A 54,568-nucleotide genomic window follows, 5' to 3' on the forward strand; every position below is an offset into this window, starting at 1 on the left:
CGACGCGCTGGAGGCCCGCGCCAAGCGGCTCGTCGCGTGCTGGGGCAACAACGACGGCGCTGAACTGCGGCGCCGGCTGCCCGAACGAGCCGATGTGACACTCGGCGGGCTGCGCTTCACCGTCGTCCACGAGACCGGTGCGGCGACCGGCCGCGAGGCACGCATGGCCAAGGCCTACCCCGACACCGACGTGCTGGTATTCGGCCACAGCCACATCCCGTGGGACACGACGACGAAAACCGGTCTGCGGCTTCTGAACCCGGGCTCGCCGACCGACCGGCGACGCCAGCCCCACTGCACCTACATGACGGCCACGGTGCGCAACGGCACGCTCTCCAACGTCATCCTGCACGCACTGGACCGCCATGCGTGACCGGCCGGCGCGGGTCGCCGACGTGCACGAGATCGCCGCGTCGATGCCGCACGTCAAACGCATCGAGGGGCCCAAAGGCAACCCGATCTACCAAGTCGGCGGCAAGTCGTTCGTGTTCTTCCGCACTCCTCAGCCCGACGCCGAGGATCCGGCGACCGGCGAGCGCTACGCCGACGTGATCATGATCTGGGTGGAATCGGAGATGGACAAGGCCGCGCTCGTCCAGGATCCCGACTCGCCGTTCTTCACGACCGACCGCTTCGAGGGCCATCCCTCGGTCCTGGTGCGCGCCAGCCGATTACGGGAGATCGGCAAGGTCGAGCTGACCGAGCTCGTCCAGGACGCGTGGCTCTCGCGCGCCTCGAAACGCCGCGCCGATCGGTGGCTGGCCGAACACCAGGGCTGACCGCGCGGCTACTTCGGCGGCACGTTGGCGTGCTCGGCGCCGCAGATGAACACCGCCATCCGGGCCGGTGTGTCGCCCGGGTTCTTCCAGCGGTGCCGCGTTCCGTTCTGCACGACGGTGTCGCCCGGTTGCAGGGTCACTTCGGCTCCGTCGTCGAGTTCGAGCACGACGGTGCCCTCGAGCACCACCTCGAAGTCGACGGTGTCCGTGGTGTGCATGCCCGGGTCCGTGTAGTCCATGTAGCCGAGCATCCCCGGGAGCTTCTCCTCCATCTCGGCCATCGCCTCGTCGATGTCGAGCGCCCCCGGGGCCTGGGTGCCGTGTGACGGCGGCAGCGTCAGCATCGCGAAGCGGAAACCCCCGATCGGCGGAAAGTAGTTGTGCCACTGCGGCATCGCACCGTCATCGGGAAAGCGGACCGTCTGGTCGCTGCCCCACAGCAGGTGGTTCTCGAAGCCCGGCATCAGCATGGTCTGAACCGGTGCGACGCTCTGGTCGCTGACGAAAACGGATTTGCCGGACGAATCGTGACCGGTCACCACTCGGCGTACTTGCATGGGGTCAGTGAACCAGCCCCGCGCCAACCTCGGGATGAATATCGTGTCGCCATGCAGCAGAAACCCCCCACCGCCGTCATCGAGTCCGCACACCGCGAGCACCTGACGGCGCTGCCGTTCGACGACACCGCGGACTTCGACAACGCCGACCGCGGCTTCATCGCGGCGCTGGAGCCCTGTGTGATCAAGGCGGCCGACGGCAGGGTGGTCTGGGACAACGACACCTACTCGTTCCTGGATGCCGACGCTCCGCCATCGGTGCATCCCAGCTTGTGGCGACAGAGCCGGCTGTGCGCCAAACAGGGCCTCTACGAAGTGGTCGAGGGCATCTATCAGGTGCGGGGATTCGACCTGTCCAACATCACGTTCGTCGAGGGCGACACCGGCGTCATCGTCATCGACCCGTTGATCTCCACGGAGACCGCCGCGGCGGCGCTGGCGCTGTACCGCGAACACCGGGGGGACCGCGCGGTGAACGCCGTCATCTATACCCACAGCCACGTCGACCATTTCGGTGGCGTCCTGGGGGTCACCTCGCAGGCCGACGTGGACGCGGGCCGGGTCGTGGTCATCGCGCCCGAACACTTCACCGAACACGCCGTTCAGGAGAACGTGTACGCGGGCACCGCGATGGGCCGCCGGGCGAGCTACATGTACGGCGCGCTGCTGGCGCGCGGACCCCAGGGACAGGTGGGATGCGGGCTGGGACAGGTGACGTCGACGGGTGAAGTGGCGCTGATCGTTCCGACGGTCGACATCCGGTCGACCGGCGAGAGACATACGGTCGACGGCGTCGAGATCGAGTTCCAGATGGCTCCGGGCACCGAGGCGCCCGCCGAGATGCACTTCTACTTCCCGAAGTTCCGCGCGCTGTGCATGGCCGAGAACGCCACCCACAACCTGCACAACCTGCTGACGCTACGGGGCGCGCTGGTGCGTGACCCGCACGGGTGGGCCGGCTACCTGACGGAGGCGATCGACACGTTCGCCGACCGCACCGACGTCGTGTTCGCCTCACATCACTGGCCCACCTGGGGCAGGGACCAGATCGTCGAATACCTGTCGCTGCAACGCGATCTGTACGCGTACCTACACGACCAGACGCTTCGCCAACTGAATCAGGGATTCACCGGTATCGAGATCGCCGAGGACTTCACGCTTCCGCCTGCGTTGCAGAAGGCATGGCACGCGCACGGCTACTACGGGTCGGTCAGCCACAACGTCAAGGCGGTCTATCAGCGCTACATGGGGTGGTTCGACGGCAACCCGGGACGGCTGTGGGCGCATCCACCGGAAGCCGCAGGCCCCCGCTACGTCGAGGCGATGGGTGGCCTGGACCGCGTGGTCGAGATAGCGCGCGAAGCCTTCGAACAAGGTGACTACCGTTGGGCGGCAACCCTTCTGGATCATGTGATGTTCACCGACGAACACCACGACGCCCGCGAACTCTACGCCGACACCCTCGAACAGCTGGCCTACGGTGCGGAGAACGCGGTGTGGCGCAACTTCTTTCTCTCCGGAGCGACCGAACTTCGCGACGGCAACTTCGGCACCCCCACGCAGACCGCGTCGACGTCGATGGTGATGCAGCTGGCCCCCGAGCAGATCTTCGACGCGTTTGCGATCAGCGTGAACGGCCCGCGCGCATGGGATCTGGACATCGCCGTCGACGTCACCTTCGGCGACACCGGCACCAATTACCGGTTGACACTGCGCAACGGCGTTCTGGTGCACCGCAGGGTGGCCGCCGACGAGGCGTCGGCTCAGGCGACCGTCAACGTGGCCAGCAAGCTGCGCCTGCTCGCGCTCGCCGCGGGCGACGACAGCTCACCCGGGCTCGACATCTCCGGCGACACAGGTGCGCTGCAGTCGCTGATCGGTGTGCTGGACCGCCCGGACCCGGCGTTCAACATCGTCACGCCTTAGCGATTTCGGTGTCCAAACAGTCGCTCGCCACCGACGGTTGCGACACCGAAATCGCACAAAAAAATCATGGCATGCCGCCGTCGACGCGGATGATCGAACCCGACGTGTAGCTCGACGCGTCCGACATCAAATACAATGCGGCACCGATGATCTCGGGTGGCTCGCCAAGGCGCTGCAACGCGAAGTGCTGCGCGCCCTTCTGCGTCGCCGGGATGTCCCAGGCCTTGCTGATGTCGGTCAGGAACGGGCCCGGCATCAGCGTGTTCACCCGCACCGTCGGCCCGTAGGCCAGCGCCAGCCCCTCGGTCAGCGCGTTGAGCCCCGCCTTGGCCGCCGAGTAGGGGAGCTGCTCGGGGCGGGGACGGCGCGAACCGCTCGAGCTCACGTTGACGATCGAGCCGCCGCCGTCGGCGACCATGCGCTCACCGACCAGCGCGGACAACCGGAACGGGCCCTTGAGGTTCAGGTTGATCACCGAATCGAACAGCTTCTCCGTGACGGAGGGCAGCGACTCGTACAGCGGCGACATCCCGGCGTTGTTGACCAGCACGTCGACCTTGCCGAACCGCTCGTAGGCGGCATCGACCAGCCCGTCGAGCTCATCCCACCGCCCCACATGCACCTGGTAGGGCAGTGCGGCTCGGCCGGTCGCGGCGGTGATCTCCTCGGCCGTCGCCACACACGAGTCGTATTTGCGGCTGGCGATCACGACGTTCGCGCCGCACCTTGCGGCGGCCATCGCCATCTCCTTACCCAACCCGCGGCTACCGCCGGTGACCAGCACAACGCGGTCGGAAAGATCGAACAACTCGGCTGCGAAATCCCTCTCTGAACCCATGGCCATATGGTGGCACGGTGCAGTTGCTCATCATTCGACACGCTCTGCCCCTGCGCAGCGAGCCGGGGCAGGGCTCCGATCCCGACCTCTCCGAGGAGGGCATCGAACAGGCCAAACGCCTGCCCGACGCGCTGGCGCGGTTCCCCATCTCGCGGTTGGTCAGCAGCCCGCAGAGGCGCGCGATTCAGACCGCCGAGCCGGTCGCGGAAGCGCTCGGGCTGTCGATCGACATCGACGACCGGCTGGCCGAATACGACCGCGACCTCTCGCACTACACGCCGGTCGAGGAGATCTCCGAAGAGGACATGCGCCGCCTCGCCAACGGTGAGCTGCCCAGCGGCGTCGACCAGTCGGCGTTCATCGCCCGGGTGAAGGCCGGGGTCGACGACATCGTCAGGGCCGCCGAGCGGGAGGACACCGTGGCGTTGTTCAGCCACGGCGGCGTGATCAACGCCGTGGTCCACGACGTCATGGGCACCGAGCGGCTGTTGTGCGTGCAGGTCGACTACGCCGGTATCACCCGGTTGTTGTGGTCGTCGTCGCGCGAGGCGTTCTTCGTGGCGGGCGTCAACTCCACCGAGCACGTATGGGACCTGCTGCCCAGAAATCAGCAGTGGTAGACATTTGCGAATGACCGTTTCACCCGAAGGGCTCGACCTCGACGCCCTTGACCGTCATCTGGGTTCGGAGGGCATCGCCCGCTCCGGTGACCTGCGCGCCGAGTTGATCTCGGGGGGACGCTCCAACCTGACCTTCCTCGTTTGCGACGACCAATCGAAGTGGGTGCTGCGCAGGCCCCCGCTGCACGGTCTGACGCCGTCGGCGCACGACATGGCCCGCGAATACAAGGTGATCTCCGCGCTGCAGAACACCGTCGTGCCAGTCCCGCGCGCGGTGACCATGCGCAACGACGACTCGGTGCTCGGCGCACCGTTCCAGATGGTCGAGTACGTCGAGGGGCGCGTGATCCGCCACGCATCCGAGCTCGAGGCCCTCGGCGACAAGGCCGACATCGACGCCTGTGTCGACGCGTTGATCAAGGTGCTCGCCGACCTGCACGCCCTGGACCCCGAGGAGGTCGGCCTCGGCGACTTCGGCAAGCCCACCGGATACCTCGAGCGCCAGGTGAAGCGCTGGGGCGGCCAGTGGGAGTTGGTGCGCCGAGACCGCAACGGTGACGGGGACGAACGCGATGCCGACGTCAAGCGGCTGCACACCGCGCTCGGAGAGGCGATCCCGCCGCAGAGCCGCAGCGCGATCGTGCACGGTGATTACCGCATCGACAACACGATGCTCGACGCCACCGACGGCACCAAGGTGCTCGCGGTGCTGGACTGGGAGATGTCGACCCTGGGCGATCCCATCAGCGATGCCGCCCTGATGTGCGTGTACCGCCACCCGATGTTCAACCTGGTGCATGCCGACGCCGCGTGGGCGTCACCGCTGATACCGCCGGCAGACCAACTCGCGCAACGGTATTCGGTGGCCTCGGGTCAGCCGCTGGACCACTGGGAGTTCTACATGGGGTTGGCGTACTTCAAGCTCGCCATCATCGCGGCGGGCATCGCCTACCGCGGCCGGGTGGGCGGTGCGCCATCGGACTTCGTCACGATGGTCGACGACGCGGTCGCCCCGCTGATCGACGCCGGACTCGAGTCGATTCGCTAACGGGAGCTACCGGAGCGCGGCCTTGTAGTTCTTCTTGGCGGCGCGGCGTAGTTGGACCATGCGCGCTGCACCCGCCAGCGCCGTGATCAGGCCGCCGCATACCGCTGCGAACAGGATCGCCACACCGCGCGGCATGAACCAGTGCCAACCGAGGAAGGCGAACTCGGTCGACTCGGTGTTCTGCGCGATGAAGATCAGCAACAGGATCAGGATGAGGAAACCGGCGATCACCGCCGACCACAGCGCCGCCGCGCGGGTGAAATGGACCTTCTTCACCGACGGTGATGTGCGGTCGGCCATCTCACCGTCCGTCGGCGGAACCGGCGGCCCCGGGTTGGGCGGGCCGTAGGGTTCCGGCTCGTTCGGCGCTGACGCCCCATACGGATCGGTGCTCATGGTTCCAAGTTTGCCCTTTCCGGTCCCTGACAAACGGCATTTGACGTGGCCCGTCGAATCACCGGCGCGACAAACCGCGCGTAGCTGCGGCGATGTCGATACTGTCGGATTCATGACCTCGATGCCGCGACACCGGCGCGCGCCGTTCGTCGTGGTGGTCACGCTTCTCGCGGTCCTGATGGGCACGGCTTGCGGAAGCTCGAACCCCCTCGGCGGCGGCGAGATCTCCGGTGACCTCAAGACGATCGCGGTCGGGTCCGCCGACTTCACCGAGTCCAAGATCATCGGCGAGATCTACGCCCAGGCGCTGGAGGCCAACGGCTTCACGGTGCGCCGCCAGTTCGGGATCGGCAGCCGTGAGACCTATATCCCCGCCGTGCAGGACCACTCGATCGACCTCATCCCCGAGTACACGGGCAACCTGCTGCAGTACTTCGACGAGGACACCACCGCCACCACCCCCGACGCGGTCCTGCTCGCTCTGCTCAAGGTACTGCCCGGGGACCTGTCGATCCTGTATCCGTCTCCGGCGGAGGACAAGGACACCCTCGCGGTGACCGAGGCGACCGCGCGGAAATGGAACCTGAAAACCATCGGTGATCTCGCCAAGCACTCCGCGGAAGTGAAAGTCGGTGCGCCATCAGAGTTTCAGACCCGCGTCACCGGCCTGGTGGGCCTCAAGGAACGGTATGGCCTCGACATCGCCCCGGCGAATTTCGTTGCCATCAGCGACGGCGGCGGCCCGGCGACGGTGCAGGCGCTCAACAGCGGGACGATCACCGCCGCCAACATCTTCAGCACCTCGCCGGCGATCGAACAGAGCAACCTCGTCGTGCTCGAGGATCCCGAGAACGTGTTCCTGGCCGCCAATGTCGTGCCGCTGGTCGCCTCGCAGAAGATGTCGAACGAACTCAAGACGGTGCTCGACGCGGTCAGCGCGCAGCTCACCACCGAGGCCTTGATCGAGCTCAACACCTCGGTCGAAGGAAACCGCGGCATCGACCCCGACGAAGCGGCGCAGAAGTGGATCACGGACAAGGGATTCGACGAACCGGTGCAGAAGCGATGAGCGCTTGCGCGAAGAGCGGACAGTCATGATCAGCTTCTCGAACGTCACCAAGCGGTATCCGGACGGCACCGTCGCGGTCGACGACCTCACCCTCGAGGTGCCCGAGGGCACGTTGACGGTCTTCGTCGGCCCCTCGGGCTGCGGCAAGACCACCTCGATGCGGATGATCAACCGGATGATCGAGCCCAGTTCGGGCACCCTGACCGTGGACGGACGCGACGTCACCAAGGTGGATCCGGTCAAGCTGAGGCTCGGCATCGGTTATGTGATCCAGAGCGCGGGGCTCATGCCGCACCTGCGGGTGGTCGACAACGTCGCCACCGTCCCGGTGTTGCGGGGCGAATCCCGGCGCAGCGCACGGCGATCCGCACTCGAGGTGATGGAACGCGTGGGTCTGGACATCAAGCTCGCCGCCCGCTATCCGGCGCAACTGTCCGGCGGCCAACAGCAGCGTGTCGGTGTGGCGCGGGCACTGGCGGGCGACCCACCGATCTTGTTGATGGACGAACCGTTCAGCGCCGTCGACCCCGTCGTACGTGAGGAGCTTCAGGCCGAAATCGCCCGTCTGCAAAGCGAACTGCGCAAGACCATCGTCTTCGTCACCCACGACATCGACGAGGCGGTCAAGCTCGGCGACCGCGTCGCGGTGTTCGGCCGCGGCGGGGTGCTGCAGCAGTACGGCGAACCCGCGTTCGTCTTGTCCAATCCGGCAAACGAGGAGGTGGCGGCGTTCGTCGGCGCCGACCGCGGATACCGCGGTCTGCAGTTCTTCCACGCATCGGGACTGCCGCTGCACGACATCGGCCACGTCGATGAAGGCGATGTCGACGCGCTCGAATTGGGTCCCGGCGAGTGGAAGCTGGTCACCAAGGACGACGGGAAACCGTACGCGTGGATCAATGCCGACGGCGTGGCCCTGCGCCGCACCGGAAAGTCGCTCTACGACAGCACGATCGGCGGAGGTTCGCTGTTCCGGCCGGACGGGACGCTGCGCAACGCGCTCGACGCCGCGCTGTCCTCGCCGAGCGGACTGGGGGTCGCCGTGGACCACGACGGGCGACTGATCGGCGGGGTGGCCGCAGACGACGTGCTGGCCGAACTCGACAAGCAACGTCGGGTCCCGGAGTTGGGCTAGCGGATGCGCTATCTGCTCACGCACCTCGACGACCTGTGGGCGCTGACGGTGATCCATCTGCGCCTGTCGCTGATCCCGATCGTGCTCGGGCTGATCATCGCCGTTCCGGTGGGCGCCGCGATCCAGCGCACCACCACGGTGCGACGCCTGACCACGGTCACCGCCAGCATCGTCTTCACCATCCCGTCGCTGGCCTTGTTCGTGGTCCTGCCGCTGATCATTCCCACACGCATCCTCGACGAGGCGAACGTCATCGTGGCGCTGACGCTCTACACCGTTGCGCTGCTGGTGCGGGCGGTGCCCGAGGCGTTGGACGCGGTGTCGCCCACGGTGCTCGACGCCGCGACGGCGGTGGGATACCGACCCCTGACCCGGATGGTGAAAGTTGAACTGCCCCTGGCCGTTCCGGTCCTGATCGCCAGTTTGCGCGTGGTCGCGGTCACCAACATCTCCATGGTGTCGGTCGGATCGGTGATCGGCATCGGCGGGCTGGGCACCTGGTTCACCGAGGGCTACCAGGCCAACAAGAGCGACCAGATCATCGCGGGCATCATCGCGATCTTCGTGCTCGCGATCGTCATCGACACCCTCATCATGATGGTCGGTAAGGCGCTCACACCGTGGACGCGCGCGACCCGCGGGGTGCCCGTGTGGCGCCGGCTCAAGGCGGCGTCGTGACGGGTCCGATGGGGTTCCTGCAGGAGGCCCTGTCCTACCTGTTCACGGCGGCCAACTGGGGCGGGCCGGCCGGGTTGCTCGCCCGCACGCTCGAACACCTCGAATACACGGTGGTCGCGCTGTTGTTCTCGGCGCTCATCGCCGTTCCGGTCGGGATGCTGATCGGCCACACCGGTCGGGGGACCTTCATCGTCGTCACCGGTGTCAACGCGTTGCGCGCGCTGCCCACGCTCGGTGTGCTGCTGCTCGGCGTGCTGCTGTGGGGGCTCGGCCTGATTCCGCCGACCGTCGCGCTCATGCTGCTGGGAATTCCGCCGCTGCTGGCGGGCACCTATGCCGGCATCGCCAACGTGGACCGCACGGTCGTCGACGCCGCCCGCTCGATGGGCATGACCGAACGTCGCATCCTGCTGCGGGTGGAGACGCCGATCGCGCTGCCGTTGATCCTGGGCGGACTGCGGACCGCCACGCTGCAGATCGTGGCCACCGCGACGGTCGCCGCGTACGCCAGTCTCGGCGGGCTGGGCCGCTATCTGATCGACGGCATCAAGGTGCGCCAGTTCCACCTGGCCTTGGTCGGCGCGCTGATGGTGACGGCGCTGGCGTTGCTGCTCGACGCCGCGCTCGCGTTCGCGGTGTGGCTCTCGGTGCCGGGAACCGGCCGGCTGCGGGGCCGGCGGCGCATGCCCCAGCCGTTCCTCGGCGACGAAGTCGCCCTCGAATCCCGTCCCCCCGCAACAGCACAGCGCGCCCGGAAAAGCAACGGCGGAGCACGTTACGAACGAGGGGACCCTTCGCATACGGTATAGGGGTGAGTGAAGCAGGCGGCTCGGAGAAGACATGGCCGGCGATCCTGACGTGGCGGGCGCACGATGTCCCGCGGATGGAATCGGTCCGGGTGCATGTGTCGGGCAACCGCATCAAGGCGTACGGGCGGATCGTGGCCGCCGCGACGCCGTCTCACCCGGCGTTCTCCGCTTCCTACAACTTGGTGACCGACGAGGCCGGCGGCACCAAACGGTTGTCCATGACCGTCACCCTCGCCGAACGGGAACGGCAGCTGTCGATCGCGCGCGACGAAGAGAACATGTGGCTGGTTCAGCAGCACACCGGCGAGTCACGCCGCTCCGGGTACGACGGTGCACTGGACGTCGATGTCATCTTCAGCCCGTTCTTCAACGCCCTGCCGATTCGGCGTACCGGGCTGTATGAGCGGACCGATTCGATCAGCTGTCCGGTCGTGTACGTGCGACTGCCGGACCTGACGGTGGAGACGGCGGTGATCAGCTACAGCAGCGCCGAAGACGGCATCAAGCTGCACTCACCGGTCGCCGACACCACGATCAGCGTCGACTCGGACGGGTTCATCCTCGACTACCCGGGGTTGGCAGAGCGGATCTGATCACCCCGCCGGCGCGACCCGCCGCGGCCAGTTCCTCGCGCCACTGCTCTTCGCCGACGACGATCGTGACGATCTCGGGCCTGCCGAAGTTCTCATAGCGAATCCGGGCGGCGTGCCCGGAGTCGACGAGTTCGGTCAGCGGTTGGTGCGCGGCCAGCGCATCGCGGGCAGTCCCGAGCAGTTCGAGCGTGCGGTCCAACACCGGAAGCAGTTCGCCGGCGTTGGCTTCGCACATCGCCCGCACCAGGTCGGGCGCGGTGCCGGCAACGCGGGTGCCGTCGCGAAATGACCCGGCCGCCAGCGCGAACGCCAGCGGCACCTCCCCGGCGGTGGCGGCGAGCGCCTCGGCCAGCAGGTGGGGCAGATGAGAGATCGTGGCGGCGGCCGCATCGTGTTCGTCCGAGCGGGCCGGAACGACGAACGCGCCGCAGTCCAGCGCCAGGTTCATGACCAGCGTCCAGCACTGCGGTTCAACATGTTCGTCGACGGAGATCACCCACGGTGCGTCCACGAACAACCGGGCGTCGCCCGCTGCCCAACCCGAGTGCGCGGTGCCCGCCATCGGGTGACCGCCGACAAATCGCTTCAGCAGCCCGTATGCCTGGACCGCCTGCAGCACAGCGGTTTTCACGCTCGTCACGTCTGTCAGCGGACAGTCCGGGGCGGTTTGGCGAATGTGGCTGAGCATCTGACCCAGCGCGGGCACCGGCACCGCCAGCACGATCAGCGCATCGTCGGCGGCAGCCCGCTTCAGCGCGGCCTCGAGGTCTTCGGTGGCGTCGAACCCGTCGGCGGTCGCGGCCGCCACACCCTCCAGCGACCGGTTGTAGCCGTACACCTCGCGTCCGGCGGCCGCTGCGGCGCGCATGACCGAGCCGCCGATCAGCCCGAGGCCGAGCACGCAAACCGGGGTGTTGGTCACCTCTCAAGGTTGGCATATCGAGCGCTATCGACCGACGTCAGGAGTGGACAGAAGGGGTGAGGACATGCAGAAGGGCATGGAAAAGGGCATGGTAAAGGGCATGGTCGGCGACTACCGTAGGCCGACATGGGAGCACAGCGTGCACAAGCGCGGGAGCAGTCCACGGACACTCCCGACGGCTTCGGCGTCGCTGTCGTCCGTGAGGACGGCAAGTGGCGATGCGCGCCGATGCGCAAGGCTGCCCTGACCAGCCTCACCGACGCCGAGCGGGAGCTGCGCGAAATCCGTAGTGCGGGAGCGGTGTTCGGGCTGCTCGACATCGACGACGAGTTCTTCGTCATCGTGCGGCCCGCCCCCTCGGGCGCACGGCTGTTTTTGTCGGATGCCACCGCCGCGTTGGACTACGACATCGCCGCGGAGGCGTTGGAGATGCTCGACGCCGACATCGAGCCCGAGGAACTCGAGGAGGCCGAACCGTTCGAGGAGGGCGATTTGGGTCTGCTCTCCGACATCGGACTGCCCGAGGCCGTGCTCGGCGTGATTCTCGACGAATCCGACCTCTACGCCGACGAACAGCTCGGCCGCATCGCCCGCGAGATGGGCTTCGCCGACGAGTTGTCGGCGGTACTCGACCGTTTGGGTCGGTGATTGCGCACGATCCCCGATGACGAGTCGCTCATCCGCGCCGCCCTCGCGGCCGCCGGCACCGCCGGTCCGCGTGACGTGCCGATCGGTGCGGTCGTCGTCGCGGCCGACGGCACCGAACTCGCCCGCGCCGCCAATGCGCGCGAAGCCCTCGGCGACCCCACCGCGCACGCCGAGATCCTTGCGATCCGGGCCGCCGCGGCGGTGCTCGGCGACGGCTGGCGGTTGGAGGGGACCACGCTGGCGGTCACCGTCGAACCCTGCACGATGTGTGCGGGCGCGTTGGTGATGGCGCGCGTGGCGCGGGTGGTGTTCGGCGCGTGGGAACCCAAGACGGGGGCCGTCGGGTCGCTGTGGGATGTGGTGCGCGACAGGCGCCTGACACATCGCCCACAGGTGCGCGGCGGCGTGCTGACCGACGAATGCGCGGCGCCGCTGGAGGCCTTCTTCTCCCGGCAGCGCTGACGTTTGTTCCTTCGCGAGACGTACAACCGGGTCGCGGTCGACCGAAGTTCACGACCCTGGTGTAACTCTCGCGAACAGAAGACGCTCGCCCCGCAGCGATTGGAGTAGACCGGTGTGTGCCCGGTAAGCTGCCACACGGTGGCGTGTCCGAGCGGCCTAAGGAGCACGCCTCGAAAGCGTGTGACGGGTAACCCCCGTCCGAGGGTTCAAATCCCTCCGCCACCGCCACATCGATTCGGGCACTATTGTCAGGATCTGTCACTGAAGCAGAGGTCGAGGCGACCGCGGTGACCAAACCGAGAGAATTGGTATATGCGCGCGCTTCATGACCAGGACCCCTCGGCCTCGGCCGGTGGTGGCGCCGCGCTACGCCCTTTTTCGGTGCTGCTCGTCGAGGACGACCGTGCCGACGCCATCCTGGTCGAGGAGTTGATCGCCGACGCCGACGCCCACATCGACGTGATATGGGCGCCGTCCATGGAGGACGCCGAACAGCATCTGGAGGTCTCCCGGCCCGACTGCGTGCTGCTGGATTTGAACCTTCCGGACGCCGACGGCATCAAGGCGCTCGACCGCGTGGCCAGGCGTGACATCACCATGCCGATCGTCGTGTTGACCGGCCTCAATGACGAGCACTTCGGCATCTCGGCCGTCGCCGCCGGCGCCCAGGACTATCTCGTCAAGGGCCGTGTCGAACCCGAGACGCTGCGTCGTGCGCTGCTCTACGCGGTGGAACGCAAACGCGCGGAGCTGACGTCGGTGGAACTGCACGCCAGCGAGCTGCGCGCCATGGAGAACGCTCGCCTCGAGCGTGGCCTGCTGCCGTCGCCGCTGCTGCTGGAACAACCCGGAATCGACATCGTCGCCGAGTACCGGCCCAGCCGGCAGCACGCCCTGCTCGGCGGCGACTTCTACGACTTCGTGCAGACGCCCGACCGCACACTGCACGTGATGGTCGGTGACGTGGCCGGGCACGGACCCGACGAGGCAGCGCTCGGCGTGGCCTTGCGCATCGGCTGGCGGGCGCTGACGTTCGCCGGGTTGCGGGGCAACGAACGCATGCGCCAACTGGAACGGATCCTGAGCACCGAACGGCCGGGATCGAGCATCTTCGCGACGGTGATCAGCGTGGCGATGTCCACGGACACCCTCAGCTTCAACGTCGTATCCGCCGGTCATCCCGGCATGCTGCTGCACGGAAAGAACACCGTGGAGTGGCTGGAACCCAGGGTCGGCCCCGCGCTCGGCCTGTACGGCCACGAGTGGCCGCTGAACCTCTTCGAACTGCCGCCCGGGTACGGCCTGGTGCTGCTGACCGACGGATTGTTCGAGGGTCGGTCCGGCCGCGGAACCGAACGTCTCGGCGAGGCGGGTCTGCTCGAAGTGGCCAGGGGCTACGCGCACCTGCCGGGCCGCGAGTTCGTCAGCGCCCTGATCGACGACGTCGAGCGCCGCGCGCAGTCCGTGGGAGGTATCAGCGACGACATCGCGGTGGTGCGGGTGGAGCGGACGATCACCGGATGAGGGGTCGCCTCACCGTCCAAGGGTGGCAGAACCTCGTGCTGTCCTTGATGGGCGTGGTCGTCATCGGCGGCGCGATCGTCGGCGCGCTGCTGTTGAACCGGACCGACGAAGTGTCGCGCGAGCTGAACCTCGGCATCCAGCCCGCCCGCGTGGCGGCCTATCAGCTGCAGGCGGCCCTGCGGGACCAGGAGACGGCCGTCCGCGGCTATGCGATCGCCGCCGATCTCCAATTCCTCGACCCCTACTTCGAGGGCCAGCAGGTCCAAAACGAGGCGGCGCGCCAGATCCGCGACGGGATCGGCCACCGGGAGAAGCTCCTCAGCGACCTGGAGGCGATCGAGAACGCCGCGGCGGACTGGCGCTCGACGTACGCCGACCCGCTGATCGCCTCGGTGACACCCGGGGTTCCGAAGGTTTTGGACGCCGCCACCGCCGAGCGGGGAAAAGAGGGGTTCGACGAACTGCGCGTGCTGTTCGACAACCAGAATCGCGATCTGGCGCAGGCCCGCCAGGACGCGGTCAACGAGCTCGCCTCTGTGCAGACCTGGCGAGACACGCTGTTGATCGCGATCATCGTGGCGTTCTTCGTCGCGGGCATCGTGCTGGCGGTGCTGGTGCGCAAGGCGGTCACGCGGCCACTGGAGCGGCTGGCTGCGGCGTGCCGCAGGATCACCGAGGGCAACTTCGACGAGAAGATCTCGGTGAGCGGCCCGCGCGACATTCAGGCGATCGCCTCGGACGTGGAGGACATGCGCCAACGCATCGTCGACGAACTTGCCGCGTCGCGGTCGGCCAGGGAGCAACTCGGCGAGCAGGCCCTGGAACTGCAACGGTCGAACGCCGAACTCGAACAGTTCGCCTACGTGGCGTCACACGACCTGCAGGAACCGCTGCGCAAGGTGGCTTCGTTCTGCCAGCTGATCGAGAAGCGTTACGGCGACAAGCTCGACGAGCGCGGCGTCGAGTACATCCGCTTCGCCGTCGACGGCGCCAAGCGCATGCAGGTGCTGATCAACGACCTGCTCACGTTCTCCCGCGTCGGCAGGCTCAGCGCGACCGAAACCGACGTCGACCTCGATGCCGTGCTGACCGACGCGATCGACAACCTGGCCGCCTCGATCGAGGAATCCGGCGCCGAGGTGGTCCGCACCGGAGAGCCGCTGCCCACCGTCAAGGGCGACCCGACCCTGCTGACGATGCTGTGGCAGAACCTGATCGGCAACGCGGTGAAGTTCCGCAGACCCGACGCCGCACCGCGAATCGTCATCGACTGCGCGGTCGGTGAGGGCACGCGCGAGGGCGCGTGGCTTTTCACGGTCACCGACAACGGCATCGGCATACCCGAGGAGTTCGCCGAGAAGGTGTTCGTGATCTTTCAGCGGCTGCACGGCCGCGAGGTCTACACCGGGACGGGGATCGGCCTCGCACTGTGCAAGAAGATCGTCGAACACCACGGCGGTAACATCTGGATCGACACCGGCCACGCCGAGGGCACCAGGTTCCGCTTCACCATTCCCTGCGTCGTCGACGACCCCGTCGAGGCCGAAATGGAAGGATCAACTGCATGACACTGGACGGCCGGGCGATCGACGTGCTGCTCGTCGAGGACGACCCGGGTGACGAACTGATCACCCGAGAAGCGTTCGAGCACAACAAGATCAAGAACACCCTGCACGTCGCGCACGACGGCGAGGAGGGTCTCGACTTCCTCTACCGCCGGGGCAAATACGCCGACGCGCCGCGCCCCGACCTGATCCTGCTCGATTTGAACCTGCCGAAATACGACGGCAGGCAGTTGCTCGAGCAGATCAAGTCCGACGCAGAACTCAGCCACATCCCCGTGGTGGTGCTCACCACTTCGTCGGCAGAGGAAGACATCCTGCGCAGCTACAAACTGCACGCCAACGCGTATGTCACCAAGCCCGTCGATCTGGATCAGTTCATGAACGCCGTCCGCCAGATCGACGAGTTCTTCGTTCAGGTGGTTCGGCTACCCAATTCCTGACCGCGGTCCCCGGCATTCACGTCGAAGTCGATGCGCACCGTGGTGCCCGACGTCGATCGCCTGACCTCCACACCGTCACCCACCGCGCGGATGATCGGCAGCCCGCGCCCGCGGGTCGTCGGCTCCGTGCTCGGGGTTCGCCACTGGCCCTGATCGGAGATACAGACCACGATCCGCCCGTCCTTGACGGTTGCTTCGACCACCATCACCCCGTCGGGGCAGTTCTGATAGGCATGCTCGACGCAGTTGGTAGCGGCCTCGTTGACCGCGAGCACGATATCGGCACCCACGTCGTCGGGCACACCGATCGGTTCCATCCACCCGACCAAACTGCGACGAATCTGTGCCAGTCGATCCGCAGTGGCCGGGACCTCGATCCTCAGAGGGTCTGCCGGCCGCAGACGCACATCGATCACCACGCCCGTGGTTGTACCCCGCTTGCCCCCATTCCTCACGCATCCACACACACGCGTTGGGTCTCAAAACAATAGCGAGGCGCAGATCACACCCCGAGCACGGCAGGCTGCCCCAAACTGGTGACGCCGCCGAGACTTTCGCCGACAGCGCGTGCCGAGCGTCAGCCGTAGAAGATCACCTGGTAGTCGGGCGTCCACGCGCCGCCTTTGCAGCTCAGCGGAATGCCGTCGGGGGTCTGGGCCATCCCGGTCGCGTCACCGCATGGAAGACGGTTGGTGCGGACGCCGATCAGCGGGGGCGACGAGACCCAGGTGCTGCGCGAGTTGCACGCCAGAGTGTTGCCCGAGGCGTCGATCCCGAAGTTGTACCGGGTGTTCTGCACGCAGTGCGTGCCCTCCACCGCGCTGCGATCCACGTACGGAACACAATCGGCGCCGTCGCAGTAGCCGGGGGACGCCGGCGCGTTCGCGGCGGTCATCAGCGGTGCGGCGACGAATCCGCATGCGAGCGCAGCTGCAGCCATGAGCCTCATAGGTGGCTAGCCTAAGTGCCCCGCATCGACGGTGGGCACGGAATAAGCTCTTCAGCCATGAAGCAGGTGATGGTTACGCTGGTCGCCGCCGCGGGTGCGGCTGCGATGATCTCCGCTCCGGCGGCCAACGCCGACGCGGTCGCATACCTGGTCAACGTGCATGTGCGACCGGGATACAACTTCCCCAACGCCGACGCCGCCATCGGCTACGGCAGGACGATCTGCGACCGGGTGGCGGGCAAGATGAGCTACGGCCAGCTGGTGGACCAGGTGACCGCCGACTTCCACACGACCGACAAGTATCAGGGCGCCTACCTGATCAACCAGGCGGTCAACGAACTGTGCCCGGCGCAGATCTGGCAGTTGCGGCAGTCGGCCGCCGGTTACACCGGATGAAAAACGGCGACGCCCCTGTCGGGACGCCGCCTTCACTCGCGCTCGATGAGATGCCTACGGGCAGGTGACCTCGATCTCGAAAGGCTTGTTGACCGGCTGCAACGGGTTGGCCATGTCGACGCCCGTCGCGGTGCCGCTGATCTTGTACGTCTTGCCGTCCTTTTCGGCCTTGGCCTCGCCCTGGCCCGCGCCGCTCTGGTAGCCGAGCGTCACGCCGTTGACATTGCCCAGGCCGACCGACTGCACCGTCGGTTCGTCGCCGGAGCTGACGACGGCGCCGATGCCCGTGGTGGCGTCGCCGATCGCGATGTTGGTGTTTCCGCCCATGTCGCTGCACACCACGGTGCCCTGGACGGCCTGATCCTGACCGTCGATCGTGACGGTGGTCTTACCCTCCGCCGACGCGGCCGTCGATGTCTCACCCGAAGTTTCGGACTTCTTCTCACCCGAGGAGCAGCCGGATAGTCCGGCGATCACGATCGCCGCGCCGCCGATGGCGACCAGGAAACCACGCTTCACCCTGTTCTCCTTTGTGTGTGTGACCCGTCAAGATCGGATCATCAGAAAGCAGTATGGTTCGCGGCAAACCCGCCAACAGCGTTTCGGGCAAAAATTGATCATCGGCCGCAAGGCCTGCTCAGCAGGACACCCGAATGCTGAAGGTGCCCGAAGCGCGGAAACTGGGGTTGTCGGTGTTGAAGCCGTCGGCTGTCCCAGAGATGTCGTAGGTCCGGCCCGTCATCGAGATCTCGGCAATGTCCGCCGCCTCGGCCGTGTCGCCCACCCCGGCCGTGTAGCTGCCGGTGAAGCCGCCGACGTTGTTGATCCCGACCGATTCGACGGCCAAATCGTCCTTGTTCGAGACCATCGCGGTGACCCCGGACGTCTGGTCACCGGTGGTGATCGTGGTGAGGTAGCCCGTGGTGTCGCACTGCACCGTGTCGGTGGTGCCCGTGTCGTTGCCGTTGACCGTGATCTGCGCCGTGCCCGCGACCAGTTCGCCCTTCGGCGGCGCGTAATCCGGGGGACTCGAACATGCGGCCGGCGCCAGCACGATCGCGGCCGCACAGCACGTCAGCACCCACCGATTTGTCACAGTGCAGAATCTACGGCGTGGCCGTGCCGAAATCTGCAGCTCCGAAAGAGTCGCCGGCCCCGTTTTTCAGCGTGACGGCCGAACTACCCGGCAGGGCCGGCCGCACCGGCGTCATCCGCACCCCGCACGGTCAGATCCGCACCCCGGCGTTCATTCCCGTCGGCACCCAGGCGACCGTCAAGGCGGTGCTACCGGAGACCATGAAACAGCTTGGCGCCCAAGCGCTCCTGGCCAACGCCTATCACTTGTATCTGCAGCCGGGCCCCGACATCGTCGACGAGGCCGGCGGATTGTCGGCGTTCATGAACTGGCCGGGTCCGACGTTCACCGACAGCGGCGGCTTCCAGGTGTTGTCGCTGGGCGCGGGCTTTCGCAAAGTGCTCGCGATGGACGCCGAGCGCATCCAGGCCGACGACATCATCGCCGAAGGCAAGGAGCGACTGGCCAACGTCGACGACGACGGGGTGACGTTCCGATCGCACCTGGACGGGTCCACCCACCGGTTCACCCCCGAGGTGTCGATCGGTATCCAGCACCAGCTCGGCGCCGACATCATCTTCGCTTTCGACGAGTTGACCACGCTGGTCAACACCCGCGGGTACCAGGAGCGCTCGGTGCAGCGGACCCACGACTGGGCGGTGCGCTGCCTGGTCGAGCACCGGCGGCTGCGGGCCGAGCGACCGGACAAGCTCGAACAGGCGTTGTTCGGGATCGTGCAGGGCGCCCAGTACGAGGACCTGCGTAGGCAGGCCGCCCGCGGCCTGGTCACGATCGGCGCACAAGCCGGGCCCGCCGAGGGCCTCGAATTCGACGGGTACGGCATCGGCGGCGCGCTGGAGAAGCAGAACCTGGCCACCATCGTCGGGTGGGTGGTCGACGAGCTGCCCGTCGACAAACCCCGTCACCTCCTGGGCATCAGCGAGCCCGACGATCTGTTCGACGCGATCGCCGCGGGTGCCGACACGTTCGACTGCGTCTCCCCGTCGCGGGTGGCCCGCAACGCCGCGGTGTACTCGACGACCGGCCGCTTCAACATCACCAATGCTCGGTTCCGTCGGGATTTCGCCCCGATCGACGCCGAGTGCGACTGCTACACCTGCGCCCACTACACCCGGGCCTACATTCATCACCTGTTCAAGGCCAAGGAGATCCTGTCGGCGACGCTGTGCACCATCCACAACGAGCGGTTCGTGGTTCGGCTGGTCGACCGCATCCGCGCGGCCATCGAAACGGGTGAGTTCGACGAGTTGCGCGCCGACGTGCTGGGCCGGTACTACGCGACACGAACGCCCTGACACTCATGGCGCGAACGTGGGTTACCCGCACGCTGTCGGGTGTCGGAGCGTGCATCAAGGCCACTCTCGGCGGGATAGCGTCTAGCGCATGCGGATTCTGCTGATCGGCGCCGGCGGAGTGGGCGCGGCCTTCTGCTCGATCGCGACGCGACGCGACTTCTTCGGCACGCTCGTCGTCGCCGACTACGACGAGGACCGGGCCCGGCAGGCCGCCGACGCGGTGGGCGATGCGCGGTTCGTCTCCGCGCGGGTCGACGCCACCTCCGCCGACGCCGTCGCCGACCTGGTTCGCACCCACCGGATCACCCATGTGATGAACGCGGTCGATCCGCGATTCGTGATGCCGATCTTCGACGGCGCGCTGGCCGGCGGCGCCGATTACCTCGACTTGGCGATGAGCCTGTCGCGGCGCCACCCGGAGCAGCCGTACGCGCTCACCGGGGTCAAGCTGGGCGACGAGCAGTTCGCCGCAGAGGAGCGCTGGCGCGACGCCGGCCGGCTGGCGTTGGTGGGCATCGGTGTCGAGCCTGGGCTGTCGGACGTGTTCGCGCGCTACGCCGCCGACCACCTGTTCGCCGAGATCGATGAGCTCGGTACCCGCGACGGGTCGAACCTGACCGTCGACGGTTACGACTTCGCGCCGTCGTTCTCGATCTGGACCACCATCGAGGAGTGTCTCAACCCTCCGGTGATCTGGGAGGCCGACCGGGGTTGGTTCACCACCGAACCCTTCAGCGAGCCAGAGGTTTTCGACTTTCCCGACGGTATCGGCCCGGTCGAGTGCGTGAACGTCGAGCACGAAGAGGTGCTGCTGATGCCGCGCTGGGTCAAATGCAAACGCGCGACATTCAAGTACGGGCTCGGAAACGAATTCATCGACGTGCTCAAGACCCTGCACAAGCTCGGGCTCGACCGCACCGAGAAGGTGACGGTCGGGGGAGTCGAGGTGAGCCCCCGCGACGTGGTGGCGGCATGCCTGCCCAATCCCGCCACGCTCGGGCCGAAGATGCGTGGAAAGACCTGCGCTGGGCTGTGGGTGACGGGAACCGGCAAGGACGGCAACCCCCGCTCGACCTACCTGTACCACGTCGTCGACAACGAATGGTCGATGGCCGAATACGGGCATCAGTGCGTGGTCTGGCAGACGGCGATCAATCCGGTTGTCGCACTTGAGCTTCTGGCCAACGGCACCTGGAGCGGCAGCGGTGTGCTGGGCCCGGAGGCCTTCGATGCGGTGCCGTTCCTGGACCTGTTGAGGGCCTACGGCTCGCCGTGGGCCCATAAAGAGTTGTAGCGCGAACGTGGGTTACCCGCACGCGTCGAGGCCGGTGAGTGTGTGTCGATCCCACACTCGGCGCGGTAGGTTCTCGCCATGCCGATCGAGCTCACCGCCGTGCAGGCCGCCGCGCGACTCGCGACCGACGACACATTGGGCATACCGCTGGGTCCGGGCCAACCGCCGGCGTTCCTGCGCGCGCTGGGCGAACGCGACGACTGGACGAACCTTCGCGTCTACGGGGCGCTGCTGGCGGTCGGCACCGAGCTGTTCGCCCGCCCCGGCGTGCGCTATCTGTCGGGTTTCTACGGTCCGCTCGAACGGGCCCTGCGGGACTCAGACGCCGATGTCGAGTTCGCGCCGGCGGACTTTCGCCGCTTCGGCCCGCTGCTCGAACGCCAGTCTCCGCGGGTGATGACGACCGTCGCCACACCGCCGGACGCCGACGGCTGGTGCTCGCTGGCCCTGCACGCCGGTGGCACGGTCAACGAATTGCACCGCGCCGGAGCCGATCCCGATCGCTGGCTGATCGTCGAGACATCCTCGGCCTACCCGCGCACGTTCGGGCTCGGCGACGAGCACCGGCACGCGTTGCACGTCGACGAGATCGACATCCTCGTGCACTCGGCCGACGCGCCGCTCTCACTTCCGGGCGCGGCCCCCACCCAGGCCGATGTCGCGATCGCGCGGCACGCCGTCGCCTTCATCCGGCCCGGCGCGACGTTGCAGACGGGAATCGGTTCGATCCCCAGCCAGATCGCGGCGTTGCTGGCCGAGGGCGACGGCGGCGAATACGGTTTGCACAGCGAGATGTTCACCGACGGCTGTATGCAACTGCATCGTGCGGGCAAGGTCACCAACACCGGCAAGGGCATCTACGACGGCGTGAGCGTGACGACGTTCGCGTTCGGCTCGGCGGATCTGTACACCTGGCTCGACGGCAACCACGACGTCGCGTTCCTGCCGGTGGAGATCGTCAACGCACCCGAGGTGATCGCCGCCAACCACGAGATGGTGTCCATCAACGGCGCGCTCGCGATCGACATCGGCGGTCAGGTCGTCGCCGACACCATCGACGGCAACCAGTTCAGCGGTGTCGGCGGTGCAGAGGATTTCGTCGCCGGCACCGGTCTCGAATTGTCGGACCGCTCGCTGATCTGTCTGCCGTCGACGTATGAGAAGAACGGACAACTGCATTCGCGGATCGTGCCGTGGTTCGGGCCTGGCGCGGTGATCACCACGCCGCGACACCATGTCGACGTGATCGTCACCGAGTACGGCGCCGCGGAGCTAGAGGGCGCGACCGTCCGCGAACGCGGTGAGGCGCTCGCCGCGATCGCGCATCCGCAGTTCCGCGACGACCTTCTCGCGGCGGCCGAACGTGTGTCCAAGGGACGCTCGCCCGTCGCCTGATGTCCTTCCTTCCCGCGAGCGACCGCGTCTGCCCGCGACACGCCGCGCAGCGCCGTACATAAGCGGTCCCCTCGCACAGGATCTAGTCGGGCCGATAGATCCACGGTGTCCGCGGAAGCGCGGCCGGATCGAACTCGGCGAGCATGCCCTCGACGTCCCGAGCCCGCCAGCCCAACGATTCGCTGATCTGGGCGAGCGCCCGCGGCACGCCGATCTCGGCCAGCGTCACCGCCCCGTCGCGTTTGGCCAACCGGGCGCCGTCCGCGTTGAGCACCAGCGCAACGTGGGCGTACACCGGCTCGGCGTATCCGAGCATCCGCGCCAGATACGCCTGCCGCGGCGACGAGGGCAGCAGGTCGTCTCCCCGCACCACCTGGTCGACGCCCTGTGCCGCGTCGTCGACAACGACCGCGAGGTTGTAAGCAGGCACCCCGTCTCCGCGGCGCACTACGAAGTCGTCGACGATGCCGGTGTAGTCGCCGTGCAGCACATCGTGGACGGTGTGCACGATCGCGTCGGTGCGCAACCGCAGCGCGGGCGGGCGCCCTGTTTCGGCCCGCCGCGTGGCGCGCTCGTCGTCGGTGAGGTCGCGGCACGTGCCCGGGTAGGCCCCCTGCGGTGCATGCGGTGCGCGCGGAGCCTGCGCGATATCCCTTCGGCTGCAATAACATTCGTAGAGCAGGTCACGGCCTTTCAATCCTGCGATCGCGGCGTCGTAACGCGAGCGGTGTTCGGACTGCCACTCCACGACGTCCCACGTCACCCCGATCGTCGCCAAATCGGAAAGTTGGCGCCGCCCGACATCGGCGAACGTGCGGTCGTCGAGGTCGTCGACGCGCATGACAAACCGACGGCCGGTGGAGCGGGCGAACAACCAGGCGAGGATTGCGGTGCGCAGGTTTCCGATGTGCAGGTCCGCCGAGGGGCTCGGGGCGAACCTGCCGGCGGTCACCCGTGCAATGTAGCTACTGGGTAGCTACTGGCGCTCCCACGGCGGGTCGTCGCCCATCTTCCTGTAGTACTTGGCGAGGTGGCTTTTCACCCGGTCGATGTCGTCCTTCGGCAGATCGATACCGCCACGGGCGCCGTCCATGATCGCGCCCGCCGCCATCACCCCGCGGGGCACGACCTTCAGACTGTCGCCGATCACGTCGGCGATCAGCAGTTTGTAGGCGGTGAAGTTGTCCTTCTTGTCGCTGTCGTACCAGACGTGCGCATTGCGGTACTTCTCGTTCGGTTCGTCCTGCGCGTCGGCCCACTTGCGGACCCGTTTCTCGGCGGCGTCGCCGTCCCAGTCTCGGTCCCGCTCAGCCAGCGGTAGATCCTGAAATGCGGTTACGGACATGGCAGAGAAGTGCCCACCCGTCGGTCTCGTGAAACTGTTGCACAGATGCCAGCGTTACGGTTCGGTGACTTCCGACGCGAAGTGAGCGAACATCGGGTATCAACGGAAGGGTTCAGCATTGGACCATCAACAAGACAACGGCTAGGCCCTGCGGTGTCGATACACACTGAGCTTGCCGCATGAAACTGCACCGGGAGCCGCGTCGACGGACACGAGGGAACCATGGACGCCGAAGATCCCGCTCACTCCGCTGATCAGCATCATTCTTCCGTCGAGCAGGACCAACCGCCGGGCGTGGTGAAGAAGGCCATCGCGGCGTCGGCCATCGGCAATGCCACCGAATGGTTCGACTATGGTCTGTACGCCTACGGCGTCTCCTACATCTCGGCGGCGATCTTCCCCGGTGACGGCGCCACGGCGACGCTACTGGCGCTGATGACGTTCGCGGTGTCGTTCCTGGTCCGGCCCCTGGGCGGCTTCGTGTGGGGGCCGCTGGGCGACCGGCTGGGCCGGCGGCAGGTGCTGGCGGTCACGATCCTGCTGATGGCCGGCGCCACCTTCTGCGTCGGGCTGGTGCCCTCCTACGACACCATCGGAGTGTGGGCGCCGGTGCTGATGGTGGTGCTGCGCATGATCCAGGGCTTCTCCACCGGCGGCGAGTACGGCGGTGCGGCCACGTTCATGGCGGAGTACGCGCCGGCGCGCCGACGCGGACTGCTGGGCAGTTTTCTCGAGTTCGGCACGCTGGCAGGATTCTCTGCCGGTGCGCTGATGATGCTGGGGTTCTCGTTGGTGCTGGGCGACGACCAGATGAACACCTGGGGCTGGCGGTTGCCGTTCCTCATCGCCGCGCCCCTCGGGCTGATCGGCCTCTACCTGCGCACCCGGCTCGACGAGACACCGGTCTTCAAGGACCTCGAGCAGGAGGGCGAGCGGGAGAAGACCGTCTGGGCGGAGTTCAAGGACCTGATCGTCCGGTACTGGGGACCGATCCTGCGGCTGGGCGGTCTGGTCGTCGCGCTCAACGTCGTGAACTACACGCTGCTGAGTTACATGCCGACATATCTGGAGACCGCGATCGGGCTGTCCACCGACACGGCGCTGATCGTCCCGATCATCGGCATGCTCTCGATGATGGTGTTCCTGCCGTTCGCCGGCCTGGCCTCCGACAGGTTCGGGCGTAAGCCGTTGTGGTGGATCTCGCTGATTGGGTTGTTCGTCGGCGTCGTGCCGATGTTCATGTTGATGTCGACGAGCGTGCTCGGCGCCGTCATCGGTTACGCCGTGCTGGGCCTGCTCTACGTCCCGCAGCTGGCCACCATCTCGGCGACCTTCCCCGCGATGTTCCCCACTCAGGTGCGGTACGCGGGGTTCGCGATCGCCTACAACGTCTCGACGGCGCTCTTCGGGGGCACCGCCCCGGCGCTCAACGACTGGATGGTGGTCGAGACCGGCAACAACCTGATGCCCGCCTTCTACATGATGGCCGCGTGTGTCATCGGTGTGATTGCGTTGCTCAAAGTGCCAGAGACTGCGCGGTTCCCGATCAACGGGACGAAGATCCCCGGCACCCCGGAGGCGCCGCCGCAGTTGGACTACGAGCTCGAGCCCAGCCGCTGAGTCACAGGACGGCGTTCACCGCGTCGGACCAGATTCCCGCCGCCTGGTCGATCTGCTCCGCGGTCACGACGAGCGCCGGGATGAACCTGACGACCTGCCCCCAGGCGCCGCAGGTCAGCAGCAGCAGGCCGCGCCGGGCGGCCTCCTGCTGTACGGCCAGGGCAGTCGCCCCATCGGGTCTGCCTGCGGCGTCGCGGAATTCGGCGCCGAGCATCAGGCCGAGACCGCGCACGTCGGTGATCGCGTCGAACTTGTCGGCCACGGTTCGCAACGCCTCGCGCAGCTGCGCCCCGCGTTCGGCGGCGTTGTCGACCAGTCGCTCGTCGGCGATCACGTCGAGGGTGGCCACGGCGGCCGCGCACGCCACCGCGTTGGCGCCGTACGTCCCGCCCTGCGAACCCGGCCACGCCCGCTCCATCAGCGCCGCAGGCGCCGCGATGCCCGACAGCGGGAAGCCCGACGCGAGGCCCTTGGCGGTGATCAGGATGTCGGCGCGTACGCCCGAATCGCCGAAGAAGTGCTGACTGCCCCAGAACCGGCCGGTGCGCCCGAAGCCGGTCTGCACCTCATCGACGACCAGCAGGATGCCGTGGGCGTCGGCGCGTTCGCGCAACCCGGCAAAGAACCGCTCGTTGGCGGGCACGTAGCCGCCCTCGCCGAGCACGGGTTCGACGAAGAACGCGGCGGTGTCGGCGGGTGCGCTGATCGTCTGCAGGAGGTAATCCAGTTGGGCCAGTGCGAAATCGGTGGCCTGCTCGACCGGCCAGCCGAAGTGGCCGGGGTCCGGGAAAGGCGCCACGTGCACCCCCGCCATCAACGGGGCGAAGCCCGAGCGGAATTTGGTGCCCGAGGTGGTCATCGAGGCCGCGGCGACGGTGCGGCCGTGGAAGCCTCCGTGGAAGACGATGACGTTGGGGCGGGCGGTGGCCTGGCGGGAAAGCCGCAGCGCCGCTTCCACCGCTTCGCTTCCGGAGTTGGCGAAGAACAACCGGTCGAGCCCGGCCGGCAACACCTCTCCCAGCCGTTCCACCAGGGTGAGCAGCGGCCGGTGCATGACGGTCGTGTACTGGCCGTGGATCAGCGTGGCGACCTGGCGCTGCGCGGCCTCCACCACCCGTGGATGACAGTGTCCGGTGCTGGTCACCCCGATGCCCGCGGTGAAGTCGAGGTAGGGCCGGTCCTGCTCGTCGTAGAGCATCACCCCATCGCCACGGGCGGCGACGACGCCGGTCGCCTGTTTGAGAATCGCGGAGAGCTGCGGGGCTTCAGAGGCCGGGTTCATGCCATGATCGTCAGCGGTGCGCTGTAGATTGTCAACAATCCGACCAGAGGAGGCGTGGGTGGATCGCGAGCGGCACGTGATCGAGGCGGTGGACAAGCGACTCTTCGTCGACGGCAAGTGGATCGACGCCAGCCAACGGCGCACTTTCGACGTCATCGACCCGGCGACGGGGCGGACGCTGTGCGCGGTCGCCGACGCCACCCCCGCTGACGCGCGCACCGCACTCGATGCGGCGGTCGCGGCCCAGCGCGAGTTCGCGGCGACACCGCCGCGGGCCCGCGCCGACATGTTGATGGCCGCATTCGAATTGCTGCACGCGCGCGTCGACGACCTCGCGCTGTTGATGACACTGGAGATGGGCAAACCTCTCGCCGAGGCGCGCGGCGAAATCGCCTATGCCGCAGAGTTCTTCCGTCATTTCGCCGAGGAGGCCACCCGAATCGACGGCGGCTATCAGACCGCACCCGCCGGTGGTGCCCGCTTCCTCATCACCCGCCAGCCCGTCGGGCCCTGTCTGCTGATCACCCCGTGGAACTTTCCGATGGCGATGGGCACCCGCAAGCTGGGACCCGCGATCGCCGCCGGGTGCACCAGCGTGGTCAAACCGGCGCACCAGACGCCGCTGACGATGTTGGCGCTGATGGGAATCCTCGACGAGGCGGGTGTGCCCGCCGGCGCCGTCAACTGCATCACCGCGATGGACGCCAACGCGGTCATGGAACCGCTCATCCGCTCGGGACTCGCGCGCAAGCTGTCGTTCACCGGGTCGACCCGGGTGGGCCGGATCCTGCTCGAGCAGTGCGCGGACAAGGTGTTGCGGACCTCGATGGAACTCGGCGGCAACGCCCCGTTTATCGTGTTCGCCGACGCCGATCTCGACGAGGCGGTCGACGGGGCGATGGCCGCCAAGATGCGCAACATGGGAGAGGCGTGCACGGCGGCGAACCGAATCTTCGTGCACACCTCGGTGATCGACGAGTTCGGACGCCGGTTGGCCGAGCGAATGGCGGCCTTGACTGTGGGCCGGGGCACCGAGGACGGCGTCAACGTCGGTCCGCTGGTCGACTCCGCGGCACTGCACAAGGTGCAGGCTCTGGTCGACGACGCGGTCGGTCGCGGCGCGCGCGTGTTGACGGGCGGTGCGGCGGTCTCGGGCGACGGTTACTTCTACTCGCCGACCGTGCTGACCGGTGTGCCACGCGACGCGCGGATGTCGGGCGAGGAGATCTTCGGGCCGGTCGCGCCGCTGACCCCGTTCGAGACCGAGGACGACGTCGTCGCCGCGGCCAACGACACCGAATACGGTTTGGTGGCTTACGTTTTCACCAATGATCTGCGCCGGGCCCTGCGGGTCGCCGAAGCGCTGGAGACCGGCATGGTGGGGTTGAACCAGGGCATCGTGTCCAACCCCGCGGCACCGTTCGGCGGGGTCAAACAATCCGGGCTCGGCCGCGAAGGCGGTTCGGTGGGCATCGACGAGTTCCTGGAAACCAAGTACGTCGGCATCGCCCTCGCGTGAGGTTCAGGCGCCGCGCGACACCCGCTCGACCAGCCGGTCGACCGCGTCCTCCATATGAGCGATCAGCAGCTTGTCCGACAGCTGCACATCACCGGCCCTGATCGCGCTGGCCAACGCATGGTGTTCGACGACCCGGTCGTTGGGGTTGTCGTAGGTGTCGGCCAGCGCGTGCACACACATCCGCGTCTCCACGAGATACGTCTGGTGCATCCGCGACAGCCGCTCGCTGCCCGCGAGTTCGACAAGGAGTTCGTGGAACCGGATGTCGGCCTCGCTGCCCTCCTCGACGTCGGTGGCCGCGGCCATCTCCTCGACGATCGCCAGCAGCTCGTCGCCTGCGGTCACGTAGTCGCCCTGCAGAATCCGTCGGGTAGCGGCGCGTTCGATGGCCTCGCGCGCGAGGTACATGTCGGAGGCCACCTCGGGCGTCATGTCGATCACGAACACCCCGCGGTTGCGGATCGCGATCAGCAGACCCTCCTGGGTCAGCCGCTGCATCCCCTCGCGCAGTGGTCCGCGGCTGACACCCAGTCTGCGGGCCAGGTCGGCCTCGATCAGCTGGGTGCCCGGGGCCAGCTCGCCGTGCGCGATCGCCTGCCGGAGCTTGTCGGCGACGATGCTCGGCGTGGACTCCTGCTCCACCGGCGCGAGGAACCCGGTCACCGGCACTCCTCGAACAGCCGGCCCAGGCCCGCGAGCGCGGGCACGGTTCCGGCGAGTTGCAGGCCCTTCCACACCGTCACCTGGTTGGCGGTCAGCACCGGTTTGCCGACCGCGGCTTCGAGGCGGTCAACGATAGCCAGGGTGTGCATCGCGGTGTCGGGAACCAATACCGCCTCCGCGTCAGGGTGATCGGCCGCGGTGACCATCTGCTCCACCCGCTGCGGCTTCAGCGTCCCGACTTCTGCGGCGGTGATGATGCCTTGGCTGCCCATCGCCACCACCTCGATGCCGTCGGCGGCCAGGAACCGCACGAAGTGCTCGGCGACGTCGTGCGGGTACGACGCGGCCACGGCGACGCGCCGGATGCCGAGGTGGCGCAGCGCGTCGACGAACGCGATCGAGGTCGATGACGCCGGAACACCTGCAGCCGCAGCGACTTTCGCGGCCTGTTGGCGCGCGCCCTCGGGACCGAACACGAAGCTTCCCGACGTGCACGCCCACATCACCGCCTGCGGGCGCGCCTCGGCGAGCCGGCGCACACCGTCGGCCAGTCGCTCGTGGCCACCGAGATCCAGCAGCGCGTCGACCCGGTGCGCGTCCTCCCCGACCGATGTGATGACCACGGGCAGACGCAGCTCACCGTCGATCCTGCCCTCGAGGGCGGGGAAGTCGTCCTCGGCGCTGTGCCCCGGATAGAGCAGTCCTACGGTCGCCATGACGCCCCTTCGATCGCAGATTGTCGACAATGCTAACAACCGGCCCGTAGCCGACTACGCCTCGAACAGGCGTTGTCCCGGTCCCACCGCTTTGCGCCCGGCCACCCGCAGCGCCGCCCACATGGTCACCTGGTTGGCCGATACCACCGGCTTCTGCAGCTCGGCCTCGAGTTCGGCGATCAGGTCGTAGGTGGGCAGGTTCGTACAACTGATGACGATGGCCTCGGCATCCTCGACGTCGGTGGCGCGGACCAGCTCGGCGGTCCGCGAGTACGGCACCGACCAGATCTGCGACGTCAGCCCCAGTCCCGAGGTGGCCACGACTTCGATGCCGGCCTCCATGAGGTAGCTCGTCAAGCCGATCGTCAGGTCCGAGGTGTAGGGGGTGACGGTTGCGACGCGTCCGACGCCTAGGTGTCGCAGCGCCTCGAGCATCGAGCCGCTGGTGGTCACGGCAGCCGGGGCCCCGGCCGCCCGCATCGCCGCGACCAGCGCGGCCTCCCCGGCCATGCCCTTGACGAAGCTGCCCGCTGTGCACGCGTACGCGGTGACGATCGGAGAGACGGCCAGCACGTTCGCCGCGCCGGCGATCACGTGTTCGGGGTCGGATATGTGCACCGCCATGTCGACGGTCACCGGCAAGGGGGCATATCTGAGCCGGGTCACGTACAGGCTGACGTCGTCGGGCACCCAACGCCACAGTTCCCGGTCGAGCGCGAAGTCATATGGTGTGACGACGCCTATGCCTACCTGCTGCAATGGTGGGGGCGGCGCCAATTCCCCGATCCTCATTTGCACAGTGTGAGGCCAGATGACCAAACCGGCAACAGATTGTTGACAATCCTACGGCGTGTCCCTAGCCTCGGGACGTGCCAGGCCCCCGCGAGAGCGTGCAGATTGATACGTCGTCGCAGGTCAGAGGCGATTCCGCGCGGCCGGTCGTCGCCGTCCTGTGCAAGCAGCCCGCCGACCGCCCATCGGGTCTCGACGGGCTCGACGTCGACTTCCGCTACTGCACCGCCGAGGACCTCGCGTCGGCCGTCCGCGGTGCCCGCGCGCTGTTGCTGTGGGACTTCTTCTCGACCGCGGTTCGCGACGTATGGAGCGAAGCCACGGGACTCGAATGGATCCACGTCACCGCGGCCGGCGTCGACACCCTGCTCTTCGACGAACTCCGCGACTCCGACGTGGTGGTGACCAATGCCCGCGGCGTGTTCGACCGCCCGATCGCCGAGTACGTGCTGGGCGCGGTGCTCGCCCACGCCAAGGACGGCCGCACCAGCTTCGCCCTGCAACGCGAGCATCGGTGGCAACACCGCGAGACTCGGGCCATCGCCGGTGCCCGTGCGCTCGTCGTCGGCACCGGCAGCATCGGCCGGGAGATCGCGCGACTGCTGAGGGTGGTGGGCATGCAGGTGCGCGGGGCGGGTCGGGTGGCCAGGGCGGACGACCCCGACTTCGGCGACGTGGTCGCCAGCGCCGACCTGGCCGATGAGGTCGGCTGGTGCGACCACCTGGTGCTCGCTGCGCCGCTGACGAACTCGACGCGCGGCCTGGTGGACGCCTCGGTGCTGTCGGCGATGAAGCCCGACGCACATCTGGTCAACATCGGGCGCGGACCGCTTGTCGACGAGTCAGCGTTGCTTGCGGCGTTGCGCGACAACCGGATTGGCGGTGCGACGCTGGACGTCTTCGACACCGAACCGCTGCCGCCGGACCATCCGCTGTGGGACGCTCCCAACGTGACGATCACCGCGCACATGGCCGGCGACGTCGTGGGGTGGCGCGAGACGCTGACCGAGCAGTTCGCCGACAACGCGCGGCGCTGGCTGGCGGGGGAGCCGTTGGTGAACGTGGTGGACAAAGAGCTCGGCTACATTCCGGGGGCCTCGCGATGATCCCGACCGCCGCCGAACTGGTCCGGGGCTACCGCGACAAGACCATCTCCCCGGTCGAGGCCACCCAGGAGGCGCTGGCCGCGATCGACGCCTACAACGGTGCGGTCAACGCCTACGTGCTCGTCGACCCCCAGGGGGCGCTGGCCGCGGCGCGAGCTTCGGAGGCGCGCTGGCACGCCGGGCAGCCGCTCGGGCCCGGAGACGGGGTGCCGACATCGATCAAGGACGCGCTGTGGACGAAGGGATGGCCGACGCTGCGGGGCAGTTGGCTGATCGACGAGCCCGGGCCGTGGGACGAGGATGCGCCCTGCACGGCGCGGCTTCGCGAGACCGGAGCCGTACTGCTCGGCAAGACCACGACACCGGAGTACTCGTGGAAAGGCGTCACCGATTCACCGCGCTTCGGTGTGACTGGAAATCCCTGGGACCCCACCAAGACCGCGGGCGGCTCGAGCGGCGGCAGCGCCGCGGCGGTCGGCCTGGGCATGGGCGTGTGGTCGGTGGGCACCGACGCGGGGGGATCGGTGCGGATCCCGGCTGGGTTCACCGGAACCGTCGCGCTCAAGCCCACCTACGGGCTGATACCGCACTATCCACCGAGCCCGTTCGGCACGCTGGCTCACCCCGGCCCGATGACGAGAACCGTCGTCGACACCGCCGCGCTGATGGACGTGATCACCGGTTTCGATGCCCGGGACTGGTCGGCGATGCCCACACCCCGTGAGTCGTTCTTGACCGGACTCGACGACGGCATCGCCGGCCTGCGGGTGGCGTTCTCCCCGAGGCTGGGCTACGTGCGCAACGATCCGGAGGTCGATGCGGCCGTGCGCGCCGCGGTGACGGTGCTGTCCGATGCGGGTGCCCGGGTCGAGGAGGTCGACCCCGGGTTCGCCGATCCGATCGAGGCCTTCCACGTCCTGTGGTTCGCGGGTGCGGCAAAGGTGTTGGAGGCCTACGGCGAAGCGGTCGACGACCGGGTCGACGCGGGGTTGCGCCGGATCGCTGCGGTGGGGGCGTCGTTCTCCGCGTCGGACTACCTCGACGCGACGGCCGTGCGCATGCACCTGGGGCAGGCGATGGGCCGGTTCCATGAAACCTACGACGTTTTGGTCACCCCGACGCTTCCGCTACCGGCGTTCAGCGTCGGTCGCGACGTACCCGATGGCTGGCGGTCGCATTACTGGGCGAGTTGGACGCCATATACGTACCCGTTCAACATGACTCAGCAGCCCGCGTTGAGCGTGCCGTGCGGATTCACCGCGGCAGGCCTGCCGATCGGGCTGCAGATCGTCGGCCCCCGGCACGCCGATGCGTTGGTGTTGCGGGTGGGCCGTGCCCACGAAATGGCCACCGACTGGCACCGGCGCACACCGGCGTTGACAACACAAGGAGTTCGATGAGCAGGCTGATCACCGTGTCCCTCGACAAGCGCGGCGTCAGCTGCGTTGCCCGCATGCTCGACGATGCGGCGCCTCGCACCTGCGCGGCGGTGTGGGACGCGCTGCCACTTTCCTCACAGGTGTTCCACGGCAAGTACGCCCGCAACGAGATCTACACGCTGCTACCGGAATTCGCGGCGAAAAACCCCGGCAGGGAGAACACCACGGTGACGCCGATCCCCGGTGATCTGTGCTGGTTCTCCTTCGACTCCGATCAACTGGGCAACCCCGCCTACGGCTACGAGAACACCACCGGCACCGGGACCACCGGAGCCATCGTCGACCTGGCGTTGTTCTACGGGCGCAACAACCTGCTGATCAACGGTGACCAGGGCTGGGTTCCGGGCAACGTGTTCGGCGCGGTCATCGAAGGGCTCGAGGAGATGGCCGAGGCCTGCCAGGACCTGTGGATGGGTGGCGTGCGCGGTGAAACCCTGAGTTTTCAACGCGCGACGCAGGATTGACGCCCCAGCGGCTACAGCGGCTGCAGGCTTATCGGTTGTTCGGTCTGACCGGGATTGGGATCGTTGCACGTCCCTGGTTTCCAGGTGTAGCGAAGGATACCCGCCAAGGTCGCCGGATCGAACTCGTACGTCACGTCGGCCGGCCCGGTGCTGCCGTCGGCACACGGACGTCCGTTGAAGACATCGTGACGCTCGACGAGCCAAGGGCCGCCGGCCTGCCTGCTGATCTGCGCGATCAACCCGGTCGAACTGGAAATCGTTCCGCCACAGTAACCCTCGGCGTTGCACTGCGTGGTGATCGACCACGTGTTCGTGGTTGCGCCGTTGATCAGATGGTACTCGCCATCGAGCCGACCGTCCGCCCACGCGGGGCCTGCCGATCCGATGGCGGCACCGATGAGCAGCACCGCCGCCGCCGTCGCCCGTGTGATCGCCATGGGGGCAGCATCACACGTGAAGCGCCCGGGCATCGCCGAGTTGGCGAAATTCTCCGGTCAGCCGAGCCCGGGAACGATGTCACCCAGCTTGAACGTGACCGGCTGCTCGAGTTGGTCGAACGTGCACGACCGGGGGTCGCGGTCGGGGCGCCAGCGGTTGAACTGCGCGGTGTGGCGGAACCGCGAACCCTCCATGTGGTCGTAGCGCACCTCGACCACCCGCTCGGGCCGCAACGGTACGAACGAGAGGTCCTTGCCGGCGTTCCAGCGCGATCCGCCGCCGTAGCGGCGCACCACATCGGGATCGGCGTTCGCGGCCCAGTTCCACGGGTGCTCATCGAATGTCGTTATCAGCGGCTGCAATTCGACGAAGAGTTCGCGGCGGCGGGCCATCGGGAAGGCGCCGATCACGCCGACGGAAGCCAACGTGCCGTCGTCCTGGTACAGCCCGAGAAGCAACGACCCGATGGCGTCTTCACCGGACTTGTGGAGGCGGTAGCCGGCGACGACGCAGTCCGCCGTGCGTTGATGCTTGATCTTGAACATCACGCGCTTGTCGGGTTGATAGGTGAGCGACCGGGGTTTGGCGATGACGCCGTCGAGGCCGGCGCCTTCGAACTCGTCGAACCAGCGCCGCGCTGTCGCCAGGTCCGTCGTCACGGGTGTGACGTGGAACTTGGGACCCGCGGCGGACAGCGCGTCGACGAGTGCGGCGCGGCGTTCGTCCAAAGGCCTTTGCGTGTAATCGATGTCGTCGAGCGCGAGAAGATCGAACGCGATGAATGACGCCGGCGTCTTCTCGGCCAGCATCCGGACGCGGGTGTCGGCGGGGTGGATGCGTTGCTGGAGCGCTTCGAAGTCGAGCCCGCGATCGGCGGCGACGATGATCTCGCCGTCGATGACGCAGCGCGCGGGAAGCTCGGCCTTCGCGGCTTCCACCAGTTCGGGGAAGTAGCGGGTCATCGGTCGCTCGTTGCGGCTGCCGAATTCGACCTCGTCGCCGTCGCGGAAGCAGATCGACCGGAAGCCGTCCCACTTCGGTTCGTAGGACGCATCCGCGGGAATCGACGCCACCGACTTGGCCAGCATCGGCGACACCGGCGGCATCACTGGCAGCTGCATTGGGCCATTGTCGCAGGCCATGACCCGGCGATGACATTGCCGAGTGTGGGCGGTCTACATGGGCATGAAGGCAATCCAGCGGTCTGCAGTGCCGTGGAGGCAATAATGGGCCAGGTGGACCTGCCTGTGCTGCCGCCGCTGGAACCGATGCTGGCCAAGGCCCAGGCGAAGGTCCCGCCCGAAGCCGGGGTGTGGTCGTACGAGCCGAAATGGGACGGGTTCCGCGCCCTGGTCTTTCGCGACGGCGACAAGGTGGTTCTGCTCTCCCGCAGCGGTAAGGACCTCGGCCGGTATTTCCCCGACGTGGTCGAGGCCGTCCGCGACGAGCTGGCACCCCGGTGCGTTCTGGACGGCGAGATCGTCGTCCCACGCGAGTTCGGCGGCCGCACCCGCCTGGACTGGGAGTCGCTGAGCCAGCGCATCCACCCTGCCGCCAGCCGCATCAAGATGCTGTCCGAGCAGACACCGGCCCACTTCATCGGCTTCGACGCGCTGGCCGTCGGCGACGACTCGTTGCTCAAGCAACCCTTCCGGGTCCGTCGCCAAGCACTCCTGGATGCGGTGAACGAAAAGCAGTGGTGTCACGTCACCCGCACCACCGAAGACCCCGGGCTCGGCGTGCGGTGGCTCGAGGAGTTCGAAGGCGCCGGCCTCGACGGCGTGATCGCCAAGCGCCTCGACGGCCCGTACCTGCCGGGCAAGCGGGAGATGGTCAAGGTCAAACACGCCCGTGACGCCGACTGCGTGGCGATGGGTTATCGCATCCACAAGAGCGGCGAGGGTATCGGCTCCATCCTGCTGGGCCTCTACCGCGACGACGGGGAGCTGCAGATGGTCGGTGGCGCAGCGTCTTTCACGGCCAAGGACCGGATCAAGCTGCTGGCCGAGCTGGAGCCGCTTCGTGAAGGCGACGAGATGCGCGACGGCGATCCCAGCCGCTGGAACTCGGCCGCCGACAAGCGGTGGGTCCCCATCCGGCCGGAGAAGGTCTGCGAAGTCGCCTACGACCAGATGGAGGGCAACGGCGGTGCCGCCCAACGCTTCCGGCATGCGGTGAAATTCCGGCGCTGGCGGCCCGACCGCGACCCGCGCAGCTGTACCTTCGACCAGCTCGACGTTCCGCTCAACTACGACCTCTACGACGTACTGGAGTCCTGAGATGGGAAAAGCCGCAGAGGAAGTCGACGTCGACGGCACGAAGGTGCGGTTGACCAACCGCGACAAGGTGTACTTCCCGAAGCTGGGCAAAAACGGCACCAAGGGCAAGCTCTTCGACTACTACCTGTCTGTCGCCGAACCGATGGTGGCGCTGCTGCGTGACCGGCCGGTGCACCTCCAACGATTCCCCGACGGCATCGAGGGCGAGGAGATCTACCAGAAGCGGGTACCGCAGAAGCATCCCGACTACCTCGAAACGTGCACCGTCACCTTTCCATCGGGTCGCACCGCCGACGCACTGAAAGTCACCCACCCGTCGGCGATCGCATGGGCGGCCCAGATGGGCACGATCACCCTGCACCCGTGGCAGGTGAGATGTCCCGACACCGAGCATCCCGACGAACTGCGCATCGACCTGGACCCGCAACCGGGAACGGGTTTCGCCGACGCCAGCTCGGTGGCGGTCGACGTGCTCAAACCGCTGCTCGACGAATTGGGCCTGATCGGTTATCCGAAGACATCGGGCGGGCGCGGTGTGCACGTCTTCCTCCGGATCAAGACCGACTGGGACTTCATCGACGTGCGTCGCGCGGGCATCGCGCTGGCGCGCGAGGTCGAACGCCGGGCGCCCGACGCGGTCACCACGTCATGGTGGAAGGAGGAGAGGGGTGAGCGCATCTTCATCGACTACAACCAGAATGCGAGGGACCGGACCTTCGCTTCCGCGTACTCGGCGCGCAAGACCCCCATCGCCACCGTCTCCACGCCGTTGACCTGGGACGAGCTTCGCACCGCCGACCCCGACGACTACACGATCACGTCCGTGCCCGATTTCCTTGCGGGACGGCCCGATCCGTGGGCCGACATCGACCGCACGCCGCAGTCGATCAACAAGCTGCTGGACATGGTCAAGGCCGACGAGGAGCGCGGGCTCGGCGATCTGCCGTATCCGCCGAGCTATCCGAAGATGCCCGGCGAGCCGCCGCGGGTGCAACCGAGCAAGAAGGTGGCCGCGAACTGGGACGAGGACGGCAACCCGGTCAACAACTGAGTGAGCGGTTTGTGTGGCGCGTCACACGGGTACGGGGAGTTCATGATCAAACAAGCCAGTGTTGCCTTGGGTGTGCTCGCGGTCGCGGTCGGCTGTGCCAATCAAGCGTCCGACGACTCGGCCACCACCACCACGACGACCACCACGCCCGCCGCACAGGGCCTGACCACCCAGATCAACACGGTCGACGGCAGACACGTCGCCGATGCCACCATCGACTTCTCCGGCGGGTACGCCACGGTGACCGTCGAAACCGTCGAGGACGGCATCCTGTCGCCCGGTTTCCACAGCATGCACATCCATCAGATCGGCCTTTGCGAGGCCGGCGACGGCTTCGCATCCGCCGGCGAGCACTTCCAGGCGCCCGGCCACACGGGCATGCCCGCCAGCGGCGATCTGCCGCCCCTGCTCGTGCGGTCCAACGGCGCGGGCAAGCTGGTCGCGACCAGCGACGCCTTCACCGAGGAGCAGCTCACGACGCCGCAAGGGTCCTCGATCGTGCTGCACGAGAGCGCGATCATGGAGGACCCGGCCGCGGCCGACCGGCGGATCGCGTGCGGTGTCCTCAGCCCGGGAACCGCGGGCACCACCTCCGTCGAGACGCAGACGACCGTCGTCACCACGACCGCGGTGGCGCCTCCCCCGCCGACCACCACGGTCACGGAAACACCGGCCACCACCACGCCGCCGGCCGAGTCGCCGGCCACCACGACCCCGCCGACCGAGACGGACACCGTCACCGTCACCGAGACGTCCCCGCCGACACCCACCACCACGGTGGCTCCGCCGCCGGGCGGCTGACACGACTCGCTCAGCACGCCGAAATGTCGCCGATCGGGCGGTGAACCGGGTCTGCTGTTGGCATGCGCCTTTCGACGACCGTTCGTAGATGGCTGGCCGGCCTGGCACTGTTCGCGCTCGTGGGCAGCGGTGTCGGAGTGGCAGCCGTGATGGTCGTCGGGTCGGTCAAGCAGGCCAAGCAGACCGAGGCCGCCTCCGCGCAGCGTGCGACGCAGGCGCCGCCGCCGAAGGTCCCGACGCCGTTCGAGTTCACGATCAACGTCGCCGTCACCGACCAGCACTGCGCACCCGAAGCGCCCGGATGCTTCTACAAGTATTCGATCGAGCCGAAATACATTGGCATGCATCCGCTCCCGAAGACGCCGTTCACCGTGTTCTACGAAGTGGTCGGCGGTAACGCGCCGCAGAAGGGCGAGTTCACCGTGGAGAACGGCCAGGCGCAGATTCTGCAGGACGTCGTCCTGGAAGGACCGCCGTCCGCCCAACTCAAGGCGAACGTCCTGCAGGTGACCGGCTGAGCCGTTACCGCCTGGGCCCGACGCCGCGCGCCTGCGGCAGCGGCAGGTCGTTGTAGGTGGCGATGCCGGGAGGCGCCGCCACCACCGCGGGGATCGCATGGATCGGGGGCATGGCGGTCATGATGTGGCCTAGCACGAAGAAGTCTTCGATCGACTTCGCGTTCTCGATCATGTCCTGCGGGGGCAGGAAACCGACCTGCATGTTCACCGTCGGCCGGCCGTCGATCGTGATCTTCCAGCCCTCGGCGTCCATCTGCCAGTCCGGGTCGAGCGTGGTGCCCTTCTTCCACCGGACGTTGATGTCGACCACCGTCTTGCCGTCGACGATCCCCTGCCAACTGGCGTACACGCCCGCGACGTGGCCGGCCGGGATCGTCCACGACGCCATCACGAGATCCTCTGTGGTCTGGGCATATTCGGACACACACTTGATCTCGTCGAGCTCGACGCCGATCGAGTCGGCGACCAGCCGCACCGCCTCGGCGAACACCGCGGTGCCTTTCGAGGCCATCGGCGCCAGGTTCGGATCATCGATCGCGGTGCCGAAGCCGACGGGCCGCTCGGTGTCGGGGGAGTCGTAGAGCGTGGTGTCGGCGGATTCGGCGATGGTGATCTTGTCGACCCGGTCGCAGCCCGTGGCGGCCACGATGGCGAGCAGTTCGGCGAAGCCCGGGCTGATCCCGGACCCGAACAGCGTCGACCCGCCGCGCTTGCACGCCTCTTCGAGCTTGACCCGGTCATCACCGAGGTTGTGTCCGGTGATGAAGGATGCCGACGACACGACGTTGACGCCGGCTTCGAGGATGCGGACCAGTTCGTCGACGTCGATCCACATCGGGTTGTAGACCACGACGTCGGGCTTCAAGGCGAGCAGGGCGTCGACGTCGTTGGTGGCCTTCACGCCGAGAGGTGCGATGCCGGCGAGTTCTCCGGCGTCCCGGCCCGCCTTGTCCTGCGACCACGCATAGAGGCCGACGAGTTCGTAGTTCGGATTCGTGGCGATCGCCTGGACTGAACTCTTGCCGACATTGCCGGTGGTCCACTGCACGACGCGATAGGGAGTGTTTGGCACCCGCACAGCATAGGAAAGGCCGCCGCTCCGCGTGGCCATTTTTACCGCGCGGCGAAAAATAATCCCGCGAGGCCCTAGTCTGACCGTGATGAGCGGCCGAACCAGGGGTCGCCCACCCCGGATCAGCCGCGACCAGATTGTCGCGGCGGCCAGGGACGTGGCGAGCGCGGACCTGACGATGCAGGCGGTCGCCGATGCGCTCGGGGTCACCCGCAAGGCCCTGCACTACTACGTCGGCGACCGGGAGGGCCTGCTGACGTTGGTGGTGACCGACCTTTTCGAACGTGAGCTCACCAGCGTCGAATTGCCCGACGGCGACGACTGGCGGGCGGTCCTGCGCGCCTACACCGTCGCGTTCCGTAATGGGCTGACCCAGGTCGGCGCCGCCACCGATTTCACCCGACTACGAGGTCTGGGCGCGGCCGCCGCGTTGGCGCTTGCCGACCGAGTGCTCGACGCACTGCTCACGGCCGGCTTTGCACCGGACACCGCCCGGTACGGGTTGACCGCGGCCTCCAACATCGCGCAGTCGGCCGCCCACAGCAGCGCCGCGCAGACGCCGTCGGGGATGCACCGGCACCGAGCCGAGACGTCGGCGGCCTTGGAGTGGGAACCCGAGGACACCTATCCGGCGCTGCGTGCCGTGCTCGCCTCGGCCGAATCTCAGCGCCACGACGCCGAGCACCAGTTCGACTTCGAACTCGATGTGCTCATCGCCGGCCTGGAACGACTCCTCGGTCGTTAGAGCGGCGTCAGGGTGGCCTTGGCGGTCCGTTCCAGCCCGGCCCGATCGACCCACGTGAGGTCGACAACGTCGCCGGGATAGTGGCGGTCCAGCACGTAGGTCAGCGTCGTCGCCGAATCCAGAGGTGTGCCGTCGAGCACGACGAGCACGTCGCCGGGAACCAGTCCCGCCCGGTCGGCCGGCCCGCCGCGTAGCACGTCGGCGATCTGCACACCGGGGCCGCGTTGCGCCGAGCGCACCCCGACACCGAGCAGTACCGGAGGACCGATGTGCACATCGGCCGACGCCATGCGGGACCGGATCTGGTTGGCGATCGGCAATGCGTCGTTGATCGGGATCGCGAAGCCCTCACCGCCCGGACCGAAGCGGAAGTTCACCGAAGCCGCGGTGGTGATGCCGACGACCTGACCGGCGCCGTTGACCACCGGGCCGCCGGAGTCACCCGCGACGACCGGCGCGGCGAACTCGATGAGCCCGGCGAGTTCGTCCTTGCTGCCGGTCAGCGAGTCCTCGGCGTTCACCGTCCGGCCGAACGCGGTGATGGTGCCGACCTCGCGCGTCAACGGTCCGTTCGTCCCGTTGGCGTTGCCGAGCGCGACGACGGGTTCACCGGGCGCCAGGAGCGCGGAGTCACCGAGCGGTGCGACCGGCAGGTTGGTCCCGCCGATCAGCTGCAGCACCGCGATGTCGCGCTTGCGGTTGTAGCCGACCAGCTCAGCCGGATACGACCGACCTCCGACGCTCGCGGTGATCCGATCCGCACCGGATACCACGTGGAAGTTGGTCAGAACCAGGCCGTTGGGATCGATCACGAAACCGGCGCCGTTTCCGTATGCGCCTTGATAGTCGATCTCGGTGTCGATCCGGACGACGGCGGGTTCGACCTGAGCGGCGGCCGCGACAGGGTCGCCGGGGGCCGCCGCGGCCGGAAACACCGGCGCCACCACGGCGAACGCCATGGCCAATGCGATCAGCAGCGTCGTGATTGGACGCCGAAAGGGGAATTTGCCCATAGGCCCATATTGCCCGATGCCGGGGACGACTAATCGTCTAGCGCGACGCCGCCACGCAAGCGCCGACGGCGGCGACGTGCCGGTTCGGGTCTGCGATTACGCAGTTTGCCCTCGCCGCTCTCGGCTTCTTCGGTGGCCTCGGCCGCAGATTCCTCGGTATCGGCCCCGGATTCGTCGGCGTCCGCCTTGACCTCGGCCTCTTCGGTGGCCCCGGCATCCTTGTCCGTCTCGGCGTCGTCCTCGTCGCCGGACTCGTCGGTCACCTCGGCCTCGTCGCCGGACTCGTCGGTCTCGTCGGCCGCTGCGGCATCCTCGGTCTCGTCGACAACCTCGTCGGCGTCTTCGGCCTGGTCCTCGGCTTTCGCGCCCCCGCGGCGACCGCGGCGCTGTTTGGGCTCCTTGACCTTCAGCGGCTTGGGAGGCGGTGGTGGCATCTCGGCCACCGAAGCGAGGTAGAACGCGAAAACGCCGAGCAGTGCGATCGCTGCTGCGGCGCCGTAGACACCGAACAGCCACCTGCCCGCGGTATCGAGCGACAACCAGATCTCGCTGACGGCCGCGCCGACGATCAACACGCCGGCCAGCACGTGCAGCGCAATCGACACGGCCCGCAGCCGCAGCGCCATCTGGGGCGTTCCGAATTCCGGGCGTCGAGTCCGCAGGAGGGTGAACACCACCGGCAGCGCGGCCAGCCCGATCAACGCGCCGCACACGATGCGCATCACCGTGCCGAAGGTGTGCGGAATGTCGCCGGAGAGCTCATAGGAGCGGGGCAGGACGAAGAAGAAGTACAGAACACCGGCCACGACGCTGAACGACGCGTGCCAGGTCACCGCGACAGTGCGGCTCATTCTCCTCCTAGACGATTGTTTGGCCCCGGGGTGCGACCGAGCCTGGCCGTCGGAACGTGCCGACAAGCCGCACCCCGGGCCGAGTGCGGAGGATGCGGGATTTGAACCCGCGAGGGCTATTAACCCAACCCGCGTTCCAGGCGAGCGCCATAGGCCACTAGGCGAATCCTCCGCGGGCCATGGTAGCCGACCTCAGACCAGAGCCGATCCGGATGCAACCGGCTCGGGTATTAGACTCGCCGTGGACCCCGCGCGGCGTCCATCCTGTGAACTCCCCCAGGGCCGGAAGGCAGCAAGGGTCAATGGGCTCTGGCGGGTGCGCGGGGTCCCCTTCATTTCCCGCATCTTCAGTCGAAAGGCGTTCGGTGTCATTTCTGTCGCTCGGCCGGGACGAACTCGCCGCAGAACATGAGCAGCAGAAGCGCAACTACGCCGAACTGCAGGCCAAGGGGCTCAAGCTCGACCTGACCCGCGGTAAGCCGTCCGCGGCGCAGCTGGACCTGTCCAACAAGCTGCTCCAATTGCCCGGTCCCGACGACTTCCGTGACGGCGACGGCACCGACGTCCGCAACTACGGCGGCGTGCACGGGCTACCCGAGCTGCGCGCGATCTTCGGGGAACTGCTCGGCATCCCGGTGCAGAACCTGATCGCGGGCAACAACGCCAGCCTCGAGTTGATGCACGACGTCGTCGTGTTCTCGATGCTGCACGGCGGCCCCGACTCGGCGCGGCCGTGGGCTCAGGAGCCCGCACTGAAGTTCCTGTGTCCGGCCCCCGGCTACGACCGGCATTTCGCGATCACCGAGAGCCTGGGCATCGAGATGATCACCGTGCCGATGCTCGAGGACGGTCCCGACGTCGACCTCATCGAGGAACTCGTGGCCACCGATCCCGCCATCAAGGGGATGTGGTGCGTGCCGGTGTACTCCAATCCGACCGGCGTGACGTTCTCCTGGGAGACGGTGCGCCGGCTGGTTCAGATGCGAACGGCGGCAAACGATTTCCGGTTGATGTGGGACAACGCCTACGCGGTGCACACCTTGACCCACGACTTCGTCCGCAACGTCGACGTGCTCGGGTTGGCCGAGGCCGCGGGCAACGGCAACCGCCCCCTGGTTTTCGCGTCCACGTCGAAGATCACCTTCGCCGGCGCCGGGGTCAGCTTCCTGGGGGCCTCGCTGGGCAACATCACCTGGTACCTGCAGCATGCGGGCAAGAAGTCGATCGGCCCGGACAAGGTCAACCAGCTGCGCCATCTGCGCTTCTTCCGCGACGCCGACGGCGTGCGTCTGCAGATGCAGCGTCACCAGCAGCTGCTCGCACCTAAGTTCGCCGCGGTGTTGGAGATTCTCTCCGAGCGGCTCGGCGATTCGAAGATCGCATCGTGGACCGAACCCAAGGGCGGATACTTCATCAGCCTCGACGTCCTGCCCGGCACGGCCAAGCGCACCGTGGCGCTCGCCAAGGATGCGGGCATCGCGGTGACGGAAGCGGGCGCGACGTTCCCGTATCGAAAAGACCCGGAAGACAAGAACATCCGCATCGCCCCGACGATGCCCCCCGAGCCCGAGCTGCGGGCCGCGATCGACGGTCTGGCCACCTGCGCACTGCTCTCGGCGGCCGAGTCGCTGCTGAAGGGCTCTTAGTCGGCCTTCGTGGCCCGTTTGTGCATCTGACGACGATTTTGGCGGAAAAGCGTCGCCAGATTCACAATCGAAGCCCGCGTGCGCGCAACGCGCTCTCGACCCTGGCCACATAGGTGGCGCGCCGGTAGCGCAGCAGGTCTCTGCTAACCCGGATGATCACCCAGTCGAGTTCCGACAACGCGAACTGCTTGTCGATGTCGCGCTGCCTCACGCTTGGATCGGTCCAGTGTTGTGGGCCGTCGTATTCGATACCGACCTTGAAGTCCTCATACGCCATGTCGAGACGGGCGAGGAACTGCCTGTACTCGTCGAATACGCGAACCTGCGTCTGCGGCGCCGGAAGCCCCGCGTCGATCAACGCCAGCCGGGCCACCGTCTCCTGCGGGGATTCCGCACCGGCGTCCATCAGCGGAAGCACGCGCCTGAGCCGAGGAATGCCGCGGGCGCCCGCATGCGCGGCGATCACCGCCTCCACGTCGACGTGTTTGAGCCCGGTGGCGTTGGCCAGAGCGTCGAGACGCTGCACTGCGACGGTCCGGTCTTCGAGATGGCGACCGAGGTCGAACGCCGTGCGTGCCGGAGTCGTCACACGCATCGCGGTCATGGTCAGGAGTTCGCTCGGTAGTACGCGTTCTGTCCGGACGACGAGTTTGGTTGGCGCCCTGCGGTTGTCGTGGATGAGTTCAGCGGGCTCCGACCCGTCGATGTACTTGGCGCCCAGTACCGCCGCTGCCGACAGGCCCGCGACGATTCCGCGCCGCTTCGACCACAGCCATGCTGCCTGCGCGCGATCGCGCGCCGATACCGCGGCGTCACGTGGGACGTAGACACCCGGATACATCGGGGCGTACAGGCGGCGCATCGCGCGCTCAGAGATCGCGCCGGTCGACAACGCTTCGCTCCCGACGAACGGCCATGGCAGGTCGGTCATGCTCGTACGGTGCACGCGGGGACCGACGAATCACCGCCGGGGTCGCGAGTCATCCACAGGGTCGCCACCGTTTGTGAACCTGACGACACTCAGAGCGGCCAAACCGTCGTCGGATGCACAATCCAGCGAGACAGGGCTGGCCCGCCCAGCCGTCACACCGCGCCGGTAGCCTGCTGACCGTGGCGCTCTACCGCAAGTACCGGCCCGCGACCTTCGCCGAAGTCGTCGGCCAGGAACATGTCACCGAGCCCCTGTCGACGGCGCTGACGTCGGGCCGGATCAACCACGCGTACCTGTTCTCCGGTCCGCGCGGGTGTGGCAAGACCTCGTCGGCACGCATCCTGGCGCGGTCGCTGAACTGTGCGCAGGGCCCGACGGCCACGCCGTGCGGAGTGTGCGATTCCTGCGTGGCGCTTGCGCCGAACGGGCCCGGCAGCGTCGACGTCGTCGAACTCGACGCCGCCAGCCACGGCGGTGTGGACGACACCCGCGAGTTGCGTGACCGCGCGTTCTACGCCCCTGCGCAGTCGCGGTACCGGATCTTCATCGTCGACGAAGCGCACATGGTCACCACGGCAGGTTTCAACGCGCTGCTGAAGATCGTCGAGGAACCGCCCGAACACCTGATCTTCGTGTTCGCGACCACCGAACCGGAGAAGGTGCTGCCGACCATCCGCTCGCGCACGCACCACTACCCGTTCCGGCTGCTGGCGCCGCGCACCATGCGCACGCTGCTGGAGGGCATCTGCGAGCAGGAGAACGTCACCGTCGACGACGCGGTGTACCCGCTGGTGATCCGCGCCGGCGGCGGGTCGCCCCGCGACACCCTGTCGGTGCTCGACCAGTTGCTCGCCGGCGCCGAGGGCAACCACGTCAACTACACGCGGGCGCTGGCACTGCTGGGTGCGACGGATGTGGCGCTCATCGACGACGCGATCGACGCGCTGGCCGCCGGCGACGGGGCCGCGCTCTTCGGGGTGGTCGAGGCGGTGATCGACGCCGGTCACGACCCGCGCCGGTTCGCCACCGATTTGTTGGAGCGGTTTCGCGACCTCATCATCCTGCAATCGGTGCCCGATGCCGCGGCGCGCGGCGTCGTCGACGGGCCCGAGGACGTGCTTGATCGGATGCGCGAGCAGGCCACGCGCATCGGCACCGCGACGCTGACCCGCTACGCCGAGGTGGTGCACGCCGGACTCGGCGAGATGCGTGGCGCCACAGCGCCCCGGCTGCTGCTGGAAGTGGTGTGCGCGCGGCTGCTGCTGCCGTCGGCCAGTGACACGGAAGCGGCTCTGCTGCAACGGATCGAGCGCATCGAGACGCGCCTGGACATGTCGATTCCGGCCGGTGAGGGCGCAGCGCCTCAGGTGAGCGGGCCGCCGAAGCAGTACGCCCGCAGGAGTAAGACCGAAACGCCGGCGGCCGAGCCGGCGCCCGCGCCGCCGCGCAGCGAGCCGCGGTCCCAACCCCAGCCCGAACCGAAGCCAGAGCCCCAGGCCGAAAGCAAGCCCGTACCCACGCCCCAGCCCACGCCGACAGCAACCGAGAGCAAACCGCCGTCGCCGCCCCCGGTGCGGCCGCCGTCCGATCCGGTGGTCGAGGCGCCGCCCCCTGCCGCGGTGACGGGTGAGCCGAACGCCGCGGCCGTGCGCAGCATGTGGTCGACGGTGCGGGACAAGGTGCGCGAGCGCAGCCGCACCACCGAGGTGATGTTGTCGGGTGCGATCGTGCGCGCGGTCGAGGGCGACACACTGGTGCTCAGCCACGACTCGGCGCCGCTGGCCAAGCGGTTGACCGAACAGCGCAACGCCGACGTCATCCGCGAAGCGTTGAAGGACGCCCTCGGGGTGAACTGGAAGATCCGCTGCGAGGCGGGTCCGGCCGCGGCACCGCCGCCGCCCAAGGAACCGGTTCCGGCCGGATCGCCCCCGCCCCCGCCCCCCCACGACGACGACGAGGAGGCGATGCTGGCCGAAGCCGGCAGCGACACCTCGGACACGCCGCGCCGCGATCCGGAGGAAGCCGCGCTCGAGCTACTGCAGAACGAGTTGGGTGCCCGGCGTATCGACGGCTGAGGCTGCGACGCCCGCTAGGGCGTCCACCACGGCCGCAGCGGCAGACCGCCATCGTAGCCGTCACGATCCAGCTTGACCGCCAGAACCTGGTGCAGCTGAACGACATTCGTCTCGAAGCCGAGGCGCGAGCCGGCCATGTACAGACCCCACACCTTGGCCGTCGCCAGCCCGACCTCGGCGACGGCCTCGTCCCAGTGCTGCACCAGGTTGCGACACCAGTCGCGCAGCGTCAGCGCGTAGTGGTGGCGCAGGTTCTCCTCGTGAACCACCTCCAGGCCGACGTCCTGCGCCTCGGTGATGATGCGACCGGAACCCGTGAGCTCCCCGTCGGGGAAGACGTAGCGGTCGATGAAGCCCCCGGCGGTGGAACCGGTCCGGTTGTCCGGTCGGGTGATGCAGTGGTTGAGCAGCAGTGCGCCGTGACGCATCTTCGACTGGAGGAAATCGAAGTAGGCCGGGTAGTTGTGCACGCCGATGTGCTCGGTCAGCCCGATCGACGACACCGCGTCGAAATCGGACTCGCGCACATCGCGGTAGTCGCCGTGGCGCACCTCGGCGAGATCTCCGAGCCCGTCGCGGGCGATCGCCTCTCGCGCCCAGGACGCCTGCTCCTTCGACAGCGTGACCCCGAGCGCCTTGACGCCGTGCCGCGCGGCGTAGCGCACCATGCCGCCCCACCCGCAGCCCACGTCGAGCAGGCGGTCGCCCAGCTTGAGGCGCAGTTTCTCGAACACCAGCCGGTACTTGTTCTCCTGCGCCTCCTCCAGCGTCGACCCGCTGTGCGGATAGCACGCGCACGTGTAGGTCATCGACGGGCCCAGCACCCACTCGTAGAACGTGTTGGAGACGTCGTAGTGATGGTGAATCGCCTCGGCATCACGAGTCTTGCTGTGGCGCAGTCCTTCCGCGATCCGACGCCACCGCGGCAGCGCCTCCTGCGGGGGCGGCGCGATCGGCTTGAGGTGCTCGATGCCGATGGAGCGCACGATCTGGGCGAGCACCCGCGCGGGCGGACGTTTGAAGTCCATCTTGTCGGCGAGCGCCCTGAGCAACTCGTAGGGATCGCCCGGATGCACGCCGTGCGTCGCCAGATCGCCCGATACGTAAGCACGTGCCAGCCCCAGATCCCCAGGCGCAGTGGCCAGATACGTCGTGCCACGCGGCGTCAGCAGCTCCATGCCGAGCGGGGCGTCTTCGGGTCCGGCTGTACTTCCGTCGTAGGCGCTGAAGCGCAGCGGCAGGTTTCCGCCCGCAAAGATCTCCAAAATCTCGGCCAGCGTGAGCTTTCCCGCCGGCGCCTGGGCCGCGTGTTCCTTGAAAGTCGTCATCGTCTCTGCACCGCCTTCGCATAGAGATCGAGCAGCCGTGAATCTGGATCGTATGCCTTTTTCACTATCTTGTAGGTTTCGCCGCCGTACAGATCGTCGAACTCTTCGCGGCTGTAGTACGAATCCGAGTACAACGACTTGTGACCGTCGAGTTCGCTGACCTTGTGTTCGATCAACGTGTTGGTATGCCCTTCGCTGGGGCCGACCGGTACCGACGACCAGAAGCCGACGTTGACGTAGGTGTGTTTCGGCCGAAGCGGATACAGGGGCCACCCGCCGTCTGCGCCGGCGTCGTCGCGAAGTCGTAACGGGCACAACCAGATCGGCTCGATCGGCACGTTGTCGAGGAACCAGTGCAGGAACTCCGCCAACCGTCCGATCGGCACCTCGACGTCCTGCACGACGCGTTCGCGCGGTGGTCGCCCGTTACGCTGCTCGATCCGATCGGCGATGTCGAACCGCTGGTCGAGCGCGACCAGCTTCCAGTAGAAGCTGGAGCGCCGGTACCGACGGGGCCACCACCGGCGGATCGAAGGATTCTGGACGCCGAACGCCCGTGAGCACCAGAACCAGTCGGTGTCCCACCGCCACAGGTAGTCATGGACCGTCAGCCGGGCGTGCTTCTGGGCGCCGTTGTCCCCGGTGTGCTGAATCGATCGGTAGTAGATGTGTTGGCCGGTGTAATCGCTGACGGGTCCGGGTGTGGTGGTTTTGAATCCGAGTGTCAGATAGGCCTCCTCGGCGGAGAACACCACACCGTCGAGATAGTCGACGGGAGCGCCCTCGTAGCCGCGGGTCTCGACGATGCCGTCCATGGCGGCGACGAGGTCCTCGATGCTGTTGAACCGCAGGTGGCGCAGCGCGACGAACGGCTGCACGGTTTCCAGCTCGATCTTCAGCCGAACCGAATAGCCCAACGTGCCATACGAATTCGGGAACGCCCGGAACAGGTCGGTGTTCTGGTCCCGCGATGCGGTGACGACGTCACCGGTGCCGGTGAGGATGTCCATGTCCAACACCGACTCGTGGGGTAGGCCGTTGCGGAACGACGTGGACTCGATACCGAGCCCGGTGACCGCTCCGCCGAGCGTGATCGTCTTGAGCTGCGGTACCACCAACGGCGCCAAGCCGTATGGCAGCGTCGCGGCGACAAGATCTTCGTAGGTGCACATGCCGGCCACGTCGGCGGTACGCCCCTCGGGGTCCACGGCGATGACACCGGTCAACCCCGAGACGTCCAGGCCCTTCGCGGTGGTTTTGGCCCGTGCGCGGAACAGGTTCGACGTGGGCTTGGCCAGGCGAACGGTGGCATCGGGCGGAATCGCACGATAGCTGCTCAGTAGCCGCTGCACGCCCGCGGCATGAAGAGCACGTGCGTCGGTTCGGGCAACAGACACGGATATACGCTAGTCCGAGGTCGCAGGCGATGCGACCGCATGGAACTTCTACCGAGGAGCGTGCACCGATGGGACAGGTCAGCGCATCGAGCACCGTCTTGATCGACGCTGCGCCGGAGACGGTGTTGTCGGCCATCGCGGACTACGCGAACGTGCGACCGAAGATCCTGTCGCCGCACTACAGCGACTACCGGGTGCTCGAGGGTGGACAGGGCGCGGGCACGGTGGCCACCTGGAAGCTGCAGGCGACCAAGTCGCGGGTCCGCGATGTCAAAGCCGAGATCGACGTGGCCGGTCACACGGTCATCGAAAAGGACGCCAACTCCTCGATGATCACCAACTGGACGGTCGCACCCGCGGGTCCCGGATCGTCGGTGACGGTCAAGACGTCCTGGCAGGGTGCGGGCGGGATCGGCGGCTTCTTCGAGAAGACGTTCGCGCCGCTGGGGCTGCGCAAGATTCAGTCCGAGGTGCTGGAGAACCTCAAGAAGCATCTCGAGGGATGACCTCGCTAAGCGGTTGATCGCAAGCACCTGGTGCATGCGATCAACCCGTTAGAGGGCTACGTCGACCCCAGGAACCCCGCGATGCCGCGCACCACGGCGTCGGCGTACTTCTGCCGCCCTTCCGGCGTCTTCATCAACGCCGAATCGACCGGGTTCTTCATGTTGCCCAGCTCCACCAGGATCGACGGGTACTGGGCGAGGTTCAGGCCCGCGATGTCCGACCGCGGGTTGAGGCCGTTCGAGCCGATGTAGGTCGACGGCACGAAACCGGAGGCCTGCAACTGGTCGCGCATGATCCCCGCGAATCGGGGAGACGGCCCCGCCTGCGCGTCGTTGAGCGGCGGGGACGAGTACAGGACGTGGAAACCGCGCCCGGTCGGCGGGCCGCCGTCGGCGTGGATGCTCACGATCGCGTTGGGTTTGATCGAGTTGGCCAGCGCGGCGCGCTCGTCGACGCACGGGCCCAGACCGGTGTCGTCGCCGCGCGACATGGCGGTGCGCACGCCCAGCGCGTGCAGGGCCTGGCGGACCCGCAGCGTGGTCTCCCAGGCGAACGTGTGCTCGGCGTAACCGTCGTCGGTGGAAGTGCCGCTGGCCTGGCAGTCCTTGGTGCCGCCGCGGCCGGTGGGCACCTGCTTGCTGATCGAGGCGTCGTTGGCGCCGTTGTGTCCCGGGTCGAGGAACACGATCTTGCCCGCGATGTTGGCGGGCGCGGCCTCGGCCTCGAAGGCGGGGTTGACGAGCGTCGATGCGGCGACGAGTAGTCCGGTCGCCACCGCGGCACAGCCGCGCAATGTTCTCGTGGCGCCGACACGCAGGCGGGCAGGCACGGCCGTCACCGTAACCGCAACGACGACTACGCTGAAAGCTCAAACGGCCGCGAGCCGAGGACAGAAACCAAGTCGAGACCGGACCGCAACCAAGACGCAAGGGGACCACTCATGCAACCGCAAGGCCAACCCGATATGTCCGCGCTGCTCGCGCAGGCCCAGCAGGTCCAGCAGCAGCTGATGGAGGCGCAGGAGGCGCTGGCCAACGCCCAGGTGCACGGTCAGGCCGGCGGCGGTCTGGTGCAGGTCACGATGAGGGGCAGCGGCGAGGTGGTGGCCGTGTCGATCGACCCGAAGGTCGTCGATCCCGAGGACATCGAGACCCTGCAGGATCTCGTGGTCGGCGCCATCTCCGACGCCGCCAAACAGGTCACCATCCTCGCCCACGACCGGCTTGGGCCACTCGCGGGCGGCATGGGCAATCTCGGTATCCCGGGAATGTAATTGTTCGAGGGACCCGTCCAGGATCTGATCGACGAGCTCGGCAAGCTGCCCGGCATCGGGCCGAAGAGCGCGCAGCGGATCGCCTTTCACCTGTTGTCGGTGGAGCCGCCCGACATCGACCGGTTGACCGCTGTGCTGAACAAGGTGCGCGACGGGGTGAAGTTCTGCGCGGTGTGCGGCAACGTCTCCGACGACGACCGCTGCCGCATCTGCAGCGATCCCCGGCGCGACGCCGCACTGGTCTGCGTGGTCGAGGAGCCCAAAGACGTGCAGGCCGTCGAGCGCACGCGCGAGTTCCGCGGGCGCTACCACGTGCTGGGCGGGGCCCTGGATCCGCTCTCGGGGGTGGGCCCCGAACAGCTGCGAATCCGCGAGCTGCTCAACAGGATCGGCGAGCGGGTGGACGGGGTGGACGTCACCGAGGTGATCATCGCGACCGACCCCAACACCGAAGGCGAGGCGACGGCGACCTACCTCGTGCGCATGCTGCGCGACATCCCGGGCCTGACGGTCACGCGGATCGCGTCCGGTCTGCCGATGGGTGGTGACCTGGAGTTCGCCGATGAGCTGACGCTCGGCCGCGCACTGGCCGGCCGACGCGCGATGGCATAGCCGAGAAAGGACATCCATGCCCGACGAGTTCAAGGTCGAGGTCGAGCTCGGCAGCGAGCAGCATCTCTCGTTCTGGGAGAAGCTGCGCACCCTCGACCTGGACAACGACGCGCGCGAGCGGCTCGGATCGCGGGTGACGGTGACCCGCGACGGCGACCGCATCCAGCTGTACATGGCCACCTTGGCCGACGCGCAGGAGGCCGAGCGCACGGTTCGCACGTTGGTGGCCGACGACGGCGTCGACGCGCAGTTCACGGTCAGCCGGTGGGACGCCGCGAGCCAGGAGTGGGTGGACCCGGTCAGCGGTGAAGAGGTGCCCGACGATGCGCCGGAGGTGCCGACTCCGGATCCGCGATACGTGATCCTCGAGGCGTACAAGCCGGAGTTCCTGCGCGACCTCGGCCTGTAACTTTCGCGAGGAAGTTGTCTCAGACGCGTCGGGGCGCGGCCAGGCGTTCGCGTCGCAACTGCTCCACCTCGTCGAGGTGCAGTGGCGGCAGGTCACCCACGACCCGGCTCAACAGGTGGTCGGCCAGCTCCGGATTGCGGGCCAGGCACGGTCCGTGCAGATAGGTGGCGATGACGCCGCCCTGCACCGCCCCGTCGAAACCGTCGCCGTCGCGATTCCCCGCACCCTTGATCACCTTGGCGAGGGGCCGCGCGTCTGCGCCGAGAACGGTCCCGCCGCGGTGGTTTTCGAATCCCGTCAGCCGCTGCGATAGGCCGGTAAGCAGCGGCTGGGACACCACCTCGCCGATCGTGCGCTTGTCCTGCGGTGAGGTTGTGACATCGAGTAGGCCCACGCCGTCCACGCGTTCGCCCGACGAAGTCTCGTACCAGTGCCCCAGCACCTGGATGGCCGCGCAGATCGCCAGCACCGGCGCTCCCCGCGCCGCCGCCTGCTGTAAACCGGGATACCGCAGCAGGTGCTTGGTGGCCAGGCGCTGTGCATAGTCCTCGGCGCCCCCGAGCGTGTACAGGTCGAGCCCGGAAGGCACCGGGTCGTCCAACGTGATCTCCACGATCTCGGCGTCGAAACCCCGCAGCCGCAGGCGTTGTCGCAGCACGACGGAATTGCCCCCGTCACCGTAGGTTCCCATCACGTCGGGCAGCACCAACCCGATGCGTACCGCCGACTCAGGCATCGGGAAGCCGCCTGTTCAGCTGCAGGAACGCGGTGTAGTTGGCGATCACCTCGACGTGCCCGGGCGGACATGACGCGATCGCGGCGAGCGTGTCGTGCACCAGCGTGTGCTCCACGCCCGCGTAGCCCAACCGCACCGCAAGATCGGTGCCGCGCTCACCGGCGGCCACCACGTGGGTGTCCTCGAAGTGCTCGAACCGGACGTCCCACAACCAGGACAGGTCTTCACCGTCGGGTACCTGGCCGTTGACCGAGATCACCACGCCCGCACCGTGTTTGTCGACCATCGACAACGCTTCCTGCCAGCCCGCCGGGTTCTTCGCCAGCAGCACCCGCGCGGTGTGCTCGCCGAGGCGCACGGTGCGGTAGCGCCCGGCGACCTCGTCGACACCCGACACCGCGGCCACCGCCGCCGCCGGGTCGGCGCCCATCGCGACCGCCGCCGCCACGGCCTGCGCGGCGTTGCCGCGGTTGACCGCACCGGGCAGCGACAGCGTCATCGGTAGCGAAAACCCGTCCGGCCCATAGATATTGGCGTCGTCGAACCACCAGTGCGGGCTGGGGCGCTTGAAATCGGTTCCGGTGGAACGCCAGTCGCGGCTGTTGCCGCCGTCGCGCAGGATGATCTCCCCGGATCGCGGACAGCTCACCGAGTCGTTGGCCCAGCTGCCGCCCGCGGCCACCCACACCACATTGGGGCTGTCGTATGCGGCCGAGGTCATCAGCACGTCGTCACAGTTGGCGACCACGACGGCCGACGGATGACGAGCCAGTCCGGCGCGCAGGGTGCGCTCGATGTGGTTGATCTCGCCGACGCGGTCCAGCTGATCGCGGGACAGGTTCAGCAGCACGATCACCGCCGGTTCTACCGCTTCGGCCACATGTGGGACGTGCATCTCGTCGACCTCGAGGGCGGCCAGGGGCGCCTGCCGCGCACCGGCCAGCGCGGCCACCAGCCCGGCGTCCATGTTCGCGCCGGTGTCGTTGGTGGCGACCGGTCCGATCGTGCGCAGCGCCGCCGCGATCATCCTGGTCGTCGTCGACTTGCCGTTGGTCCCGGTGACCACCACGGTGTCACGGCCCGCGCCGAGCTGGCGCAGCAGGGACTTGTCGAGCGCCAGCGCGACCAGCCCGCCGATCATCGCCCCCGCACCGCGCCCGGTGACCCGCGACGCCCAGCGGGCGCCCGCACCGGCCGCGAGGGCGAGCCGTCCACGTGTCGTGACCACCCCGGCAGTTTAGGTAGCCGACACGCTGGCAGGCGATTCGGCGAGGTCCCGGCTTTGTCACACCACCGTGCGATCCTGACGAAGTGGGCCCAATGGACGCCGGAGGTCACCGGCCGAGCGGCTCTGACGCCGAGAATCGGCCCCGCTGGGGCCGGCCGGCCGAGCATGCCGGAGAAGGCTGGGCGGTCGTCGACGTGGAGACCTCGGGCTTCCGGCCGGGCCAGGCCCGCATCGTCAGCATCGCCGCGCTTGCCCTCGGCGACGACGGCAACGTCGAA

Annotated in this window: 61 protein-coding genes, 2 tRNA genes and 1 other RNA gene (2 of these 64 only partly in view); 38 read left to right on the forward strand and 26 right to left on the reverse strand. The window is 67.6% G+C overall.

Translation table 11 applies throughout. The features are described 5' to 3' along the window. Together RMCN_RS09750 and RMCN_RS09755 are read left to right on the forward strand one after the other, a co-directional pair. Nucleotides 1-373, forward strand: the 3' portion of a protein-coding gene (locus RMCN_RS09750) for a metallophosphoesterase family protein (RefSeq protein WP_067388660.1). Its footprint begins 131 nt before the window's first position; the window shows 373 of its 504 coding nt (coding positions 132-504); its start codon lies off the left edge, out of view; it ends in the stop codon at nt 371-373. Then, on the forward strand, nt 366-779 hold the full coding sequence (locus RMCN_RS09755) for an MmcQ/YjbR family DNA-binding protein (RefSeq protein ID WP_064416066.1): 414 nt from the start codon (nt 366-368) through the stop codon (nt 777-779). The genes RMCN_RS09750 and RMCN_RS09755 overlap by 8 nt, the downstream gene beginning before the upstream one ends. A gap of 8 nt (nt 780-787) precedes the next feature. Here RMCN_RS09755 and RMCN_RS09760 read toward each other — a convergent pair whose 3' ends face one another. Beyond that, the gene (locus RMCN_RS09760) at nt 788-1,336 is read right to left on the reverse strand and encodes a cupin domain-containing protein (RefSeq protein ID WP_067388662.1); all 549 of its coding nucleotides are present in this window, start codon (nt 1,334-1,336) and stop codon (nt 788-790) included. A 51-nt stretch (nt 1,337-1,387) separates the two neighbouring features. On the opposite strand from RMCN_RS09760, the gene RMCN_RS09765 reads away from it, so the two are divergent. After that, nucleotides 1,388-3,262, forward strand: coding sequence for an alkyl/aryl-sulfatase (locus RMCN_RS09765; RefSeq protein WP_067388664.1), 1,875 nt, complete (start codon nt 1,388-1,390; stop codon nt 3,260-3,262). 64 nt (nt 3,263-3,326) lie between these two features. Here the strand turns inward: RMCN_RS09765 and RMCN_RS09770 are convergent, their stop codons facing one another. Continuing rightward, nucleotides 3,327-4,100, reverse strand: coding sequence for an SDR family NAD(P)-dependent oxidoreductase (locus RMCN_RS09770; RefSeq protein ID WP_067388825.1), 774 nt, complete (start codon nt 4,098-4,100; stop codon nt 3,327-3,329). A gap of 17 nt (nt 4,101-4,117) precedes the next feature. On the opposite strand from RMCN_RS09770, the gene RMCN_RS09775 reads away from it, so the two are divergent. Continuing rightward, complete coding sequence (locus tag RMCN_RS09775; protein WP_067388666.1) at nt 4,118-4,720, forward strand: histidine phosphatase family protein; 603 nt, start codon at nt 4,118-4,120, stop codon at nt 4,718-4,720. Nucleotides 4,721-4,730: 10 nt separating this feature from the next. Then, nucleotides 4,731-5,768, forward strand: a complete 1,038-nt coding sequence (locus tag RMCN_RS09780) for a phosphotransferase family protein (RefSeq protein ID WP_067388667.1) — start codon at nt 4,731-4,733, stop codon at nt 5,766-5,768. A 6-nt stretch (nt 5,769-5,774) separates the two neighbouring features. On the opposite strand, the gene RMCN_RS09785 is transcribed toward RMCN_RS09780, so the two are convergent. Then, nucleotides 5,775-6,164: a LapA family protein gene (locus tag RMCN_RS09785; RefSeq protein ID WP_064416064.1), complete on the reverse strand. Its 390-nt coding sequence runs from the start codon at nt 6,162-6,164 to the stop codon at nt 5,775-5,777. Between the two features lie 178 nt (nt 6,165-6,342). Here RMCN_RS09785 and RMCN_RS09790 point away from each other — a divergent pair, with 178 nt between their 5' ends. From RMCN_RS09790 to RMCN_RS09810, 5 genes are read left to right on the forward strand one after another with little or no spacing between them, the layout of a single operon-like run. Then, nucleotides 6,343-7,233: an ABC transporter substrate-binding protein gene (locus RMCN_RS09790; RefSeq protein WP_234787633.1), complete on the forward strand. Its 891-nt coding sequence runs from the start codon at nt 6,343-6,345 to the stop codon at nt 7,231-7,233. Between the two features lie 25 nt (nt 7,234-7,258). Then, entirely contained in the window at nt 7,259-8,368 is a 1,110-nt protein-coding gene (locus tag RMCN_RS09795) for an ABC transporter ATP-binding protein (RefSeq protein WP_067388670.1), read from the forward strand. Nucleotides 8,369-8,371: 3 nt separating this feature from the next. Then, the gene (locus RMCN_RS09800) at nt 8,372-9,046 is read left to right on the forward strand and encodes an ABC transporter permease (protein ID WP_064416061.1); all 675 of its coding nucleotides are present in this window, start codon (nt 8,372-8,374) and stop codon (nt 9,044-9,046) included. Between the two features lie 8 nt (nt 9,047-9,054). Continuing rightward, nucleotides 9,055-9,855 carry an ABC transporter permease gene (locus RMCN_RS09805; RefSeq protein ID WP_067388827.1) on the forward strand — a complete coding sequence of 267 codons (801 nt, stop codon included), beginning with the start codon at nt 9,055-9,057 and terminating at the stop codon, nt 9,853-9,855. 2 nt (nt 9,856-9,857) lie between these two features. Then, nucleotides 9,858-10,448 carry a putative glycolipid-binding domain-containing protein gene (locus RMCN_RS09810; protein WP_067388672.1) on the forward strand — a complete coding sequence of 197 codons (591 nt, stop codon included), beginning with the start codon at nt 9,858-9,860 and terminating at the stop codon, nt 10,446-10,448. On the opposite strand, the gene RMCN_RS09815 is transcribed toward RMCN_RS09810, so the two are convergent. Continuing rightward, entirely contained in the window at nt 10,411-11,370 is a 960-nt protein-coding gene (locus tag RMCN_RS09815; RefSeq protein WP_084377304.1) for a prephenate dehydrogenase, read from the reverse strand. The two genes, RMCN_RS09810 and RMCN_RS09815, sit on opposite strands and share 38 nt — an antisense overlap. Before the next feature lie 126 nt (nt 11,371-11,496). On the opposite strand from RMCN_RS09815, the gene RMCN_RS09820 reads away from it, so the two are divergent. The 6 genes from RMCN_RS09820 to RMCN_RS09845 all read left to right on the forward strand — a co-directional run bounded on the left by RMCN_RS09820 (nt 11,497) and on the right by RMCN_RS09845 (nt 16,009). Continuing rightward, nucleotides 11,497-12,018 (forward strand): tRNA adenosine deaminase-associated protein, encoded by a 522-nt coding sequence (locus RMCN_RS09820; RefSeq protein ID WP_064416059.1) that lies wholly within the window; start codon nt 11,497-11,499, stop codon nt 12,016-12,018. Nucleotides 12,019-12,027: 9 nt separating this feature from the next. After that, nucleotides 12,028-12,480 carry a nucleoside deaminase gene (locus tag RMCN_RS09825; protein WP_067388831.1) on the forward strand — a complete coding sequence of 151 codons (453 nt, stop codon included), beginning with the start codon at nt 12,028-12,030 and terminating at the stop codon, nt 12,478-12,480. 137 nt (nt 12,481-12,617) lie between these two features. Then, nucleotides 12,618-12,708: transfer RNA gene (locus RMCN_RS09830), tRNA-Ser, on the forward strand. Between the two features lie 84 nt (nt 12,709-12,792). After that, on the forward strand, nt 12,793-14,004 hold the full coding sequence (locus tag RMCN_RS09835; RefSeq protein ID WP_110765799.1) for a PP2C family protein-serine/threonine phosphatase: 1,212 nt from the start codon (nt 12,793-12,795) through the stop codon (nt 14,002-14,004). Beyond that, nucleotides 14,001-15,572 (forward strand): sensor histidine kinase, encoded by a 1,572-nt coding sequence (locus RMCN_RS09840; RefSeq protein ID WP_067388674.1) that lies wholly within the window; start codon nt 14,001-14,003, stop codon nt 15,570-15,572. Before RMCN_RS09835 ends, RMCN_RS09840 begins: the two co-directional genes overlap by 4 nt. Beyond that, nucleotides 15,569-16,009 (forward strand): response regulator, encoded by a 441-nt coding sequence (locus tag RMCN_RS09845; RefSeq protein ID WP_064394836.1) that lies wholly within the window; start codon nt 15,569-15,571, stop codon nt 16,007-16,009. Before RMCN_RS09840 ends, RMCN_RS09845 begins: the two co-directional genes overlap by 4 nt. Here RMCN_RS09845 and RMCN_RS09850 read toward each other — a convergent pair. After that, nucleotides 15,982-16,476 (reverse strand): ATP-binding protein, encoded by a 495-nt coding sequence (locus RMCN_RS09850; protein WP_308206403.1) that lies wholly within the window; start codon nt 16,474-16,476, stop codon nt 15,982-15,984. The two genes, RMCN_RS09845 and RMCN_RS09850, sit on opposite strands and share 28 nt — an antisense overlap. Before the next feature lie 110 nt (nt 16,477-16,586). Next, nucleotides 16,587-16,958 carry a hypothetical protein gene (locus RMCN_RS09855; RefSeq protein ID WP_064416055.1) on the reverse strand — a complete coding sequence of 124 codons (372 nt, stop codon included), beginning with the start codon at nt 16,956-16,958 and terminating at the stop codon, nt 16,587-16,589. 57 nt (nt 16,959-17,015) lie between these two features. Between RMCN_RS09855 and RMCN_RS09860 the strand changes: the two genes are divergently transcribed. After that, nucleotides 17,016-17,354 carry a DUF732 domain-containing protein gene (locus RMCN_RS09860; RefSeq protein ID WP_067388676.1) on the forward strand — a complete coding sequence of 113 codons (339 nt, stop codon included), beginning with the start codon at nt 17,016-17,018 and terminating at the stop codon, nt 17,352-17,354. A 54-nt stretch (nt 17,355-17,408) separates the two neighbouring features. On the opposite strand, the gene RMCN_RS09865 is transcribed toward RMCN_RS09860, so the two are convergent. Both RMCN_RS09865 and RMCN_RS09870 read right to left on the reverse strand, forming a co-directional pair. Further along, nucleotides 17,409-17,873, reverse strand: coding sequence for a lipoprotein LpqH (locus RMCN_RS09865; RefSeq protein ID WP_064416053.1), 465 nt, complete (start codon nt 17,871-17,873; stop codon nt 17,409-17,411). A gap of 118 nt (nt 17,874-17,991) precedes the next feature. Further along, entirely contained in the window at nt 17,992-18,450 is a 459-nt protein-coding gene (locus RMCN_RS09870; protein ID WP_067388678.1) for a lipoprotein LpqH, read from the reverse strand. Between the two features lie 17 nt (nt 18,451-18,467). On the opposite strand from RMCN_RS09870, the gene tgt reads away from it, so the two are divergent. The 3 genes from tgt to RMCN_RS09885 all read left to right on the forward strand — a co-directional run bounded on the left by tgt (nt 18,468) and on the right by RMCN_RS09885 (nt 22,434). Then, nucleotides 18,468-19,745: a tRNA guanosine(34) transglycosylase Tgt gene (tgt, locus tag RMCN_RS09875; protein WP_234787627.1), complete on the forward strand. Its 1,278-nt coding sequence runs from the start codon at nt 18,468-18,470 to the stop codon at nt 19,743-19,745. A gap of 88 nt (nt 19,746-19,833) precedes the next feature. Beyond that, a complete protein-coding gene (locus RMCN_RS09880; protein ID WP_067388681.1) occupies nt 19,834-21,039 on the forward strand; it encodes a saccharopine dehydrogenase family protein in 1,206 nt (401 codons plus the stop codon). A gap of 78 nt (nt 21,040-21,117) precedes the next feature. Beyond that, nucleotides 21,118-22,434: an acetyl-CoA hydrolase/transferase family protein gene (locus RMCN_RS09885; protein WP_064416050.1), complete on the forward strand. Its 1,317-nt coding sequence runs from the start codon at nt 21,118-21,120 to the stop codon at nt 22,432-22,434. Nucleotides 22,435-22,516: 82 nt separating this feature from the next. Here the strand turns inward: RMCN_RS09885 and gluQRS are convergent, their stop codons facing one another. Next, nucleotides 22,517-23,386, reverse strand: coding sequence for a tRNA glutamyl-Q(34) synthetase GluQRS (gene gluQRS / locus RMCN_RS09890; protein WP_084377308.1), 870 nt, complete (start codon nt 23,384-23,386; stop codon nt 22,517-22,519). 24 nt (nt 23,387-23,410) lie between these two features. Beyond that, nucleotides 23,411-23,779, reverse strand: a complete 369-nt coding sequence (locus tag RMCN_RS09895) for a hypothetical protein (protein ID WP_064416048.1) — start codon at nt 23,777-23,779, stop codon at nt 23,411-23,413. 222 nt (nt 23,780-24,001) lie between these two features. On the opposite strand from RMCN_RS09895, the gene RMCN_RS09900 reads away from it, so the two are divergent. Next, nucleotides 24,002-25,399 carry an MFS transporter gene (locus RMCN_RS09900; protein ID WP_064416047.1) on the forward strand — a complete coding sequence of 466 codons (1,398 nt, stop codon included), beginning with the start codon at nt 24,002-24,004 and terminating at the stop codon, nt 25,397-25,399. Between the two features lies 1 nt (nt 25,400). Here the strand turns inward: RMCN_RS09900 and RMCN_RS09905 are convergent, their stop codons facing one another. After that, nucleotides 25,401-26,681 (reverse strand): aspartate aminotransferase family protein, encoded by a 1,281-nt coding sequence (locus RMCN_RS09905; RefSeq protein WP_067388685.1) that lies wholly within the window; start codon nt 26,679-26,681, stop codon nt 25,401-25,403. 58 nt (nt 26,682-26,739) lie between these two features. Between RMCN_RS09905 and RMCN_RS09910 the strand changes: the two genes are divergently transcribed. Next, on the forward strand, nt 26,740-28,200 hold the full coding sequence (locus tag RMCN_RS09910) for an NAD-dependent succinate-semialdehyde dehydrogenase (protein WP_067388687.1): 1,461 nt from the start codon (nt 26,740-26,742) through the stop codon (nt 28,198-28,200). 3 nt (nt 28,201-28,203) lie between these two features. Here RMCN_RS09910 and RMCN_RS09915 read toward each other — a convergent pair whose 3' ends face one another. Genes RMCN_RS09915 through RMCN_RS09925 form a run of 3 tightly spaced genes read right to left on the reverse strand, consistent with a single transcriptional unit; the run spans nt 28,204 to nt 30,371 of the window. Beyond that, complete coding sequence (locus RMCN_RS09915; protein ID WP_067388841.1) at nt 28,204-28,863, reverse strand: GntR family transcriptional regulator; 660 nt, start codon at nt 28,861-28,863, stop codon at nt 28,204-28,206. Then, entirely contained in the window at nt 28,860-29,579 is a 720-nt protein-coding gene (locus tag RMCN_RS09920; RefSeq protein ID WP_201028814.1) for a maleate cis-trans isomerase family protein, read from the reverse strand. Before RMCN_RS09920 ends, RMCN_RS09915 begins: the two co-directional genes overlap by 4 nt. A 54-nt stretch (nt 29,580-29,633) precedes the next feature. Continuing rightward, nucleotides 29,634-30,371 carry a maleate cis-trans isomerase family protein gene (locus RMCN_RS09925; RefSeq protein ID WP_201028815.1) on the reverse strand — a complete coding sequence of 246 codons (738 nt, stop codon included), beginning with the start codon at nt 30,369-30,371 and terminating at the stop codon, nt 29,634-29,636. Between the two features lie 98 nt (nt 30,372-30,469). Here RMCN_RS09925 and RMCN_RS09930 point away from each other — a divergent pair, with 98 nt between their 5' ends. From RMCN_RS09930 to RMCN_RS09940, 3 genes are read left to right on the forward strand one after another with little or no spacing between them, the layout of a single operon-like run. Further along, complete coding sequence (locus RMCN_RS09930; protein ID WP_067388843.1) at nt 30,470-31,477, forward strand: D-2-hydroxyacid dehydrogenase; 1,008 nt, start codon at nt 30,470-30,472, stop codon at nt 31,475-31,477. Further along, nucleotides 31,474-32,877, forward strand: coding sequence for an amidase (locus tag RMCN_RS09935; protein ID WP_067388691.1), 1,404 nt, complete (start codon nt 31,474-31,476; stop codon nt 32,875-32,877). The genes RMCN_RS09930 and RMCN_RS09935 overlap by 4 nt, the downstream gene beginning before the upstream one ends. Next, nucleotides 32,874-33,380, forward strand: coding sequence for a DUF3830 family protein (locus RMCN_RS09940; RefSeq protein WP_067388694.1), 507 nt, complete (start codon nt 32,874-32,876; stop codon nt 33,378-33,380). The genes RMCN_RS09935 and RMCN_RS09940 overlap by 4 nt, the downstream gene beginning before the upstream one ends. Before the next feature lie 11 nt (nt 33,381-33,391). On the opposite strand, the gene RMCN_RS09945 is transcribed toward RMCN_RS09940, so the two are convergent. Next, nucleotides 33,392-33,817 (reverse strand): hypothetical protein, encoded by a 426-nt coding sequence (locus tag RMCN_RS09945; RefSeq protein ID WP_067388696.1) that lies wholly within the window; start codon nt 33,815-33,817, stop codon nt 33,392-33,394. Between the two features lie 57 nt (nt 33,818-33,874). Further along, nucleotides 33,875-34,939, reverse strand: a complete 1,065-nt coding sequence (locus RMCN_RS09950) for an ATP-dependent DNA ligase (protein ID WP_067388698.1) — start codon at nt 34,937-34,939, stop codon at nt 33,875-33,877. Nucleotides 34,940-35,044: 105 nt separating this feature from the next. Here RMCN_RS09950 and RMCN_RS09955 point away from each other — a divergent pair, with 105 nt between their 5' ends. The 4 genes from RMCN_RS09955 (at nt 35,045) to RMCN_RS09970 (ending at nt 38,467) form a co-directional block, all read left to right on the forward strand. Continuing rightward, nucleotides 35,045-36,097, forward strand: coding sequence for an ATP-dependent DNA ligase (locus RMCN_RS09955; RefSeq protein WP_067388700.1), 1,053 nt, complete (start codon nt 35,045-35,047; stop codon nt 36,095-36,097). Between the two features lies 1 nt (nt 36,098). Next, entirely contained in the window at nt 36,099-37,148 is a 1,050-nt protein-coding gene (gene ligD, locus RMCN_RS09960) for a non-homologous end-joining DNA ligase (protein ID WP_067388702.1), read from the forward strand. A 42-nt stretch (nt 37,149-37,190) separates the two neighbouring features. Further along, entirely contained in the window at nt 37,191-37,949 is a 759-nt protein-coding gene (locus tag RMCN_RS09965; protein WP_067388704.1) for a superoxide dismutase family protein, read from the forward strand. 62 nt (nt 37,950-38,011) lie between these two features. Continuing rightward, nucleotides 38,012-38,467 carry a hypothetical protein gene (locus tag RMCN_RS09970; protein ID WP_067388706.1) on the forward strand — a complete coding sequence of 152 codons (456 nt, stop codon included), beginning with the start codon at nt 38,012-38,014 and terminating at the stop codon, nt 38,465-38,467. A gap of 4 nt (nt 38,468-38,471) precedes the next feature. Here RMCN_RS09970 and RMCN_RS09975 read toward each other — a convergent pair whose 3' ends face one another. Next, entirely contained in the window at nt 38,472-39,539 is a 1,068-nt protein-coding gene (locus tag RMCN_RS09975; RefSeq protein ID WP_067388845.1) for an NAD(P)H-dependent amine dehydrogenase family protein, read from the reverse strand. A gap of 88 nt (nt 39,540-39,627) precedes the next feature. Between RMCN_RS09975 and RMCN_RS09980 the strand changes: the two genes are divergently transcribed. After that, nucleotides 39,628-40,284: a TetR/AcrR family transcriptional regulator C-terminal domain-containing protein gene (locus RMCN_RS09980; RefSeq protein ID WP_067388708.1), complete on the forward strand. Its 657-nt coding sequence runs from the start codon at nt 39,628-39,630 to the stop codon at nt 40,282-40,284. Here RMCN_RS09980 and RMCN_RS09985 read toward each other — a convergent pair. The 3 genes from RMCN_RS09985 to RMCN_RS09995 form a co-directional block, all read right to left on the reverse strand. Continuing rightward, nucleotides 40,281-41,297 carry a S1C family serine protease gene (locus RMCN_RS09985; RefSeq protein ID WP_067388710.1) on the reverse strand — a complete coding sequence of 339 codons (1,017 nt, stop codon included), beginning with the start codon at nt 41,295-41,297 and terminating at the stop codon, nt 40,281-40,283. The two genes, RMCN_RS09980 and RMCN_RS09985, sit on opposite strands and share 4 nt — an antisense overlap. Nucleotides 41,298-41,326: 29 nt before the next feature. After that, nucleotides 41,327-42,148, reverse strand: a complete 822-nt coding sequence (locus tag RMCN_RS09990; RefSeq protein ID WP_067388712.1) for a lipid uptake coordinator LucA — start codon at nt 42,146-42,148, stop codon at nt 41,327-41,329. 86 nt (nt 42,149-42,234) lie between these two features. After that, nucleotides 42,235-42,320 (reverse strand) — tRNA-Ser (locus tag RMCN_RS09995). 68 nt (nt 42,321-42,388) lie between these two features. Here RMCN_RS09995 and ffs point away from each other — a divergent pair. Both ffs and RMCN_RS10005 read left to right on the forward strand, forming a co-directional pair. Further along, nucleotides 42,389-42,483, forward strand: an RNA gene (gene ffs / locus RMCN_RS10000) — signal recognition particle sRNA small type. A gap of 30 nt (nt 42,484-42,513) precedes the next feature. After that, nucleotides 42,514-43,794, forward strand: a complete 1,281-nt coding sequence (locus tag RMCN_RS10005; protein WP_067388714.1) for an aspartate aminotransferase type Ic — start codon at nt 42,514-42,516, stop codon at nt 43,792-43,794. Nucleotides 43,795-43,855: 61 nt separating this feature from the next. On the opposite strand, the gene RMCN_RS10010 is transcribed toward RMCN_RS10005, so the two are convergent. Further along, nucleotides 43,856-44,725 (reverse strand): type IV toxin-antitoxin system AbiEi family antitoxin, encoded by an 870-nt coding sequence (locus RMCN_RS10010; protein ID WP_067388716.1) that lies wholly within the window; start codon nt 44,723-44,725, stop codon nt 43,856-43,858. Between the two features lie 179 nt (nt 44,726-44,904). Here RMCN_RS10010 and RMCN_RS10015 point away from each other — a divergent pair, with 179 nt between their 5' ends. Continuing rightward, the gene (locus RMCN_RS10015) at nt 44,905-46,800 is read left to right on the forward strand and encodes a DNA polymerase III subunits gamma/tau (RefSeq protein ID WP_067388847.1); all 1,896 of its coding nucleotides are present in this window, start codon (nt 44,905-44,907) and stop codon (nt 46,798-46,800) included. Between the two features lie 14 nt (nt 46,801-46,814). Here RMCN_RS10015 and RMCN_RS10020 read toward each other — a convergent pair whose 3' ends face one another. Together RMCN_RS10020 and RMCN_RS10025 are read right to left on the reverse strand one after the other, a co-directional pair. Continuing rightward, nucleotides 46,815-48,128, reverse strand: coding sequence for a class I SAM-dependent methyltransferase (locus RMCN_RS10020; protein WP_067388719.1), 1,314 nt, complete (start codon nt 48,126-48,128; stop codon nt 46,815-46,817). Beyond that, nucleotides 48,125-49,525 (reverse strand): FAD-binding oxidoreductase, encoded by a 1,401-nt coding sequence (locus RMCN_RS10025; RefSeq protein WP_067388721.1) that lies wholly within the window; start codon nt 49,523-49,525, stop codon nt 48,125-48,127. The genes RMCN_RS10020 and RMCN_RS10025 overlap by 4 nt, the downstream gene beginning before the upstream one ends. Nucleotides 49,526-49,593: 68 nt before the next feature. Between RMCN_RS10025 and RMCN_RS10030 the strand changes: the two genes are divergently transcribed. Further along, nucleotides 49,594-50,031, forward strand: coding sequence for an SRPBCC family protein (locus RMCN_RS10030; protein WP_064416029.1), 438 nt, complete (start codon nt 49,594-49,596; stop codon nt 50,029-50,031). A 56-nt stretch (nt 50,032-50,087) separates the two neighbouring features. Here the strand turns inward: RMCN_RS10030 and RMCN_RS10035 are convergent, their stop codons facing one another. Continuing rightward, complete coding sequence (locus RMCN_RS10035) at nt 50,088-50,861, reverse strand: Rv3717 family N-acetylmuramoyl-L-alanine amidase (RefSeq protein ID WP_064416136.1); 774 nt, start codon at nt 50,859-50,861, stop codon at nt 50,088-50,090. Nucleotides 50,862-50,972: 111 nt separating this feature from the next. On the opposite strand from RMCN_RS10035, the gene RMCN_RS10040 reads away from it, so the two are divergent. Genes RMCN_RS10040 through RMCN_RS10050 form a run of 3 tightly spaced genes read left to right on the forward strand, consistent with a single transcriptional unit; the run spans nt 50,973 to nt 52,326 of the window. Continuing rightward, complete coding sequence (locus RMCN_RS10040) at nt 50,973-51,305, forward strand: YbaB/EbfC family nucleoid-associated protein (RefSeq protein WP_064347748.1); 333 nt, start codon at nt 50,973-50,975, stop codon at nt 51,303-51,305. Then, nucleotides 51,306-51,917: a recombination mediator RecR gene (gene recR / locus RMCN_RS10045; protein ID WP_064416028.1), complete on the forward strand. Its 612-nt coding sequence runs from the start codon at nt 51,306-51,308 to the stop codon at nt 51,915-51,917. Between the two features lie 16 nt (nt 51,918-51,933). After that, the gene (locus RMCN_RS10050; protein WP_067388723.1) at nt 51,934-52,326 is read left to right on the forward strand and encodes a hypothetical protein; all 393 of its coding nucleotides are present in this window, start codon (nt 51,934-51,936) and stop codon (nt 52,324-52,326) included. Between the two features lie 19 nt (nt 52,327-52,345). On the opposite strand, the gene RMCN_RS10055 is transcribed toward RMCN_RS10050, so the two are convergent. Together RMCN_RS10055 and RMCN_RS10060 are read right to left on the reverse strand one after the other, a co-directional pair. Next, on the reverse strand, nt 52,346-53,062 hold the full coding sequence (locus tag RMCN_RS10055) for a type 1 glutamine amidotransferase (protein WP_067388724.1): 717 nt from the start codon (nt 53,060-53,062) through the stop codon (nt 52,346-52,348). Continuing rightward, nucleotides 53,055-54,290 (reverse strand): Mur ligase family protein, encoded by a 1,236-nt coding sequence (locus RMCN_RS10060; RefSeq protein ID WP_067388726.1) that lies wholly within the window; start codon nt 54,288-54,290, stop codon nt 53,055-53,057. Before RMCN_RS10060 ends, RMCN_RS10055 begins: the two co-directional genes overlap by 8 nt. Before the next feature lie 92 nt (nt 54,291-54,382). Between RMCN_RS10060 and RMCN_RS10065 the strand changes: the two genes are divergently transcribed. Then, nucleotides 54,383-54,568, forward strand: partial view of a DEDDh family exonuclease gene (locus RMCN_RS10065; RefSeq protein WP_064416024.1) — the start only. Its footprint extends 846 nt past the window's final position; only the first 186 of its 1,032 coding nucleotides appear in the window; its start codon is at nt 54,383-54,385; the stop codon falls past the right edge of the window.

The sequence above is a fragment of the Mycolicibacterium novocastrense genome (assembly GCF_001570485.1).
GTDB classification, from domain to species: Bacteria; Actinomycetota; Actinomycetes; order Mycobacteriales; family Mycobacteriaceae; genus Mycobacterium; species Mycobacterium novocastrense.

Excerpts from the sequence above, each read along its gene's own strand:
- RMCN_RS09755 (WP_064416066.1), top strand. The coding sequence starts at position 366 with ATGCGTGACCGGCCGGCGCGGGTCGCCGACGTGCACGAGATCGCCGCG.
- RMCN_RS09760 (WP_067388662.1), bottom strand. The coding sequence starts at position 1,336 with ATGCAAGTACGCCGAGTGGTGACCGGTCACGATTCGTCCGGCAAATCC.
- RMCN_RS09765 (WP_067388664.1), top strand. The coding sequence starts at position 1,388 with ATGCAGCAGAAACCCCCCACCGCCGTCATCGAGTCCGCACACCGCGAG.
- RMCN_RS09770 (WP_067388825.1), bottom strand. The coding sequence starts at position 4,100 with ATGGGTTCAGAGAGGGATTTCGCAGCCGAGTTGTTCGATCTTTCCGAC.
- RMCN_RS09780 (WP_067388667.1), top strand. The coding sequence starts at position 4,731 with ATGACCGTTTCACCCGAAGGGCTCGACCTCGACGCCCTTGACCGTCAT.
- RMCN_RS09785 (WP_064416064.1), bottom strand. The coding sequence starts at position 6,164 with ATGAGCACCGATCCGTATGGGGCGTCAGCGCCGAACGAGCCGGAACCC.
- RMCN_RS09790 (WP_234787633.1), top strand. The coding sequence starts at position 6,343 with ATGGGCACGGCTTGCGGAAGCTCGAACCCCCTCGGCGGCGGCGAGATC.
- RMCN_RS09795 (WP_067388670.1), top strand. The coding sequence starts at position 7,259 with ATGATCAGCTTCTCGAACGTCACCAAGCGGTATCCGGACGGCACCGTC.
- RMCN_RS09800 (WP_064416061.1), top strand. The coding sequence starts at position 8,372 with ATGCGCTATCTGCTCACGCACCTCGACGACCTGTGGGCGCTGACGGTG.
- RMCN_RS09805 (WP_067388827.1), top strand. The coding sequence starts at position 9,055 with ATGGGGTTCCTGCAGGAGGCCCTGTCCTACCTGTTCACGGCGGCCAAC.
- RMCN_RS09820 (WP_064416059.1), top strand. The coding sequence starts at position 11,497 with ATGGGAGCACAGCGTGCACAAGCGCGGGAGCAGTCCACGGACACTCCC.
- RMCN_RS09835 (WP_110765799.1), top strand. The coding sequence starts at position 12,793 with ATGCGCGCGCTTCATGACCAGGACCCCTCGGCCTCGGCCGGTGGTGGC.
- RMCN_RS09840 (WP_067388674.1), top strand. The coding sequence starts at position 14,001 with ATGAGGGGTCGCCTCACCGTCCAAGGGTGGCAGAACCTCGTGCTGTCC.
- RMCN_RS09845 (WP_064394836.1), top strand. The coding sequence starts at position 15,569 with ATGACACTGGACGGCCGGGCGATCGACGTGCTGCTCGTCGAGGACGAC.
- RMCN_RS09855 (WP_064416055.1), bottom strand. The coding sequence starts at position 16,958 with ATGAGGCTCATGGCTGCAGCTGCGCTCGCATGCGGATTCGTCGCCGCA.
- RMCN_RS09860 (WP_067388676.1), top strand. The coding sequence starts at position 17,016 with ATGAAGCAGGTGATGGTTACGCTGGTCGCCGCCGCGGGTGCGGCTGCG.
- RMCN_RS09880 (WP_067388681.1), top strand. The coding sequence starts at position 19,834 with ATGCGGATTCTGCTGATCGGCGCCGGCGGAGTGGGCGCGGCCTTCTGC.
- RMCN_RS09885 (WP_064416050.1), top strand. The coding sequence starts at position 21,118 with ATGCCGATCGAGCTCACCGCCGTGCAGGCCGCCGCGCGACTCGCGACC.
- RMCN_RS09895 (WP_064416048.1), bottom strand. The coding sequence starts at position 23,779 with ATGTCCGTAACCGCATTTCAGGATCTACCGCTGGCTGAGCGGGACCGA.
- RMCN_RS09900 (WP_064416047.1), top strand. The coding sequence starts at position 24,002 with ATGGACGCCGAAGATCCCGCTCACTCCGCTGATCAGCATCATTCTTCC.
- RMCN_RS09905 (WP_067388685.1), bottom strand. The coding sequence starts at position 26,681 with ATGAACCCGGCCTCTGAAGCCCCGCAGCTCTCCGCGATTCTCAAACAG.
- RMCN_RS09920 (WP_201028814.1), bottom strand. The coding sequence starts at position 29,579 with ATGGCGACCGTAGGACTGCTCTATCCGGGGCACAGCGCCGAGGACGAC.
- RMCN_RS09925 (WP_201028815.1), bottom strand. The coding sequence starts at position 30,371 with ATGAGGATCGGGGAATTGGCGCCGCCCCCACCATTGCAGCAGGTAGGC.
- RMCN_RS09935 (WP_067388691.1), top strand. The coding sequence starts at position 31,474 with ATGATCCCGACCGCCGCCGAACTGGTCCGGGGCTACCGCGACAAGACC.
- RMCN_RS09940 (WP_067388694.1), top strand. The coding sequence starts at position 32,874 with ATGAGCAGGCTGATCACCGTGTCCCTCGACAAGCGCGGCGTCAGCTGC.
- RMCN_RS09945 (WP_067388696.1), bottom strand. The coding sequence starts at position 33,817 with ATGGCGATCACACGGGCGACGGCGGCGGCGGTGCTGCTCATCGGTGCC.
- RMCN_RS09950 (WP_067388698.1), bottom strand. The coding sequence starts at position 34,939 with ATGCAGCTGCCAGTGATGCCGCCGGTGTCGCCGATGCTGGCCAAGTCG.
- RMCN_RS09955 (WP_067388700.1), top strand. The coding sequence starts at position 35,045 with ATGGGCCAGGTGGACCTGCCTGTGCTGCCGCCGCTGGAACCGATGCTG.
- ligD (WP_067388702.1), top strand. The coding sequence starts at position 36,099 with ATGGGAAAAGCCGCAGAGGAAGTCGACGTCGACGGCACGAAGGTGCGG.
- RMCN_RS09965 (WP_067388704.1), top strand. The coding sequence starts at position 37,191 with ATGATCAAACAAGCCAGTGTTGCCTTGGGTGTGCTCGCGGTCGCGGTC.
- RMCN_RS09970 (WP_067388706.1), top strand. The coding sequence starts at position 38,012 with ATGCGCCTTTCGACGACCGTTCGTAGATGGCTGGCCGGCCTGGCACTG.
- RMCN_RS09980 (WP_067388708.1), top strand. The coding sequence starts at position 39,628 with ATGAGCGGCCGAACCAGGGGTCGCCCACCCCGGATCAGCCGCGACCAG.
- RMCN_RS09985 (WP_067388710.1), bottom strand. The coding sequence starts at position 41,297 with ATGGGCAAATTCCCCTTTCGGCGTCCAATCACGACGCTGCTGATCGCA.
- RMCN_RS09990 (WP_067388712.1), bottom strand. The coding sequence starts at position 42,148 with ATGAGCCGCACTGTCGCGGTGACCTGGCACGCGTCGTTCAGCGTCGTG.
- RMCN_RS10010 (WP_067388716.1), bottom strand. The coding sequence starts at position 44,725 with ATGACCGACCTGCCATGGCCGTTCGTCGGGAGCGAAGCGTTGTCGACC.
- RMCN_RS10020 (WP_067388719.1), bottom strand. The coding sequence starts at position 48,128 with ATGACGACTTTCAAGGAACACGCGGCCCAGGCGCCGGCGGGAAAGCTC.
- RMCN_RS10030 (WP_064416029.1), top strand. The coding sequence starts at position 49,594 with ATGGGACAGGTCAGCGCATCGAGCACCGTCTTGATCGACGCTGCGCCG.
- RMCN_RS10040 (WP_064347748.1), top strand. The coding sequence starts at position 50,973 with ATGCAACCGCAAGGCCAACCCGATATGTCCGCGCTGCTCGCGCAGGCC.
- RMCN_RS10050 (WP_067388723.1), top strand. The coding sequence starts at position 51,934 with ATGCCCGACGAGTTCAAGGTCGAGGTCGAGCTCGGCAGCGAGCAGCAT.
- RMCN_RS10055 (WP_067388724.1), bottom strand. The coding sequence starts at position 53,062 with ATGCCTGAGTCGGCGGTACGCATCGGGTTGGTGCTGCCCGACGTGATG.